At 50.4% G+C, this 44,990-nt stretch carries 37 protein-coding genes and 2 pseudogenes; 26 read left to right on the top strand and 13 right to left on the bottom strand.

Going from position 1 to position 44,990, the window contains the following annotated elements; genetic code table 11:
- Positions 1–332: pseudogene (locus JK223_RS12255) on the top strand (hypothetical protein); the annotation flags it as partial.
- Positions 333–608: 276 nt separating this feature from the next.
- Positions 609–1,058: a GNAT family N-acetyltransferase gene (locus tag JK223_RS12260; RefSeq protein ID WP_212714465.1), complete on the top strand. Its 450-nt coding sequence runs from the start codon at positions 609–611 to the stop codon at positions 1,056–1,058.
- 452 nt (positions 1,059–1,510) lie between these two features.
- On the opposite strand, the gene JK223_RS17175 is transcribed toward JK223_RS12260, so the two are convergent.
- Entirely contained in the window at positions 1,511–1,771 is a 261-nt protein-coding gene (locus tag JK223_RS17175; RefSeq protein WP_371813128.1) for a DDE-type integrase/transposase/recombinase, read from the bottom strand.
- Positions 1,772–2,010: 239 nt separating this feature from the next.
- Between JK223_RS17175 and JK223_RS12265 the strand changes: the two genes are divergently transcribed.
- From JK223_RS12265 to JK223_RS12285, 5 genes are all read left to right on the top strand, one after another.
- A complete protein-coding gene (locus JK223_RS12265) occupies positions 2,011–2,823 on the top strand; it encodes a transporter substrate-binding domain-containing protein (RefSeq protein WP_212714466.1) in 813 nt (270 codons plus the stop codon).
- Positions 2,824–2,904: 81 nt separating this feature from the next.
- The gene (locus tag JK223_RS12270; RefSeq protein ID WP_212714467.1) at positions 2,905–3,942 is read left to right on the top strand and encodes a proline racemase family protein; all 1,038 of its coding nucleotides are present in this window, start codon (positions 2,905–2,907) and stop codon (positions 3,940–3,942) included.
- Positions 3,943–4,224: 282 nt separating this feature from the next.
- A complete protein-coding gene (locus JK223_RS12275; protein ID WP_212714468.1) occupies positions 4,225–4,890 on the top strand; it encodes an amino acid ABC transporter permease in 666 nt (221 codons plus the stop codon).
- 12 nt (positions 4,891–4,902) lie between these two features.
- Entirely contained in the window at positions 4,903–5,553 is a 651-nt protein-coding gene (locus JK223_RS12280) for an amino acid ABC transporter permease (protein WP_212714469.1), read from the top strand.
- A complete protein-coding gene (locus JK223_RS12285; RefSeq protein WP_212714470.1) occupies positions 5,546–6,271 on the top strand; it encodes an amino acid ABC transporter ATP-binding protein in 726 nt (241 codons plus the stop codon). Before JK223_RS12280 ends, JK223_RS12285 begins: the two co-directional genes overlap by 8 nt.
- Before the next feature lie 472 nt (positions 6,272–6,743).
- Here the strand turns inward: JK223_RS12285 and JK223_RS12290 are convergent, their stop codons facing one another.
- Positions 6,744–8,519 (bottom strand): aconitase X, encoded by a 1,776-nt coding sequence (locus tag JK223_RS12290; protein ID WP_212714471.1) that lies wholly within the window; start codon positions 8,517–8,519, stop codon positions 6,744–6,746.
- Between the two features lie 99 nt (positions 8,520–8,618).
- Here JK223_RS12290 and JK223_RS12295 point away from each other — a divergent pair, with 99 nt between their 5' ends.
- Positions 8,619–8,825, top strand: a complete 207-nt coding sequence (locus JK223_RS12295; protein ID WP_212714472.1) for a hypothetical protein — start codon at positions 8,619–8,621, stop codon at positions 8,823–8,825.
- A gap of 11 nt (positions 8,826–8,836) precedes the next feature.
- On the opposite strand, the gene JK223_RS12300 is transcribed toward JK223_RS12295, so the two are convergent.
- Positions 8,837–9,784 (bottom strand): dihydrodipicolinate synthase family protein, encoded by a 948-nt coding sequence (locus JK223_RS12300; protein ID WP_212714473.1) that lies wholly within the window; start codon positions 9,782–9,784, stop codon positions 8,837–8,839.
- Positions 9,785–10,333: 549 nt separating this feature from the next.
- Here JK223_RS12300 and umuD point away from each other — a divergent pair.
- The 14 genes and pseudogenes from umuD to JK223_RS12375 all read left to right on the top strand — a co-directional run bounded on the left by umuD (position 10,334) and on the right by JK223_RS12375 (position 25,447).
- A complete protein-coding gene (gene umuD, locus JK223_RS12305) occupies positions 10,334–10,756 on the top strand; it encodes a translesion error-prone DNA polymerase V autoproteolytic subunit (protein ID WP_212714474.1) in 423 nt (140 codons plus the stop codon).
- Positions 10,756–12,018 (top strand): translesion error-prone DNA polymerase V subunit UmuC, encoded by a 1,263-nt coding sequence (umuC, locus tag JK223_RS12310; RefSeq protein ID WP_212714475.1) that lies wholly within the window; start codon positions 10,756–10,758, stop codon positions 12,016–12,018. Before umuD ends, umuC begins: the two co-directional genes overlap by 1 nt.
- A gap of 383 nt (positions 12,019–12,401) precedes the next feature.
- On the top strand, positions 12,402–14,387 hold the full coding sequence (locus tag JK223_RS12315; RefSeq protein ID WP_212714476.1) for a ligand-gated channel protein: 1,986 nt from the start codon (positions 12,402–12,404) through the stop codon (positions 14,385–14,387).
- A 723-nt stretch (positions 14,388–15,110) separates the two neighbouring features.
- Positions 15,111–15,443, top strand: a complete 333-nt coding sequence (locus JK223_RS12320) for a hypothetical protein (protein WP_212714477.1) — start codon at positions 15,111–15,113, stop codon at positions 15,441–15,443.
- The gene (locus JK223_RS12325; RefSeq protein ID WP_212714478.1) at positions 15,440–16,198 is read left to right on the top strand and encodes a glycosyltransferase family 2 protein; all 759 of its coding nucleotides are present in this window, start codon (positions 15,440–15,442) and stop codon (positions 16,196–16,198) included. The genes JK223_RS12320 and JK223_RS12325 overlap by 4 nt, the downstream gene beginning before the upstream one ends.
- Positions 16,199–16,225: 27 nt before the next feature.
- Positions 16,226–18,004 carry a hypothetical protein gene (locus JK223_RS12330; RefSeq protein WP_212714479.1) on the top strand — a complete coding sequence of 593 codons (1,779 nt, stop codon included), beginning with the start codon at positions 16,226–16,228 and terminating at the stop codon, positions 18,002–18,004.
- Positions 17,976–18,476 carry a hypothetical protein gene (locus tag JK223_RS12335; protein WP_212714480.1) on the top strand — a complete coding sequence of 167 codons (501 nt, stop codon included), beginning with the start codon at positions 17,976–17,978 and terminating at the stop codon, positions 18,474–18,476. The genes JK223_RS12330 and JK223_RS12335 overlap by 29 nt, the downstream gene beginning before the upstream one ends.
- On the top strand, positions 18,476–19,492 hold the full coding sequence (locus JK223_RS12340; RefSeq protein ID WP_212714481.1) for a WavE lipopolysaccharide synthesis family protein: 1,017 nt from the start codon (positions 18,476–18,478) through the stop codon (positions 19,490–19,492). The genes JK223_RS12335 and JK223_RS12340 overlap by 1 nt, the downstream gene beginning before the upstream one ends.
- A 38-nt stretch (positions 19,493–19,530) precedes the next feature.
- Entirely contained in the window at positions 19,531–20,169 is a 639-nt protein-coding gene (locus tag JK223_RS12345) for a hypothetical protein (protein ID WP_212714482.1), read from the top strand.
- Positions 20,159–20,797 (top strand): HAD family phosphatase, encoded by a 639-nt coding sequence (locus JK223_RS12350; RefSeq protein ID WP_212714483.1) that lies wholly within the window; start codon positions 20,159–20,161, stop codon positions 20,795–20,797. Before JK223_RS12345 ends, JK223_RS12350 begins: the two co-directional genes overlap by 11 nt.
- Positions 20,794–21,858, top strand: a complete 1,065-nt coding sequence (locus JK223_RS12355) for a sugar phosphate nucleotidyltransferase (protein WP_212714484.1) — start codon at positions 20,794–20,796, stop codon at positions 21,856–21,858. Before JK223_RS12350 ends, JK223_RS12355 begins: the two co-directional genes overlap by 4 nt.
- A gap of 58 nt (positions 21,859–21,916) precedes the next feature.
- Positions 21,917–23,935, top strand: a complete 2,019-nt coding sequence (locus JK223_RS12360) for an autotransporter domain-containing protein (protein ID WP_212714485.1) — start codon at positions 21,917–21,919, stop codon at positions 23,933–23,935.
- 136 nt (positions 23,936–24,071) lie between these two features.
- A pseudogene (locus JK223_RS17180) lies at positions 24,072–25,138 on the top strand (acyltransferase family protein).
- Positions 25,139–25,174: 36 nt separating this feature from the next.
- The gene (locus tag JK223_RS12375) at positions 25,175–25,447 is read left to right on the top strand and encodes a hypothetical protein (protein ID WP_212714488.1); all 273 of its coding nucleotides are present in this window, start codon (positions 25,175–25,177) and stop codon (positions 25,445–25,447) included.
- Positions 25,448–27,420: 1,973 nt separating this feature from the next.
- Here the strand turns inward: JK223_RS12375 and JK223_RS12380 are convergent.
- Positions 27,421–28,029, bottom strand: coding sequence for a hypothetical protein (locus JK223_RS12380; protein WP_212714489.1), 609 nt, complete (start codon positions 28,027–28,029; stop codon positions 27,421–27,423).
- A 590-nt stretch (positions 28,030–28,619) separates the two neighbouring features.
- Here JK223_RS12380 and idnO point away from each other — a divergent pair.
- Positions 28,620–29,384 (top strand): gluconate 5-dehydrogenase, encoded by a 765-nt coding sequence (gene idnO, locus JK223_RS12385; RefSeq protein WP_212714490.1) that lies wholly within the window; start codon positions 28,620–28,622, stop codon positions 29,382–29,384.
- A gap of 199 nt (positions 29,385–29,583) precedes the next feature.
- Entirely contained in the window at positions 29,584–30,582 is a 999-nt protein-coding gene (locus JK223_RS12390; protein ID WP_212714491.1) for a LacI family DNA-binding transcriptional regulator, read from the top strand.
- Positions 30,583–30,632: 50 nt separating this feature from the next.
- On the opposite strand, the gene narI is transcribed toward JK223_RS12390, so the two are convergent.
- From narI to nirB, 8 genes are all read right to left on the bottom strand, one after another.
- Positions 30,633–31,310, bottom strand: coding sequence for a respiratory nitrate reductase subunit gamma (gene narI, locus JK223_RS12395; RefSeq protein ID WP_212714502.1), 678 nt, complete (start codon positions 31,308–31,310; stop codon positions 30,633–30,635).
- Complete coding sequence (gene narJ, locus JK223_RS12400; protein WP_212714492.1) at positions 31,310–31,999, bottom strand: nitrate reductase molybdenum cofactor assembly chaperone; 690 nt, start codon at positions 31,997–31,999, stop codon at positions 31,310–31,312. Before narJ ends, narI begins: the two co-directional genes overlap by 1 nt.
- On the bottom strand, positions 31,999–33,531 hold the full coding sequence (gene narH / locus JK223_RS12405) for a nitrate reductase subunit beta (RefSeq protein WP_212714493.1): 1,533 nt from the start codon (positions 33,529–33,531) through the stop codon (positions 31,999–32,001). The genes narJ and narH overlap by 1 nt, the downstream gene beginning before the upstream one ends.
- The gene (locus JK223_RS12410; protein ID WP_212714494.1) at positions 33,528–37,268 is read right to left on the bottom strand and encodes a nitrate reductase subunit alpha; all 3,741 of its coding nucleotides are present in this window, start codon (positions 37,266–37,268) and stop codon (positions 33,528–33,530) included. The genes narH and JK223_RS12410 overlap by 4 nt, the downstream gene beginning before the upstream one ends.
- Before the next feature lie 87 nt (positions 37,269–37,355).
- Positions 37,356–38,747: a NarK family nitrate/nitrite MFS transporter gene (locus JK223_RS12415; RefSeq protein WP_212714495.1), complete on the bottom strand. Its 1,392-nt coding sequence runs from the start codon at positions 38,745–38,747 to the stop codon at positions 37,356–37,358.
- A gap of 605 nt (positions 38,748–39,352) precedes the next feature.
- Positions 39,353–39,748: a hypothetical protein gene (locus tag JK223_RS17185; RefSeq protein ID WP_371813129.1), complete on the bottom strand. Its 396-nt coding sequence runs from the start codon at positions 39,746–39,748 to the stop codon at positions 39,353–39,355.
- 131 nt (positions 39,749–39,879) lie between these two features.
- Entirely contained in the window at positions 39,880–40,248 is a 369-nt protein-coding gene (nirD, locus tag JK223_RS12420) for a nitrite reductase small subunit NirD (RefSeq protein ID WP_212714496.1), read from the bottom strand.
- Positions 40,248–42,788, bottom strand: coding sequence for a nitrite reductase large subunit NirB (gene nirB, locus JK223_RS12425; RefSeq protein WP_212714497.1), 2,541 nt, complete (start codon positions 42,786–42,788; stop codon positions 40,248–40,250). The genes nirD and nirB overlap by 1 nt, the downstream gene beginning before the upstream one ends.
- 297 nt (positions 42,789–43,085) lie before the next feature.
- Between nirB and JK223_RS12430 the strand changes: the two genes are divergently transcribed.
- Positions 43,086–43,520 (top strand): hypothetical protein, encoded by a 435-nt coding sequence (locus JK223_RS12430; RefSeq protein WP_212714498.1) that lies wholly within the window; start codon positions 43,086–43,088, stop codon positions 43,518–43,520.
- A gap of 339 nt (positions 43,521–43,859) precedes the next feature.
- On the opposite strand, the gene JK223_RS12435 is transcribed toward JK223_RS12430, so the two are convergent.
- A complete protein-coding gene (locus tag JK223_RS12435) occupies positions 43,860–44,762 on the bottom strand; it encodes a pyridoxal-phosphate dependent enzyme (RefSeq protein ID WP_212714499.1) in 903 nt (300 codons plus the stop codon).
- A 31-nt stretch (positions 44,763–44,793) separates the two neighbouring features.
- On the opposite strand from JK223_RS12435, the gene JK223_RS12440 reads away from it, so the two are divergent.
- Positions 44,794–44,990, top strand: a 197-nt coding sequence (locus tag JK223_RS12440) for a hypothetical protein (protein WP_212714500.1), incomplete at its 3' end; no start/stop codon positions are given.

The following is a 44,990-nucleotide window of genomic DNA, read 5'->3' on the forward strand; positions in this document are numbered from 1 at the left end:
GTTTATCTTTTTATCTTTTTATCTTTTTATCTGTTTATCTGTTTATCTGTTTATCTGTTTATCTGTTTATCTGTTTATCTGTTTATCTGTTTATCTGTTTGTCTGTTTGTCTGTTTGTCTGTTTGTCTGTTAGCCCTTTAGTTCTTTTACTACTGTTCCTTGCACAGGCATTACCTGGTGGCCACGGTGAGAAGATTGCCGGCGCACAGGGTATCTTGTCATGCCAGGAACGTTACGTGATTCGTGCAGAACGCCATCCTGATATTACGGAGGATAACTTCGCAGAACGTCAGAACGAGGAACGATCTTTGGATTGCACGATGAAGGGATAAACCGGAGTGTCAGTTCACGGTTGGTCTCGTTGACCCTGCTTCGGTATCTGTGAATACCAGGAAAAGGGGCAGAGTGCGTAATTGCACGTTACCTGGATCTCCTTTCGCATTTTAGTTGCTCGTCACGAGCAGGTTACCTGGACATCTCCAACAAAATTATCTTGCGGATTCACGCTATGTAACACACTATGATTTTATCAACGTAAGTCTATGAAGTAGTGAAATATGTATGATAAAAATCATATACCAGTATTCTTATAAAAGATAAGGGAAAAAATGGAAACCAGTAAAATATACGAGTGGGATAAAGGTGAGTATAAAGTTACCACTGATCCTAAAAAAATCGATAAAAAAGCTGTGCATTCCTATCTGACACGATCCACATGGGCTAAAGGTATAAATATTGAAACTGTATCCTCCTCTATAGATAACAGCCTCAATTTTGGACTTTTCCATTATGAAAAACAAATTGGATTCGCCAGGCTAATTACTGACTATGCTACTTTTGCCTACTTATGTGATGTCTACGTATTAGAGGAATATCAAGGCAATAAGTTGTCTGATTTTATAATGTCATGCATCCAAGAACATCCTGTTTTTAATAAAGTCAGGCGTATAATGCTTTTCACTCTCACGGCTCCCTGGCTCTATGAAAAATATGGTTATGAACCAGTAAACAGAAAGAATTATGCATGGACTATCTCAAGGAAAAATATATACTTATAATCTTTTATTGATTCGTGACTTAACGGTAAGTGTTATGATCGTTGTCATCTCCGGTTAATTTAAGCCGCCTGTTTTTCCGTTCCGGATTCAGTGGGATTGCCTCCTCAGGCTGCCAGTTCCTCGTTTTACCAGACCACCGTTCAGGATGGGCTGGCCTCGCGCGCCGGTACAGCTCTTCCCGTTGTCTCAGAAACGCATGATCTTCTCCGCGATGTCGCTCTGCCGGGGTCACATAGCATATTCCGCTGTGATGGTGTGTTTCGTTATACCCCCGGGGAACTTTTCCACCCACTGACGGGCATCCGGCAGTGCTCTGAACCCTGATGACGGCCACTGCGGCACATCTTCAGCGTCCGGAGCAGTGATTCTGAATACACATTATCGTTACTGACCCACGGATGGTTTTGGGACGGCGTGATATTCAGTTCGTGGTGTTTCATCTGTAGCGTCGGTTATCCCATGGCCGCGCCGTTATCTGCGTGCAGCACCAGCGGATGCCGCCAGCAGTCTTCACGTATGACACTGCGTTGCATTAAGGCGGCAGCATTCTCAACACTTTCTGTTTCATGCATTTCATCCCCGGTGATTTTCCGGCTGCACAGGTCAGTTATCATAGACAGATAACACCAGCGACCACGCTCCACAGACGGCAGCCAGGTGATATCCCATAAGAAATACTGACCGCTCCTGAAAATCACTACATGGCAAAGCATTTCTGCGTGCAGCAGGCCGGCAGGGAATTACTGTTTTTCTGCCCTGTTAAAGTGCCATAGCGGTCAGGTAATGCACTATCAGGTGACAGACACAGGGGGGAAGAATATCCGCAGAAGAAGGACTTTTGTGGCTGGATCAGGCGGTTAGCGGTGAACAGAACAATCAGGCACGCTTTGTGCATTGAATATTGTATACGAAATTTCGTATCTGATTTATCACTCAATCACCGGAGGTTTTTATGAAAAAGACAATTATCTCTTTAGCACTGTTTGCTGTTACCGGCGTATCTTCACTTCATGCAGCGAATGCCGATGAACTGGATAAGATCATAGATTCCGGAAAGCTACGTTGTGCCGTGACTCTGGATTTCCCTCCGATGGGGATGCGCGATGCTCAAAATAATCCGGAAGGCTTTGATGTTGATTACTGTAAAGACCTGGCAAAGGTTCTGGGTGTGACTCCGGTGATTGTTGAAACACCGTTCCCTGACCGTATCCCTGCGCTGATGTCAGGGCGTGCGGATGTGATTGTGGCCAGTACGTCTGATACTCTGGAACGCGCAAAAACAGTCGCAATGTCAATTCCTTACTTCGCTTTCCAGATGGTCGTTCTCACGCGTGATGACAAAAATATTAATAGCTTTGCGGATCTCAAAGGGCGTCCTGTCGGCGATACCAGTGGAACCTTTGAAGCCATCGCCCTGGCGAAAAGTGTGAAAGACTGGGGGACCGGGAGTTTCCGTGCTTATCAGTCACAGAACGATACCTTGCTCGCCGTTGCCCAGGGGCATATTGATGCCGCAGTGGTCACGAATACCGTGGCCTCTGCCGCCATTAAATCGGGCCAATATAAAGGGCTTAAAATTGCCGGTAAAGCACCTTATACCACCGACTATGTTTCGCTCGCGGTTAAACGGGATGAATACGGCATGATCAATTACCTGAACCTGTTTGTTAATCAGCAGGTGCGTACAGGCCGTTATGCTGAGTTATATAAAAAATGGGTCGGTGGCACGCCTGTTTCGCTGACGGTCCCGGATGTTTACGAGTAACAGCCGTATCCGGCGGTGCGACTGCCTGCACTCATTGCAGGCATTTTCTTTTATGAAACAGTGAATCACGAGTAACCCGCTATGCGTTCATCAAAAATTATTCATACCGTCAGTTGTCATGCTGAAGGTGAAGTCGGTGATGTTATTGTCGGCGGTGTCACACCTCCGCCGGGTGACACTTTGTGGGAACAATCCCGCTGGATTGAGCGTGATGATGTCTTACGTCATTTCATCTTAAATGAGCCCCGGGGAGGTGTTTTCCGGCATGTGAATTTACTGGTGCCTCCGAAGGATCCCCGGGCGATGATGGGGTGGATCATTATCGAACCGGCAGATATTCCCCCCATGTCCGGTTCAAACTCTATCTGCGTTGCAACAGTGTTGCTGGATACCGGCATTCTGCCGATGACAGAGCCGGTAACAAGGTTAGTCCTTGAGGCTCCGGGCGGGTTAATTGAGGCCGTTGCCGAATGCCGGGACGGTAAAGTCCAGCGGGTAGAGATCCATAACGTGCCTTCTTTTGCCGATCAACTGGATGCCTGGATTGATGTCCCGGGTATCGGCAGTCTGCAGGTCGATACGGCTTACGGGGGAGACAGTTTTGCTATTGTCGATGCCCATCAGTTAGGGTTCTCTGTGACGGCAGACGAAGCACGGGATCTGGTGGAAACCGGCATGAAAATAACTAAAGCCGCTAATGAACAACTGGGGTTCCGGCATCCTCTGAATCCGGACTGGGATCATATCTCTTTCTGCCAGATAGCGGCACCGGTCACGACAGAAAACGGGGTAATGACCGGGGCCAATGCGGTGGTTATCCGGCCGGGGAAAATTGACCGATCCCCCTGTGGTACCGGAAGTTCGGCGCGTATGGCGGTATTACAGGCCAAAGGGCATCTTCAGCCCGGGGAGCGTTTTATCAGCCGTTCGATTATCGGATCTGAATTTCACTGTCATATCCGTGAATTAACCACAATTAATGACCGTCAGGCCATTCTGCCGGCAGTTTCCGGCAGGGCCTGGGTCACGGGAGTGCATCAGCATATGCTTGACCCGGCCGACCCCTGGCCTGAAGGCTATCGTCTTACCGATACCTGGCCTTCCGGTATCGGCTTTTAATCTCCCGGCCGCCGCACGATAATGTGCGGTTGCTGCATTTTGGCGCCCCGTTAATGATCTCTGTGCCGGAATGCAGCAACCGTCTATCTCTGTCTTCTGTCGCACTGTGATAATAATCGCTAACCCGGATTTTAACTAACTCACTGTAAATAAAAATCTTTTTATTTTATCTGCCAGTGGGGGAGTTTTATGCATAGATCTTTTCAATCTGGCACAAAGTTTGCCTGTATTAGTATGTCGTATACGAAATACTAAAATGGCAGATCTACAGGGGTATTACGGATGTTTGATTATACTTTCCATTGGCGAAGTGCGTTTAATGCACTCCCTGCCATGCTGCAGGGATCGCTGGTAACCATTGAAACTGCAGTGATTACCATGGTGCTGGGCACACTGATTGCTTTTGCACTGACCGCAATGCGTAGCAGCAATATCAGGGTTCTGCGTGGGTTTTCTGCCACCTGGATTTCGATTGCCAGAAATACACCGTCGTTATTGCAGATCTATATGCTTTATTTCGGGCTGGGTAATTTCAATATTAATGTCAGCTCATGGGCGGCATTGATCGGCGGAATTGCTTTCAACAATGCGGGTTATCTGGCGGAAATATTTCGTGGTGGCATGAAAGCCATCCCCCATACCCAGGTGCGTGCTGCCCGCTCACTCGGGATGTCTGCTTTTCAGGCTTATCGCCTGATTGTTGTTCCGCAATTACTGCGTGTGGTTTTCCATCCTCTGACCAACCAGATGATTTGGTCGGTGCTGATGACCTCCACCGGGGTCATTGTCGGTCTGGATAGTGACCTGTCAGGGGTTACTCAGAATTTCAATGTGCTTACCTACCGTACTTTTGAACTCTTCTCTATCGCTGCAGTGTTGTATTACCTGATAGCTAAAGTGATTGTGCTCGGTGCCCGTGGTCTGGGCTGGCGGCTGTTTCGTTATTAAAGGATAAAAGAGATGCTTACTACCAGCTTTACCTCGGAGGACTTTGTCTTTCTGCTAAAGGGGGCAGCAACGACGCTGGAACTGACGCTCGCATCGATTGTGGTGGGCACAGTGATCGGGATCTTTCTGGGATGGGCGAGGGCCACGATGCCAAAATCGACCTTGCCCATAGCCTTACTCATGGATGTCTTTAAAAGTGTCCCGTTACTGATTCAGTTTGTACTGTTTAATGCACTGAAAAGTATCCTCGGTCTCGACTGGAGCCTTTTTACCATTGGTTATCTGGTCTTAGGCCTGTATGCGGCCGCTTTCTGTATCGAAATTGTCCGTGGCGGTATTTTATCGGTTTCCCCGAATATTCGTCGTGCCAGCCGTTCTCTGGGGATGAGTTACTGGCAGGATCTGCGGTTTATTGTTCTGCCTTTGGCGGCGAGAGTTATATTTCCGGGCTGGCTTAACCTTTTGCTGTCATTGATGAAAGATACCTCACTGGTCGTCTGGATCGGCCTTATTGAACTGTTGCGGGCATCGCAAATTATCGTTACCCGTATTCAGGAACCGTTACTGGTCCTGAGTATTACCGGGGTTATCTATTACGTTATGAGCCTGGTCATTGCCCGGTTCGGAAACCAGTTAGAAAAAAGGTGGCAGGAAAATGATTGAGATTAATGATGTTCATAAGTCGTTTGGTGATCTTGAAGTCATTAAAGGCGTCAGCATGACGGTAAAAAAGGGCGAGGTAGTTTCAATCATTGGTGGATCAGGGTCAGGGAAATCAACATTACTGATGTGTCTGAATGGCCTGGAACCCATCCGCCAGGGGAACATCTGGGTCGACGGCATTGAAGTGCATAACCCGACCACAAATCTGAACAAGTTACGTCAGAAAATCGGTATTGTGTTTCAGCAATGGAATGCTTTTCCCCACTTAACCGTACTGGAAAACGTCATGCTGGCGCCGCGTAAAGTCCTGGGGCTAAGTAAAGCCGAAGCGGAAGCCATGGCCGTTAAGCAGCTAAAACACGTCGGTTTAGGTGAGAAGCTGAAAGTCTTTCCGGGCCGGTTATCCGGAGGTCAGCAACAACGTATGGCAATCGCCCGGGCATTAGCGATGTCACCGGATTATATGTTATTTGATGAAGCAACTTCCGCCCTGGATCCTCAGCTGGTCGGTGAAGTGCTGGATACGATGCGTATGCTGGCCGAAGATGGTATGACCATGGTGCTGGTGACTCATGAAATCCGTTTTGCCCGCGATGTTTCTGACCGCGTGGCTTTTTTCCGTAACGGGGTCATTCATGAAATAGGCACACCTGATGAAGTTATCGGGCATCCGCAGAAACCGGAAACCGCAGAATTTCTGAAGTCCGTCGTTTCGTAATTTACCCGGCCGGCGAACTCCGGCCGGCCTTTACTCACTCTTCGTTCCGCCTGCCCAAAACCCATCAGTATCTTCTTATATGTCAGCATCGCCATAGTGTGAATTCGCAGGCCGGATCCGTAACCCCGTAGGACAGTAACGACACTTTCCCTGACGCCCGGCGGCGCACCAGCCTGAATAAAGGGTCGTGTGGGACATCCGTGAGCAGGGTTGCATGATAGCGCCGCCTTTGATGGCGGCAGGGGCGTATCACTTTCCGTCGTCGCCGGAATACCCCGGGCGCAATAAACGGTCGCGGGAGACCTCCGTGATCAGGGCAGTATGATATCGCTGGCTTTGATGGCGGCAGGGGCGTGTCACTTTCCGTCGTCGCTGGAATACCCCGGGCGCAATAAACGGTCGCGGGAGACATCCGTGATCAGGGTTGCATGATAGCGCCGCCTTTGACGGCGGCGGTGGAGCTCTAACTCTCTCAGGCAGAGAGCCAGTCAGGAAGTGAACGAGGCCACTGGCCTGAACAGGCCGCCTGCACGCAGTCTGCCAGACTGCCGAAATGGACTTTTCTGCCCACCAGCCCCGGGGCATAGTGTGCGTATTTACCGGAATTGGTCATTAAGGTGGATGTTTTCTGCGGGATCACCGGTTCGCCGAGCATACACCAGCAGGTATCGGTCACAATCAGTGCCCCGAACGCTTCCAGAGTGGAGATATACCCGGCGGCTCTGGCTTGTTCATTCACGTCCCGGCCCATCGTCACGACCAGTGCCGTTTGCGGATCTTTTTTCCGCTGAGCACAAAGTCCGGCCAGCTTTGCACATTCGGTTAGCGAAAAATGCGGATTCCCTAAAGAAATCAGCTGCACTGCTGTTTCTTCAGAACTATCCAGTTCACGCCAGGAACGGGCCAGATCGTCCGCACTCACCACCCGATGGCGTTTTGCCGCTTTACCCCCTAATGCCGTGGCAGCATCCGGTGCTTCCGGCGTTACCCCCGCAATATGAAACATCGGTGCCGCAGAGGTGGTAGCGAAGGCTGCCCCGAAGGCTTTCAGGTCATCAGAGTCCGGGGCCGCATTTTCGAGTCCTGTGATCACCGGAATTTCGGTCGCAGCCAGTAAACCGGTGTGATACCCCAACAGCGGGTAGAAGGCGTCATCTGCCGTGTCAGGCTTCTGCACTTCGATATGTAAGGTGGCAAGCCGTCCGTTATCACAATGGCTGCCGGTCAGCGGGGCTCTGCCGGTCAGGGCAATGCAGATATCCAGGTAATCCGGATATTTCAGTGTTCTGGCACCCAGCACACTGTTCGCGTAAACCACGGCATTCGATTCCGCCCAGACAATCTGGTCGCCGCGGGCCGGTTTCGTATCAAGCAGATAAGGTGCACAGGTAAAGCTGACCCTCGCTCCCATATTCAGATAGGCATCACCCAGCGCACTGGCTGGCTCACCCAGCCCGGCATCCACCCCGAGCTCGCGCCATTTTCGCTTATCGACAGAAATGGAATTCAGCGTGGTCGGCACGCGGACTTTGCCTCCCCAGGCGACAAGTTGTTGTGCAAAACGCAGACTGGCGGGACCTGTATAGATACACCCGTCGATATGTGCCTGAGAAACGTCAATCAGCTCCGTTGCCCCTTGTAACGCGGCGATGCGCAGTATCAGTTGCATCGCCACCTGTGCCGCTTTACCGTGAAATCCATCTAACATTTCATGATCACGCAGTTCCAGCTTCATGGATCCGGCCAGAGATCCGGGGCCGGTATCGGCCTGCGATGACTGAGGAATTTCTGCAGGTACTGCATTACCGAAACGGATCTGTTTGCCGGTCATGCAGACTTCTGTGCCGCTCTCCGGCAGCGCAGCGAAGGCCTCAGCACCGATACAGACAACAGGAAACGATTTACCGAAAACCACTTCAGCCACTAATACTCCCAGCGTCAGGATCTCGTCCGGCTCTGCCAGGATTAAGCCTGCGGGGGCATGTCCGTTCAGAATAAGTTCGAGCATCACGCTGCTACCGGTACAGGATCCCCGTCCGCTGGGGATTGCCAGAATATGGCCGGTGATAATTTTACCGCTCAGCGGATGATGACGATCGATAACCTCGCCACTGAAGGGATCAATTCCTCCCCAAAAGCTCAGGCCGGTATCGGAAGAAATCAGAGAGCCACGAGCATTGCCCTCAACCAGGCTGCGCCCCTGTAATACGGGTAGCGCACGAACATCGCTACTTACAGTCATAGTCATACCTATTATTCGGCGTATATTTATCGGATTATCGCCAGGCCGGAAAGGGTAAGCCGGCGCGCGTGGCGGGCTGCTGGTTATGGCGGGGAGAAGAAAACGTTGTCACGACTCCGGCGTGTGCGGGTATTGGCCCGGCAGCACAAACCTTCTTCGGGGGCTGATAAAAATGATCGTTCTCTGGCGTATAACCGCTGGACGCTGGGTGAAGCCCGGCCGGAAGCGCAGCAAAGTATCAACGTCTTTCTGTTGTCACCCGCCTCAGAGATCCAAAGCGGCCAGTCCGTGGCCGGCAGAGGATCATGCTGATAACGTGGTTATCAGGCCTGGTTCAGCTCTTCACTCCAGCGGCTGTACCATTCACGGAACAGCGAGTATTGGGTTTCTGCATAACGACGCTGTGCATCACTGAGAACATCGGTTTCGTTAAAGTGCAGTGAATATTCTTTGTCACCGTTCAGTACCATCAGATATTTGTAATACAGCACCAGATCCGTGCCCTCATCAAAAGAAGAGAGAACGGCGAGTGCAGATTCCAGCTCTTTCGCCAGGCGTCGGGAAACCGCATCGCCTTTCGCGGCTTTTTTGCTTAAATCGATGAGCTGTAACACTTCACGTGGCAGTGCATTACCGATACCGGTAATGGCACCGGTCGCTCCGCAGTTTACAAAGCCATGGAATACCTGAGTATCCACCCCGGCCATAAGAATGACATTATCATCCTGAGACGTAATATGTTCAGCGGCATAACGCATATCTGCAGCACCGCCAAATTCTTTGAAACCAATCAGGTTAGGGTACTGACTGCGCAGCTCAAAGAAGAGGTCTGCCCGGGTAGCAAAGCCATAGTAAGGACTGTTATAGATAACCGCCGGCAGTTCCGGGGCCGCTTCGAGGATGGCCGAGAAGTGCGCTTTTTGCGCCGCCGGGGAGGAGCCACGCGACAGTACGCGTGGGATCACCATCAGGCCCTGCGCTCCCACTTTCGCGGCGTGGGCCGCATGAGAAACGGCTTCCCGGGTGTTTACCGCGCCGGTCCCGACAATGGTCGGTACCCCGGCCGCCACTAAACGCGCCACGCCTTCCTGGCGTTCGGCTTCAGTCAGCAGGGGCCAGTCTCCCATCGAACCGCAATAAACGACGGCGCTCATACCGAGATCAATCAGCTCGCGGCCTTTAGCCACCAGTGCGTCAAAGTCAGGTTTACGCTCCGCATTACACGGTGTCATCAGGGCGGGGATAGTGCCGGTAAAGATATTATTGTTCATTGTGTTTCCTCAAATTTCTGTTCAGATCATTGTGATCGGCAGGCGGGAAGGTCTGCATAATCGGTAAGATATTTGCGCACCACTGGCCTGCATACTACAGCCTGCAGGCAGACAGTCAGCGGTCGCTGATTAACTATGGTATACGATATACGTGACATGAGAGCTTGTAAAGATGATCAGATCTAAGAAATTCTTATCTCTGAACCGGAGGTTGTCTGTGCGAAAGAAACCGTCACACAGATCCTGTTTTTCAGGCAGGCGTTCAGCCTCTGGTTACCTGAGGCAGGCGGGGTCAGCCGGGCGAAAGCGTGGGTAAAATGACAGATAAGAAGAATAAATAAAAAGGAGTAAAGAAAGCGGACATGAGTGGCTGTTTTACTGAACACTTTGCTGAGTGAGTCGTTCTGTCATGCCCTGCTCCTGTTGCCGGCGATAATAAATTTCCTTCCCGGACAATGGCTTTACAAAAAATAATGATAAGCCATCTTGATCGAAATACTCCATCAGCATTACTGTATATTTATACAGTAAAAATCTGAGAGACCGATCATGAAGTTCTATCTGCCTGCAGAGCTGCATACCATGCAGGATCTGCCCTTTTTTATCAGTCGTGTCCCTTGCGGTTTTCCGTCGCCGGCACAGGACTATGTTGAACAGCGTATCGATCTTAATCAGTTACTGATTCGGCATCCCGGTGCCACCTATTTTGTGCGGGTCAGTGGCGATTCTATGACTGAAGGCGGGATCGATGACGGCGATATGCTGATTGTCGACAGTTCACTGAAGGCAGGGCATGGCGATATTGTGGTGGCCGCGGTGGCGGGGGAGTTTACCGTTAAGCAGCTGATGCTGAGACCTTCTCTGCATCTGCGACCGATGAATATCGCCCATTCCGTGATAACAATTGCTGATGCTGATCAGTTTGAGATCTTCGGGGTGGTAAAACACGTTGTCAAAACGCTGGGTCAGTAATGTTTGCGCTGGTGGATGTGAATTCATTTTATGCGTCGTGTGAAACCGTGTTCCGCCCGGATTTAAAAGGGAAACCGGTGGTCGTTCTAAGTAATAACGATGGCTGTGTTATTGCGCGTTCAGCCGAAGCGAAGCAACTGAACATCAGTATGGGGGAACCTTATTTCCGGCTAAAAAACCTTCTGCGCGAGCATCGGGTCAGTGTGTTCAGTTCAAACTATGCTTTATACGCAGATATGAGTCAGCGTGTGATGAGCACGCTGGAAGCACTGGCACCGGCAGTAGAAATTTATTCCATCGATGAAGCATTTATGGACCTTACCGGCGTCCGTCATTGCCGGAACCTGGAAGCCTTTGGTCGCGAAGTCCGTGAACGTGTGCTGCGTGATACGCATCTGACGGTCGGGGTCGGAATAGCCCCGACAAAGACTCTGGCCAAACTCGCTAATCATGCGGCGAAAACCTGGCGAAAAACCGGCGGGGTGGTTGATCTGTCGAATGCCGAACGTCAGCGTAAACTGATGGCCCTGACACCGGTGGCCGAAGTCTGGGGAGTGGGGCGGCGTATCAGTAAGAAACTGAATATGATGGGGATTCTTACGGCCAGAGATTTATCGGAGCAGAGTACCTGGGTTATCAGAAAACACTTCAATGTGGTGCTGGAACGAACGGTGAGGGAACTGCGGGGCGAACCCTGTCTTGAACTGGAAGAATTTGCCCCGGTGAAACAACAGATCGTCTGCTCCCGTTCATTCTCCGGACGGATCACTGAATATACGTCGATGCGTGAGGCTATATGTAATTATGCGGTGCGGGCTGGCGAAAAGCTGCGTGGCGAGCGGCAATATTGTCGTCAGGTGGGGGTATTTCTGCGTACCAGCCCGCATGCACAGGGCGAGGTATTCTACGGTAACCAGGCCTCGGTGAAACTGCTGACACCTTCTCATGATAGCCGGGATATTATTCGCGCCGCTATGACCGCACTGGATAGCATCTGGCAGGACGGGCCACGGTATATGAAGGCCGGAGTCATGCTGGGGGATTTTTTCAGTCAGGGCATTTCGCAGCTCAATCTGTTTGATGACTATAAGCCGCGGGCGGACAGTGAATCACTGATGCGGGTGATTGATGGTGTTAATCAAAGCGGAAAAGGACAGTTATGGTTTGCCGGCCAGGGCGTAGAAAAGCGCTGGGCAATGAAACGCGATATGTTGTCACCCTGCTACACCACCCGCTACAGCGATCTGCCTGTGGTCCGGTAAGGCGGTTACCTCCTCTCACCCTGTTATAACGGGGGCCGCACCTCTGTCCCTGCCTATGATCCCTGCGAAAGTTTATAGATTGTTTACCAGGATATTTTTAATTAACCTCGCCGGTAATGTGCCCCCGGCGGGGCACTCAGTATGCCTGCTCTCCGGCGATATCCGGAACGGGGGGCCTTCTGATGGGGAGCTTACCGGAGGAGAGTAAGGGAAAGTTGTTGTCCTTTATAGTAATGATACTAATTCTCATTATTATTTACATTTCTTAATTTGTTCGTACAATAGGCAACATCTGCCGGTGTAATAAAATGTTACATGGAGCATTCTGTTTGCAGTCATCGGCGAGGGTGAAGCATTTTGATCAACAAATGGAATCGATGATAATGACAAAACTTCGCGTAAAACCGTTCGCAGTGATACTGACAACGGCATTTTTCCCCGGGATGGCAGAGGCTACCGATAAAGAGACACTGGTAGTCACTGCCACGGGTTTTGAACAGAAAATTCAGAATGCCCCGGCCTCCATCTCTGTGATCAGCAGAGAGCAAATCGAAGACAAAGCCTACCGTGATATTACCGATGCGCTAAAAGATGTGCCGGGGGTGGTCGTTACCGGCGGGGGCAGTAGCAGCGATATCAGCATCCGCGGAATGTCCTCACAGTACACCCTGTTTCTGGTCGACGGGAGGCGGGTGAGTACACGGGCAACCCGGCCTAACAGTGATAATGCCGGTATTGAACAAGGCTGGTTACCTCCGCTGGAATCGATAGAACGGATAGAGGTGATCCGTGGCCCTATGTCTTCGCTGTACGGTTCGGATGCGATGGGAGGGGTCATTAATGTGATCACCAAAAAAACGTATAACCGTGGGAAATGGCTGGGATCGCTGCATACGGAAGCAACTTTTCAGCAGCATCGCCGCTCCGGAGATCTTTATCAGACCGATGCTTATGTTTCCGGCCCGCTGATTGACGGGCTGCTGGGCATGAAACTCAGCGGGTTACTCTCCCGTCGCCAGGAAGACAGGAGAGTCAATGGCTATAACGAGCAACGGATGCGTAACGGTGCCGCCACGTTCACCCTGACACCCGATGACAGAAACAGTATCGATATGGATATTGCCAGAGAACTGCAGGACAGAAACAGTACGCCCGGAAAATCTCAGGCGGCAGAGAGCTGCCGGGGAACCGTCTGTACGCCGAACAGCCGTAGTGAAAACCGCTATGAGCACACCACTTATGCGCTGACACATCGTGGATATTATGATGCAGTGAATACCAGCAGCTATCTGCAACGGGAGGAAACGAATAACCCCGGCCGCTCGATGAAATCCTACAACACGACGCTGAATACACAAGGCCAATGGCTGCTGGATGAACACTCAATAACACTGGGTGGGCAGTATGGTTATGAAACGCTGCACGATGACGGAAACCAGTTAGAAGCTGCTGCGGGCCTGAATAAACTGACACGCTGGAGCTGGGCCGTTTTTGCAGAAGATGAGTGGGCAATGACCCAAAGTTTCTCGCTGACCGGCGGAATACGGATGGATAAAGACCAGAATTATGGAACACACTGGACCCCGCGGGGATATGGTGTCTGGCACCTGAGTGATCAATGGACAGTCAAAGGTGGTGTTTCTGCGGGCTATCGCTCGCCGGATCTGCGTCAGTCCTCTGCCAGCTGGGGGCAGATGACCGGGGGAGGCCGCTCAAACGGAATTATTGTCGGGAATCCTGATCTGAAACCCGAGAAGAGCCTGAGCGAAGAAATCGCGTTGCTATGGGATAACGGTAAGCAACTGAATGCCGGCTTAACCCTGTTTAACACCGACTTTAAACATAAGATCACCGAAGTTCGCCGGTGTAATAGCAGTGCCGACCCCGCCTGTACTATCGGTAATACGCATTACGATTTTGTCAGTGACCGGGTCAATGTTGATAAGGCAAACCTGCGTGGTGCAGAGGCGACGCTGGGATGGAAACCGGCAGACGACTGGAAACTGACCGGTAACTATACCTATACCGATTCCGAGCAGAAGAGCGGACAGTTTTCCGGTAAGCCACTGAATAAGATGCCAAAACATATGATCAATCTGACACTGAACTGGCAAACGACCCGGGATCTGTCGGTATGGGGCCGGATCAACTTCCGGAGCAGAACGTCAGAGTATCTGAGCCGCACCAGTATGGCGCAGGGTACCCCGTCCTACAGCTTCGTTGATGCCGGGGTAAACTACCCGGTCACTAAATCGTTATCTCTGCTTGCCGGTATCTATAACCTGCTGGATAAAACGGTCAGCTATGACGATTATTCATCGACATTAGACGGACGTCGTTATTACCTGGGAGCGAATTATAATTTCTGAACGTACAGGCCACACAATGTGTGGCCGGTGTTAACCGCTTCCCTCTCTGCACTTTCCCCGCCCGCAGTTACCCGAAAATTACCCCTCCGGTGAATTATGAAATTTTAATAAATAATTTTTATTAAGAATGATTCCATAAATAGTAACTTTTGTGTGAATTATTAACAGCAGCTGAAAGTTTCACTCTGGTGATATTGGTCCTGATGATTAATTTTTTTAAAGATTAAAAGCGGTGTTGAAATTGGAAATAAACACTTTGAAGGAATTGATAAACGATCTTTTTATTTTAAATTAAAAAAATAAATAGGATTAATGTTCGCATTTTTATAGTATTCTGATATTTTATAGCGACATGGTGATTTTGTGTGGTTGTTAAAGCTATTTTTCATGTTTTACATGGCATTAAAAAACAAGTACCATCTCCGCAGACAGCAGATAAAGATTAAAATGTATTTTTTCAGAACTGGCGACAGTAACCACCAGAAGACAGAACAGGTATGGGGGATTATTTCATCTTACACACCTGTGGCAGAATACCTGGCAGAGTCATTGAGCTATCTCCCGGCAGGAATGGTCGGCCCGGAAATATTTCCCTGTCGGTAATATAACAAAGCGTAAGTATGCTTTTTAGTTAATTTATCTAGGACTAATAAACTATTTCCATAAGTGATTTTTACTCTTTTTATATAAGTAATAATCACTATCAAACTGCGTAACTGAGCTATGGAAAAAAATAATATTGAGAATATGACCCGGGGCTGGTTTGTCGGTCCTTTTGAACCGTCAGTATTCCGTACCAGTAATATGGAAGTTGCCGTGAAATATTATCGGGCCGGTGATCATGAAGCCGCGCATTATCATAAGGTTGCGACAGAAATCACCGTGATTGTATCCGGTGCTGTCAGAATGTCAGGCCAGTATTATTATCGTGGCGATATTATTACTATCGAACCCGGGCAGATAACAGATTTTTATGCTGTTGAGGATAGCGTGACCACGGTGGTGAAAATTCCCGGAGCGAACAATGATAAATACATTGCAGAGGAAATAATATGATCAATATTATTATCCCGATGGCAGGTCGGGGCAGCCGCTTTTCGGTGGCCGGGTATAACGATCCTAAGCCATTGATCCGTATCGGTGACAAGAGAATGATTGAAGTCGTCGTTAATAATCTTCGTCCCTGCAGACCGCATCGTTTTATTTTTGTTTGTCAGGAAGAACATATCGCCGGGTATGGTCTGGTTCCGTTACTGGAAAATATCGCGCCGGGTTCAGTGGTCGTCCCGATACAGGGAATTACCGGAGGGGCCGCGTGTACCGTATTAGCCGCAAGTGCCTATATTGATAACGACCAGCCACTAATGATTGCTAACTCAGACCAATGGGTCGATACCTGCATTGATGACTATCTGAAAAAAATGGATGAACAGTCGCTGGATGGTCTGATCATGACAATGACGGCCAGTGATAACAAATGGTCTTATGTGCAGTGTGATGAGCAGGGATGGGTACAACGGGTTGTCGAAAAACAGGTGGTTTCTGACGAAGCGACTGTCGGAATTTATAACTATCGTCGTGGCCGCGATTTCTGTCATTTCGCCCAGCAGATGGTGCGTAATAATGATCTTAGCCAAGGAGAGTTTTATGTCGCGCCTGTCTACAACTATCTGCTGCAAAATAATAGCGGTTGCCGTATCGGTATCATGAATATTGGCACGGAGATGCATGGCATGTATGGGCTGGGTACTCCGCAAGACCTGCAAAATTTTTCCCGGTTACCGATAGCCAGACAGGCGATTACCTTCTGACATGAATGCCACAGGGTGACTATTCCCGTGAAAATTATTCATTATTTACATGAGCGTAAACTCAGGGCGCGCCCGCTGAATCGGCCCTATACCCGGGCCTCACTGGAGATTGATGATACAGACCAGCTGACGGTCATTAGTTTTTCAGACTGTCATGACCGGCCGGCAGATGAAACGCATATCGTTAATGGCTGTTCACGGTTTTTTATCGCGGATCTTCAGGATGTTGCCCTGGTGAACGTACAGAATGATTCGGCTTTTTATGCGCATATGCTGTGGGATATCACCCATCAGATGCCGGCAGGCGGCAAGCTGTATATCCGGGAGACTATCGCGTGCGAAACACTGCTGGAACGGAGTTACTACCGTGATGCCTTTGAAGAAATTACCGGGGCCGGGGCGGACGTTCGGGTATATCTGAAACGGAGACCTCTGGCGGCCTCGCGGGATAAAGGGCTGACCCAATGGAGCTTTTGTATTCCGGTGGGTCCGGAAGAACCGACATTTATTAATGCCTGTGTCGAACGTATCCTGCAGCTGGATATTGCAGAAAAAGAGATCATTCTGTGTGGTACACCGCATCCGGACTTCCGTTTTTTTAAGCAGGTAAGGATCGTAGGGCAGGATATACCTGCTCCGCCGGTACATATCACCCGTAAAAAGAATGTACTGGTGCAGGCAGCCAGGTATCCGAATCTCTGTATCCTGCATGATCGTGTCTTACTGGCACGAAATTTTTATCAGGCGGTTCAGCGCTTCGGGGATGACTACCCGATGACCGGGTTTCAGTCATTTTATTTTACTGATCAGTATAATCTGATCCCAAGAAAATACTCTGATTTCAATACAATAGAGCAGGATTTGACGAAAGAGCTGTCAATCACAGGGGTGACACAGAAAGACACGTCTCTCATCAGTAAGCTGTTTTATTGTTATCAGCATCCAGCCAGAAGCCAGTTCGGTCACGATTATCTGACCGGCAGTTTGTATCTCTGCAAAAAATCCGTCTGGCAGCATGCACCGCAGAATGAGCAGCTTTACTGGAACGATTATGAGGATATTGAACAGGGCATACGCTGCAGTTACGAAGGTATCCCGACCATTATTAATCCCTGGTCGATCACGCAGAGTATGAATGCCCGCTCAGTGATCCACTATTACGGGTATGTTGCCGTAAAAGATTATCGGGGGAGCAAAAAAATGAGTCGTTGCTGCCTGGAAATGTTGCCTTTTATTCCGAAAAAACCGTTGTTCCGGCTGTCGGACGAACAGGCGAGAAACTTTATTTATCATTTTGCGAATAAATACGGTGCTTCAAAGGAAACATTACTTTGTATCTCTTCCTCCGCGATGAGCGGGCTGGGTCGTTTTTTACTGATAAAAAGAGTGATTAAAGAGATTAAAGTCAGGCTTGACGAAACCAGTGAGTTTCTGCGTGATTTCAGTCGCTGGATATTATGTGAGGATATGGCCCCGAATGAACTGGTGAGGGTTACCCGGGTCATGAACTCCTCAGCCAGCCCGGCGACGAAAAAGAGTATGCTGGTGGGGTGTTTTATTCTGAATAACCAGTTATCCCATTCCTGGTTTTTTTCGCCATTTTACAAAAAGAATGATGACTGGTTTATCAGAAAGCGTCGGATAATTAGCATAAATAATTTTATATCAGCATGTTACCTGAAATATTTTTATCGCGGAGCCTATTTCCCGATGTCGCTGCGGGAAGTGGCCAGGTTACTGAACGACAGCACGCCGTACCAGAGTGAACGGGGAAGCAATGGAACTGAATGTCGAAGGGATCACTGAAGAGGAATATGGCCTGTGGCTCAACGGCTTTCCGCAATCTGTTATACCGGTCATGGATGAAAGTGAATGCCAGGTGATTCAGATGGGGTTCGATCTGGAACGGGTAAAAAATTTCGCTATCAGCCCCGGTAAGCTCAGATATACCCTTTTTGTTAAAGTCAGTAATGACAAAGAATATGATATTTACCGGGAACATCTGATTACGCTGGTGAAAATACTGATTATGGATACCTCTGCACAGTGTCAGTGTGTCACCGTCTTTATCGTCTCGGCCCGCTATGAAGATTATAAAAATGAGCTTTGCTCATTTTTTACGACGAGTACCAGTTATTTACGTATTAATCACTTTGGCGAAAGAAAAGTACTGTTAACTAATTTTTCTATGGCATTTTTGGGTGTGAGTGTGACAGAGTTTTTTATTAAGTCGGGGAAGTGGTTAACCAGAAAGGTAAAAACGCTCAGGAACAATTAATGAGACCGTTAAGTATTATTTTTCAGGGCGCAGTCATTCATAAAAACAGACTCTGTTGTGATGTTATCGAAAACATAGCAATTACACGCCATCACTTTCCGGAAGATGAAATTATCCTGTCGACCTGGAAGATGTCTGTACCGTTACGCCAGCGATTGCAGGAGTCATTGAAACCACTGCAGATAGTCATTATTGAAAATGAAGATCCGGGTCCGCTGGTGTACCGGGAAGGGGAAGCGCGCTGGGTAACCAACATTAACCGGATGATTATTTCTTCCCGCGAGGGGATCGGGCGGGCTACCCATACCGAGGTGATTAAGTTACGTACAGACTCAAGGCTTTATAATCGTAATCTCACGTATTTTTTACGACACCGGAATGAGGAAGAGCAGTTATACCCGCGGGATCAGGCTTACAGTCTTTTTCGTCAGCGAGTCATTAATGGCAATCTTTTTGCCCGTAATGCGAGGGGATATATGCCTTATCTCTTCCATCCGGGCGATATCCTGCTGGCGGGAAATAAACAGGATTTATTCGCTCTGTTTGATATCCCTCTGGCAGATGAATCAATCTTTGAAGTGTGTTTCTGTTTTTCTGTTTTTAGTCTGATGCGTTATGTGCCTGAACAATATCTCTGGGTGAAGTATATAGAGAAGATGACCGGGGTGAGCGAGTTTCCGGGGAACCGGTTTTCTTCAGAAAAACTGAAAGTGACTTCGGAAAAGTTTTATATCAATAATTTCGTCCCTTACTCCAGCGAGGTTCTGGGTTTTTTATGGAATAAATACAGTGAGGTTTATAAAAACAAAGGATTATCGAGTGTTTATACAACGTCTGACTGGGTGATGTTACATCATCAACAGTCGATGGCAGTGAGTGCTGGTTTAAGGTTGAGTCAAAAGGCAGGCTCAGCGTGGATATTTATCCTGCGTACTATTTTATGGGTTAAGTTCTCCCCGCTGCATATTTCATTTATCCGCCGGCTGGCCATAAAAATGTTCAGCCGGCGGACCTGAATGCCTGCTCATCAAAGGGAAGGGATGAGGGAGGAAAGATGCATATTTTATCACACAGGGGATGGTGGCGTACCGCAGCAGAGAGAAACAGCCTGCAGGCATTTCGCCGATCATTCGCCGCAGGATACGGCACCGAAACGGATATCCGGGATTATTGCGGAGAGCTGGTAATTTCTCATGATATTCCACACCAGGGATGTCTTTTACTGAGAGATTTTTTTGAGTTATTTGTCAGTTACGATCCGTTACTCCCCCTGGCCTTAAATATAAAAAGTGATGGCCTTGCCGGGACATTGAAGACGCTATTGCTGGAATACAGGATTAGCAATTATTTCTGTTTTGATATGTCGGTCCCGGACATGCTGAATTATATCGCCGCCGGGGTCAATGTGTTTGCAAGGATCAGTGAATTTGAGTGTGAAAATCCCTTACTGAGTCAGATACAGGGGATTTGGCTGGATAATTTTTCTGATGGCCAGTGTGACGGAGAAAGAATACAGCGGCTGATGGCCACAGGACTAGCGGTCTGTTGCGTATCACCGGAGCTGCATCAGCAGAATCCTGAAGGTTACTGGCAGCAACTCCGCAGGGTCAAGGGAGGGGGGCTGGTCACCGACGCTCTGATGTTATGTACCGATGTGCCGGATCAGGCACGGGAGGTTCTCTATGCACAGTAAAATCAACGCCGTCATTTTTGACATGGACGGTGTGCTGATTGATGCCAGAGACTGGCATTACGAGGCGTTGAATCAGGCGCTGTCCCTGTTCGGGATGGCGATCGCCCGGCATGATCACTTGTCAAAATTTGACGGTCTTCCGACACGCGACAAACTGGCTATCCTGAGTGCTGAAAATGGATTCCCGACAGCATTACACGGTTTTATTAATCAGCTAAAACAGAAATATACCCTGGATATCGTTTTCCGCCACTGCCGGCCCGTATTCCAGCATGAATTCGCGTTATCCCGTTTGCGTAACGAGGGCTATCGCCTGGCGGTGGCATCCAATTCTATCCGGGACAGTATCGAAATCATGCTGAGCAGGGCCAACCTGCTGGATAAACTGGAGTTTTTTCTTTCTAACCAGGATGTCCTTCATGGAAAGCCGTCTCCGGAAATCTACCAGAAAGCTATCGCCAGGCTTGAATTAACCCCCGCGCAGTGTCTGGTAATAGAAGACAATGAAAACGGTTTGCGGGCAGCCAGAGAGAGTGGTGCCTGGGTCATGAAGGTGGAGAGCGTTAATGACGTGAATTACACCAATATCAGGCAGTTTATCGATAGGGTTGAGGGGCAAAAAGAATGATCACCGTCATTACCTCCCTGGGAGGACAATCACTGTATGAGATGAGTTCTGAGTTTTCTTATCCGAAGATCCTGAATGAGATAAATAATAAAACCTTATTTGAATACTCTCAGGAAATCATCAGCCACCTGCCTGCCGATGTCAGACGCATTTTTCTGCTGCCAAAAGACAAAGATGACGAGTATCAGCTCTCACCCATGATCTCGGTTGCCAGTCACGGGAGGGGGGAAATACTGCATATACAGGGGGATACCGGAGGTGCAGTCTGCAGTTGCTTACTGGCCATCGATAAGATCGACCCGGAAGATGAAGTGATCGTTATCTCTGCCGATCAATATATCCGCGCCGATCTGACGGAAATTATCGATCACTTCAGATCGCAGTCGGCGGATGCCGGTGTACTGACATTTACCTCGTTACACCCGAAATGGGCATTTATCAGAAAGCAGGCGGATGGGCGGATCACGGAAGTGGCAGAAAAGAGAACCATCAGCCGTGAGGCCATCGCCGGATTTTATTACTTCAGGAAAGGGCATTTTTTTATGCAGGCGGCTCAACGCTGCATTCTGAAAGGGGCGACGGTCAACGGACAATATTATTTATCCGGTTGTCTGAATGAGATGATTTTAGAGAATAAAAAAATTATTGGCTGGCCTCTGGAGGAAGGAAGTTATCATAATTTTTATGATAACCATGCTATCAAAGCCTTTGCTTCATCATTCCGGGAGAATAAGCCTCTGTTACCCGCGGGATTCTGCTATTCGGATATATTCGGGATGAAAACTATCCGTCATCCGGAGGCGGTTTTTGATGCCGGAGTGACGTTACAGGATAATGGACGCAGTTACTCCGGGAGTATGGCTGTCTCTGACTATCTTATCCATTTAATAGGAAGTGCGGAAAAAATATCAATCGAATTACAGTCCCCCGTGAGTGAAGGGAATAAAGTGATTATGCTTTATTCTTTATATCATGGCGATGTTTGTTCGCAATTCCTGGATGTTATTGCGCTTTCTCATTACGGTAAAATACAGTCTGTTCAGCACTCATTACTTAATTAATTACGGGTTAAATATTGCTGTTAATTCAGGATGATTTTTATTTAAATAAGGATGTTTAATGAAACGTGTACTCCATGCAGTCATTGTCTCTGTCTGTTTATCCGGCGCACTGCCCGCTGAGGCTTTTGACAAAATTTATACCTTTGGTGACAGTATCAGCGACGGCGGATTCGCCGGCAACGATACCCGTTTTATCTCCGGCTACACCAGTAAACTCTATTCAGAGATTATTTCCGGGGCTTATACCGGGCTGGAACTGCTTCCTTATACTCAGGGAGGTACAAACTACGCGCAGGCGGGTTCCACGGCCGGGTTTACCCTGTTACCGCTGTATAAAACCGCCTGGCAAATTGAAGATTATCTCGCAAGCCACCAACAGCAGGCAGATAAGAACGGATTATATTTTTTATGGATTGGCGGAAATGATATTTCGTTCAATGTGGAGAGTACGGTACTGAAGTTTAATTTTGGTGCACTGCTTGACCAGGGTAAGCATTATTTATTATCCGATGCGCCGGCAAATGTCGTAAGCCAGGCAAAAACATTGCTTGATGCCGGGGCCGGGATGCTGGTGGTTCCTAATCTTCCGAATGCAGGGATGAGTCCCTGGACCGGGACGGCTCTGTTCGGGTTTGCTCAGGCGTTTCTGGGCGGTAACCTGTTTGATTTGTTCGAACTGTATGCCATCCAGGATACTTATCTGCGCTCTCTGGGATCGATTCAGGGGGAAGAGGCGCGTCAGTCCGCGGTTATCGATTCGCTGGCGGATGTGCTGGCCAGCAAAGGGATCACTGTGCCCCGTGAAATTACGGCCAGTGTTTTTCGCTGGTTCCTCAATACAGAAAATATGCTTACCGAACAGTTTAATTATGATGTGGAGCAGGGGTTATCGCAGCTAAACGGTAATATTGTTTACGCGGATATTAATCGTTTATTTAATGAGATTATCGAGTCTCCGAAAACCTATGGCTTCGATAATATCCTGGTGCCGATCTGTCCTATCGGTATCGGGGCACCGAGATGTAATGAGGATACGGTTAATTTTCATAACGACCAGGTGTACCTTTTTTCTGACTGGTTTCACCCAAGTCCGGTGGCCCATGAAGTTCTGGCTCAGTACATGATGTCAATTGTTGATGCACCTCTGCTGGTCAGCAGCCTGCAACAGGGAATACTGAATGTTCAGTCAGACAGGCGCCTGTATATGGATGGGCAGTTGCAGACACTCCGGGCATCGGAAACCGGAGAGAAAGCCACGGTATTCGGTGGATACAGCGGCAAATACGCGAAAGTTCGCGACAATATCTCCTCGTTTAACGGCCATGGACTCGCCAGTAATGCATTGCTGGGGTTCGCCATACAGCCGGTAAAAGGTTTACTGGTGGGGGGAACCTACAGCACCGGCTATAACCGTTATCAGTCAGCATCCCTGTTCAAATATAACTATGGCAGCACCATTATGGGGGCCTTCAGCCAGCTGAAACTGGCTAACGGACTCTGGGGGAACGTGGATCTGAGTAGCGGCAGCGTCAATTTCCACAACATTACGCGGCAGATCCGGCTGGGCAGTGCGCTGAGAAATGAAAAAGGCAATAGCCGCGGACGGTTCAGCGGTGTTGCTGTGAATACCGGCTATGATTTCCGGCTTACCCGTTATCTGACGACGGGGCCGGTACTGGGGTATAGCTATGATCGTGCACGCATCGATGGCTACCATGAACAAGCGGACAGCAGTACTTCAATGCGGTTTGGCGGGCAGCATGTTAATCGTCGTCAGTATACTGCCGGATGGCGTGTCGAGGCGAAGGGACTGCGGGTTAACCCTTACCTTGAACTGGCCTATCGGCATGAAAATATTTCGGCAACCCCCGGTATCACTGCTGCTCTGAAGAGTACCGGGACATCGTTTTACCGTGCAGATGCCGGAAAAACGACCACCAAATGGCTGGAGACCCGGCTTGGGATGAATTCCGCCCTGACTAAAAATCTTGGGGTACAGGCGGTCGTCAACCTCAGTAGCGGAAACGGCGGAAACACCAGTATCAACTATGCCACGGGTCTGAATTATTCATTCTGAGTCCTTACCGGGGCAGGCGGAGCGGCAACACCACGACAGTCCGCCCCGGTCACTCGTTTGAAATTATCAGCACCCCGGGTCTGATCACAGACAGAGGTCAGTCATGTCCTGCGAAAGTAACAATACACAGATAGAAATGATCCAGATATACCGTGCGGTAGCCGCGCTGGCAGTGATTATTTATCACTACAGCTGGTTTGCTTTCCCGCTGGGGCAGACATTTTTACGCAGAGGGTATCTGGGGGTGGATATCTTCTTTATGGTCAGCGGATTTCTGGCGTGGACAACGACACGCTATTTACCCTCCGGATGGCGCAGCAGTGCGACATATCTGCTGCGGCGAGGCTTCAGGATTATTCCGGCCTATGCGCTTATTACCTTAGGCTATGTCGTCTTTTTTTATTATTATTCCCCGCGGCCGGGGCTGGGATTACATACGCTAAAGTCATTGCTGTTTATTCCGTTAAATGGCGGGGGTTCACCGTCTTATGGCCTTCCGTTACTTGATAATGGCTGGACGCTGAATTACGAGTTTTTTTTTATCTTCTGGTAGCGCTGACGCTGTTTTTATCCCGCTACCGGTATTGCACCCTGATGATGATTTTAATCGCTTGTATGACGCTGCTGCCACGGGAAGTCATACTGTCAAAGCAGAACAACGATCCCCGCTTTTACTGGCAGTATCTCTGCATGATCAGCGATACGATCAATATGGACTTTCTTGCAGGGATCCTGGCCGCGATGCTCTATCAGAAAATGTCTGCACGGGCAGGCATGCCGCAGTGGTTAATGATGCTGGCGTCTGTGATTTATTTTTTGGGTGCCGTCGGCTGGTTATATAAACCGTTCGGAGAACTCGGGAATAATCATACCAGTATAATGATGTTACCTTGCCTGCTGGTTTTTTTAGCCGGACTTAAACTGAGTAAGGTGAAGAAAATAAGTTATCCCGGCTGGTTACTTTTTACAGGAAAAATATCTTACTCTCTCTATCTTCTGCATATGGTCGTTATTTTTTCGATGATTGAATTATTGAAATCGTTATACGGCGATGATTTTTTTGATTCATTTCCCCATCGGTTTAATTTGGTATTGATAAGCATCGGGATCACATTTTTGTTATCCGCTGTGTACTACGCACTGATTGAAGTCAGGCTTTCCCGCTGGCTGAAAATTAAAATCTTCCATTTTCTGAAGTTATAACATGTAAAGCTAACTTATTATCCCCACGGAGTTTTTATGAATAGTGAAAGGAAATCACGCAGCAATAAAAAGACCGAAATCCTCAAGGCACTGGAAGCATTATGCCTGGAAAACGGCCCGCCTGCCGGTGGCAGCGGTGCGTTGCCGGAGCTTCAGCGCTGGCCGAAAACACGGCAAATTTCAGACCGCTGTGACACCAGTATTTATGTGACGCGCGCCATCCTGTTACAGCTGGTGGAAGAGGGTAAGGTGCTGAAATCACCAGAGCTCTATTTTAACTCTCTGCGCTGGTATATCCGTAAGCGGTGACGCTGAACGGTATCCGTGAAAGCGGCAGTCCTGCAGAAGCGGGACTGCCGGAAAGCCCCGGCTGCGGCTCAGTAAGGAAGCCGGTTATCCCCTGATGAACAGATGACGTTTGACGTTGATTAAGAATTCACGGTACGACATGCCGCTGGCAGAAATAACCATCCGCCGGGCTATCAGCAGACCAGCGGCCACACCGAAAAAAAGCCAGTAGCCCGTCGGTGAAAGCCGGATTTCTGTGGGTTACAAGGGGGTGCAGCGTTGTGAGGGACACAGGCATCAGGATACAAGCCGCCGTCACCAGGCCGGAGGAATAATACTCTGGTTGATCATCCGGAGAGCCCGCAGATGGGCGATGATTTCCGATCAGCCCAACCGCATCGGGGCAATGGCCAGCAATCAACACCAGGAAAGAAGAACGGGATAAAGACGATAAAAATGACATAACAGGCGGTGATTATCTGCCCGAAATGCAGGTCGTCTCCTTTTAAATTCAGCTTACTGGCAAACATTTCGGTGACCCCCCCGGGGAAGCGGCCTTCTTCTTTGCTCGCAGTGCCGATGACTACACTCATTTTACCTCGTGAACCTGTAATGCTGTTATTTGCCAGGATCCCGACGTGATAGAGGCTCGCCTCCGATACCTGTCTCCCCTGACAGCAATAATGCCGGCGCCTGCTCCAGTATGCCGAGCTTACCAGTTTTTGCTGTAGCCCTCAGGATCATTTACCCCTGATCCGGCCGGTGACGCGGGTAAGGCCGTTAAGGCCGGTCATTGTGGCAGAGGCTCACCACGACGTTGCCGTAGCGGCGCCGTGCAGGTCAGTCTGTAAATCCGGGGTCTGCTGCATACTTAAACCTCCATATAAACCGAAGCATTGAGACAGGTAACGATACTATCCCCGCTTGCTTTGCTTTCACTGGCACACCGGCACTCCTCTTAGGGTGAAAAACGCAATCTACCTGCCTTCAGCGATCGACCGGCGGAAGAAGAACTGAGTATTTTTCAGCAGAGTTCTATCTCAACACTGAATGAAGGTCATGGCCGGCAGGGGCGGGTACTGGCCAGTAAATTACTGACTTTGTCGGTTCATCTTACAGATTTTGTGACTCATAAAGGGATAGGTAACATTCAGACAATAAAACGGATCGTCAGCGACGCTGCCGGTATTCCGTAAAATGATCCCTCGTTGCTGCCCTTGTATGCTCAGCGTCGAAGCACCTTGCATGATGCTGAGATGCGCTGGTAACAGGATTCAATTCCCGGGCCGGAGGTTACCGCAATGCCGCCAGCAGCACTGGCTGAATCCTTCAGACGTCTTACGCAGGCGGGGTTGAAGGCGACGAGAGATCATCCTTATGGTCAGTGAAGCCAGCGGCGGGTAGTGCGGGAGCAGCCAGCAGCACTGGCTGAACCCTTCAGATGTTTTACGCAGGCGGGGTTGAAGGCGACGAGAGATCATTCTTATGGTCAGTGAAGCCAGCGGCGGGTAGTGCGGGCCAGAAAGCCGAATACCGCGTTGGGGCCGTCCGATCACTCTCGCGGCTGACTGCGGCAAAGACAGCACCACCGGTTCTGAATGACAGCTTTCGCTAACCTCTTTGGCATTCTCTGCCCTGTCCTGACTACGTTAGTTCGTCTTCCTCAGATAATCCGCGATAAACGGCATAGCGGGATCAGGGCATACAGGGTGGTAAGAAAAGCGGTAAGGCAGGGCATTAATACAGAACCGTATGCTCTCTGAGCGTGTGGCTCATCGTTTTCGCGGAATCTGTACCACCTGCAGCCGCAACACTAATTATTTTTCCTGCCAGCAGGGCCGGGTTTTACTGATAACCGACCCCGTCTGGTTCTTAGTAACTATCTGTCGACCATGATTTCCGGTTTATGCCCGATCTGCGTCTGCTGACCTCAGACGTCTTTCCGGGAATAAGGCCTGAGACGGAGGAGTTTCCAGGCACTCTGCTGTGAGCCATCAGGGATTGACCAGGCGACCGATAGCGCGGAAAAAACTTTTCTTACTGTGCCCTTTTTTTATTGCCCCTTCCCGATAAAAATACACTTTCCGCAGATTACACTGCAGGAGTTCGGCGATTTCTTTAGTATTCAGGTTATAAAGATAACCGCGTAACAGCGATACCTGTTCTTTTGTCAGGTCCAGGCGGCTATGGAATATAACACTATAATTTCTTTTGCATTTTCCTTGTGTGTCCCGGCAAAGAATACGAATGAAAAAGCTGAAGTCGTCCAGGGGAAGCCGTTTGTCCAGTTCAAAGTCGGCATTTTTAATATACATAAACTGGTGTAACACCGAGAGCAGACAAACCTTACAATGCGGGTTTGTCGACTTTATCTTTAAAATATCATTTTCGGGATCGATCACTATCGGACAGGTAGTCAGGATATCATAAAAAATGAAATCAAATTCACGTACTGAACGATGATTTAGTAGTTCTTCTACCGAAGAAAATGTGTAGACAATAATATTGTCAGAGATGTGCCTGCATATAGAAGATATTGCCATGCAGGTATAGTTACAGGTATCGATAATGGCAATGGAACGAATGACTTCCTTGTTATTCATATAACACCACATTTATATTATTTGGTTGATTTACAAGGTGATTTTTTTCTGCCTGATTTTTCCGAAGTCAGTGCAAAGCGTAATAAGCGTGCCGGAGTATTATGTGTTGGCTGATTTTTATCCGTCGCCTGAAGATTTTAAACACTGATATGATTAAAATATCGCCGGATTATGTCAGCTATTTGTCCTCTGTTCTATAGAGTTAGCCCAAATTATTTAAAAATAAGAATATTTCAGTTAGTCCTATTCGGCGGGTAGCGATATTTAATAGTGTCAGTCTGCCGATAAAAGGCGAAGAATAAATTATTTGGGGTACCCGCATCCGGTCATGGCCTTTATAACAGGGCGTTTCTGGCAACATAATTACCAGCCACAGTATAAGTCAGAGGTCTGTCTTTTTCTTTACCGCGATATTTTACTCTGCATCTCAGCGCGTAACAGAGATCGGTATCTAAGAACATTTGAGATAAAATCTCTGACAAGGATCACATATATTCCCAAAGCTTAGGGGTAACAGTCAGAAAGACGTTTATTCCCCGGACTGTTGCGCGTACAGTTACGCGTAACAGTTGGTCATACGGGGTCGGAAAATGAGTAACTTATTTAATCTGAGCGGCAAGCGAGCCTTAATCACCGGATCTACCCAGGGGCTGGGATTACTGATGGCTTACGGACTGGGTGAGCATGGTGCCGAAGTCATTATCAACGGGCGCAGCCGGGAGCGTTGCGAACAAGCTGTGGTGCAATTACAGCAGGCAGGAATAACGGCATATGCCTGCGCGTTTGATGTCACCGATCCGCAAGCCGTTACGAAAGCGATTGAACAGATCGAAACGGATATCGGTTCGCTGGATATTCTGATTAACAATGCCGGTATTCAGTTCCGTAAACCTTTCACCGATTTCCCGGTGGAGCAATGGGATAACATTATGAATGTTAACCAGAAATCGGTGTTTCTGGTATCTCAGCAGGTTGCCAGGAAGATGATTGAGCGTAAGCGCGGAAAAATCATTAATATCTGTTCTATGCAAAGCGAATTAGGTCGCGACAATATTACCCCTTATGCTGCATCCAAAGGGGCCGTAAAAATGCTGACCAAAGGCATGTGTGTGGAACTTGCGCGGTATAATATTCAGGTTAACGGTATTGCACCGGGTTATTTTGATTCAGAAATGACATCGGCTCTGGTCAATGACAAACAATTTACCGACTGGCTGTGTCACCGGACACCCGCCGCCCGCTGGGGTAAACCTGAAGAGCTGAAAGGGGCTGCTGTATTCCTGTCAGCGCCGGCATCTGATTTTGTGAATGGCCATATTCTGTTTGTTGATGGCGGCATGTTAGCGTCAGTTTAATCCGCACGGGCGGGGAATGATATCACCGCCCGTCACCGGTATCCCGTATCTGCCTTTATCACTTACCGGGGACGTTGCTACGCGCAGCGTCTCCGCCTGATGCTGATCGGTGGTCAGCGTCACATCCTGCAGGGTTATCCTGGCAGTCTCTGCATTTCACAGGCAGACTATCCGCGAAAAAATACTTACAGGAAATGTGATGAAACGAAACCGTATGTCCCTGGAGGATATCGCGACCCTGGCAGGCCTGACAAAAATGACGGTAAGTCGCTATATGCGAGATCCGTCTAAGGTTTCTGAGCGTAGCAGAGGTGCGATTGATGAAGTCATGCGCCAGCATAACTACATCCCCAACCGGTTGCCGGAAATACTGTCGGGGGCGGGGAGCCGGACGCTGGGAGTCATCATTCCGTCTTTCCGGAATCAGATATTCTCAGATGTGCTGGAAGGCATTCAGCAGGTTGCAGAAAAGCATGGTTATCAGACCATTATCGCCAGTGATAACTATGATCCGCAGGTCGGACAGGAAAAAATAATCACTCTTCTCTCCTATCATATTGATGGTCTGCTGCTGACCGGGACACAGCATACTCAGACGGCCAGGGATTACCTGAAAACCTCCGGTATTCCTGTGGCGGAGTTGATGGAAATAACCGCCGAACCGCTGGATATCCAGGTCGGATTTGATAACCGGCAGGCGGCGTTTGATATGACGACGGAATTTATCCGGCGGGGTAAACAACAGATGGTCTTCATCGGTGCGATGGACGATCCGCGGGATGCCAGTCGCTATCAGGGGATGACACAGGCATTACAGCGATCCGGATTATCAGGACTGCATTATCTCCCCGGAGCCATCTCCTCCATGGCCTTAGGTCGCCGGTTATTTCAGCAAATCATTACACAGCATCCGCAAACCGATGCCATATTTTGTACCAATGATGATCTGGCGATGGGCGTGTTACTGGAGTGCCAGGCCCGTCAGATCCGGGTCCCGGAAGATATCGCGATTGCCGGTTTCCACGGACTGGATATCGGTTCAGCCAATCAGCAGAAATTGGCCAGTGTGATCACGCCAAGGCTGGAAATGGGCCAGGTCGCCACCGGACTGCTGATTGCGCAACTGGAAGAGCGCCGCAAAGCCGGTACTGAAACCGTGGATCTCGGATACCGCCTGTTTACCGGGGATACTCTGTGAAAGCAGCGACAGGCGCTAACGCCTGCCGCCGCTGAGTGTCATGCTTCTGACTAGTGCCGCGAACGAACCAGCTGGTAGCGGCGGGTCAGATATTCCACCGGCGCGCTCCAGATATGCACCAGCCGGGTAAAAGGAAATAATAAAAACAGCGTCATTCCCAGCACCAGATGTACCCGATAGATCATGTCCACCCCGTCCAGAAAAGAGGCTGCATTACCCCGGAAAAAGACGATAGATTGCGCCCAGCCAACCAGCTTCATCATCTCCTCACCGTCCATATGGCGGCTGGAAAACAGAATAGTGGTTAATCCGAGGCACGCCTGGATCACCAGTAAACTGAGGATCAGAATATCGGCGTGGGTGGAGGTTGCCCGGATTCTGGGATTATACAGCCTGCGTTTCAGCAGCAGTGCCCCGCCGATCACCGTCATCATGCCGCAAATTCCCCCGGCCGCCATGGCTATCTTTTGTTTCGCGGCAATCGACAGGAAGGGCTCATAGACCCAGTGCGGGGTCAGTAACCCAAACAGATGTCCGAAGAAAATCCCGAGAATACCGATATGAAACAGGTTGGAGGCCAGAGTCATGCCTTTTTTATCCAGCATCTGGCTGGAAGCTGCCCGCCAGCTGTACTGGCCATAATCGTAACGCAGCCAGCTGCCTGCCAGAAACACCGTTCCACACAGGTAGGGGTAAAGATCGAACAGAAAGGTATTCAGCCAGCTCATCATTTGACACCTCCGGCCGATAAGTCCAGATATTGTGGGGTGACCTGCTCACGAAAGCGCTGGCGATACTGCTGGTTAGCCGCATTATTACATGCCGTATCGTCGATAAATTTCACCTGTTCTTCCTCCCAGAGAGCATCCATTGCCTGCGGAGTATCATCGCGGGATTCTCCGGCAATTTTCTCAAGCACTGTGTGGCTACGTAGCGGGCTGTCAGCCAGATGTAACAGCTGGTCAAACAGCACCTGATAACCACTATCACGTTGTGTCAGACGTCCGCCGAGCAGAGCCAGTATTTCAGCGATATCCCGTAATCCCTGACGGCCATCCTCTTCCGGGCAGAGCGACAGATATTCCAGATATACCGGCAGATAATCGGGGAGCTCACGGCAATCCGGCTGTAATCCGGCTGCCTGGTACTGCGCCATTAAATCAACCATCGCCTGTCCGCGATCACGCGATTCAGCATGGACATGTTCAAACAGCAGCAGTGAGGTGGCGCGTCCCCGGTCAAAGGTTTCACACCATTCCTGCTGGCGATCCAGTAACGGGGCCTGCAGATAACATTGCGAAAATTCGAGTAACTCCGGCGATTCACTGGCGATAATGGCTAAAATTTCCTCCGAAGCCTCCCACAGTTCCTGAGAAGGGTATTCCAGCATGACAGCAATCAGTTTTAATGGCAGCATCACTGATCTCCTGTTTTTTCCGACACGTTGATGGCATCGATCCGGCGGCTGTTAAACAAATTAAAACGGCTATCACTCCCGTGGCAGCCATCACCAAAGGTAAATCCGCAGCCGCTTTTTTCCGGGAATGCGTGTCCTGCCATTTCACGGTGACCGGAAGGCACGACAAAGCGGTCTTCATAGTTGGCTATGGCCAGATAGCGGTACATCTCTTCAGCCTGAGCCACCGTCAGCCCCGTCTGCTCCAGTGCGCGGGTATCGGTTTTGCCTTCCACCGTCTGAGCGCGTTTATAATGGCGCATCGCCATCATGCGCTTTAATGCTGAAAGCACCGGGGCGGTATCCCCGGCGGTCAGCATATTGGCCAGGTACTGCACCGGGATCCGTAGTTCTTCTACCGCCGGTAATACGCCATCGCTGGCTAAAGCTCCGGATTCAGCGACCGACTGAACAGGGGAGAGCGGGGGGACATACCAGACCATCGGCAGGGTACGGTATTCGGGATGCAACGGCAGAGCCAGTTTCCAGTCCATTGCCAGTTTCCATACCGGCGAATTTTTTGCGGCTTCCAGCACATTCTGCGGGATCCCCTGTTTCTGTGCTTCGAGGATCACCTGCGGATCATGCGGATCGAGGAAAATACCGGACTGGCGCTGATAAAGGTCCTGTTCATTTTCCGTGGCAGCGGCTTCAGAGATCTTATCGGCGTCATAGAGCAGCACGCCCAGATAACGGATCCTGCCGACACAGGTTTCTGAACAGACGGTAGGCATACCGGCTTCGATACGCGGATAGCAGAAAATACATTTTTCAGACTTCCCGCTTTTCCAGTTGAAGTAGATCTTTTTATAAGGGCAGCCACTGATACATAAGCGCCAGCCGCGGCAGCGATCCTGGTCAATCAGGACGATACCGTCTTCTTCACGCTTATAAATCGCGCCACTCGGGCAGGTCGCGACACAGGATGGGTTCAGACAGTGTTCACATAAGCGCGGCATGTACATCATGAACGTATGCTCAAACTCGCCATAGATCTGCTTTTCTATGTGCGCAAAGTTCTGGTCGGCAGAGCGCGTTGCAAATTCTCCGCCGAGAATCTCTTCCCAGTTCGGGCCTGAGGTGATCTTATCCATCCGCTGACCGGTGATCAGTGAGCGCGGACGAGCCGTCGGCTGATGTTTACCTTGCGGCGCATTGTGCAGATGCTGGTAATCGAAGGTAAAAGGTTCGTAATAGTCATCGATCCCCGGCACCAGCGGATTGGCGAAAATTTTACTTAATACCCCGACTTTGCTACCCAGGCGGGGCTCCAGCCGGCCGTTGATTTTACGGATCCAGCCGCCGCGCCATTTTTCCTGATCCTCCCATGCGGTCGGATAACCGGTGCCGGGTTTGCTCTCCACGTTATTGAACCAGGCGTATTCCATACCTTCACGACTGGTCCAGACATTTTTACAGGTCACGGAACAGGTATGACAGCCGATACATTTATCAAGGTTCAGGACCATGCCTACCTGGGAACGTATTTTCATTGCTTAGCCTCCTGAACCTGATCACGTCCTTCATCGTCCAGCCAGAGAATATTTTTCATTTTGCGGACAATAATAAATTCATCGCGGTTGGATCCCACGGTGCCGTAATAGTTAAACCCGTAGCACTGATGAACATAACCGCCGATCATATGTGTGGGTTTAGGGCTGATACGGGTCACCGAGTTATGGATCCCCCCACGCATTCCCGTCACCTCGGAGCCCGGGATATTCGTGATGCGTTCCTGTGCGTGGTACATCATGGTCATCCCTGCAGGCACGCGCTGACTGACCACCGCTCTGGCAGTCAGTGCGCCGTTACTGTTGAAGGCTTCGATCCAGTCGTTATCGCGTATTTCCAAATCCCGGGCATCTTCCTCACTCATCCAGACGATCGGTCCGCCGCGCGACAGCGTCAGCATCAGCAGGTTTTCGCTGTAAGTGGAGTGGATCCCCCATTTCTGATGAGGGGTCAGAAAATTCAGTGTCTTCTCCGGATAGCCATTGGAAGGAATATGCTGCATTTTCTCAACACTGCGCGTATTAATCGGCGGTCTGTAGCTGACCAGACTTTCCCCGAAGGCACGCATCCAGGGGTGATCCTGGTAAAGCTGCTGGCGGCCGGTCAGTGTGCGCCAGGGGATCAGTTCATGAACATTGGTATAACAGGCGTTATAAGAGACATGTTCATCCTCCAGTCCTGACCAGGTCGGGCTGGAGATAATCTTTCTTGGCTGTGCCTGGATATCGCGAAAACGAATTTTCTCTTCCTGTTTTGGCAGGGCAAGATGGGTATGGTCCCGTCCGGTAATTTCGCCCAGAGCTTCCCAGGCTTTTACGGCGACCTGGCCGTTGGTTTCCGGGGCCAGCGCCAGGATCATTTCTGCGGCATCGATGGCCGTATTAAGCTGAGGCTGACCTTTCCCTGCACCTTCAGCGCGGGTGTGATTAAGCTGACGCAGCAGTTCGACTTCCTTCTCTGCGTTCCAGGAGATCCCTTTACCGCCGTTGCCCAGCTTTTCCAGTAACGGACCGACAGAGGTGAAGCGCTCACTGAGGGCAGGGTAATCACGTTCTACCACCATGATATGCGGAGCCGTTTTGCCTGGCTGCAGTTCGCATTCACCTTTGTGCCACTGTTTAACATCGTAAGGCTGGGACAGTTCCGCCGGGGAGTCATGCTGGATGGGTAACAGCACTACATCGTTTTCCACCCCGAGGTGACCCGGGCAGAGTTCAGAGAAGGTTTTGGCTAGCTCTTTATAGATTTCCCAGTCACTGCGGGATTCCCATACCGGGTCGACGGCGGCTGACAGCGGATGGATAAAGGGATGCATATCTGACGTATTCATGTCGTCTTTTTCATACCAGGTCGCCGTCGGTAAAACGATATCGGAGAACAGACAGGTACTGGACATCCTGAAGTCGAGGGTGACCAGCAGGTCCAGTTTCCCTTCCCGGGCCGGCGTCTGCCAGTCTGCTTCCTGCGGGGACATTTCCGGGTCAGCCACGGTTTCCTCCCCCTGAATACCGCTGTCGATCCCTAACAGATAACGCAGCATATATTCATGGCCTTTCGCCGAAGATCCCAGCAGATTCGAACGCCAGACAAACAAATTTCTCGGATGGTTATTACCGCTGTCCGGCTGTTCGCAGGCAAAACGTAACTCACCTTGCTTCAGCGCCGACACGGTATAATCCACCGGAGAGATACCGGCTTTTTGGGCCATTGCGGCAATGGTCAGAGGGTTGGTATTCAGTTGCGGCGAAGAGGGCAGCCAGCCCATGCGCTCAGCACGGATGTTAAAATCAATCAACTGGCCGCTGAAGGCCTGTTTATCTGCCAGCGGAGATAACAGTTCCCGGGGTGAAAGTTTTTCGTAACGCCACTGGCTGGAGTGATTATAGAAAAAGGACGTCCCGTTCATATGGCGTGGCGGACGGCTCCAGTCCAGCGCAAATGCCAGCGGTTGCCAGCCGGTTTGCGGGCGCAGTTTTTCCTGCCCCACATAATGCGCCCAGCCACCCCCGCTTTGTCCTACACAGCCGCAAAAGATCAGCATATTCATCAGGCCGCGGTAGTTCATATCCATGTGATACCAGTGGTTCATACCGGCCCCGACGATGATCATGGAACGACCGTGGGTCCTGTGTGCGGTATCCGCAAACTCCCGTGCAATCCGGATAATCTGGTCGCGGGGCACGCCGCAGATTTGTTCTGCCCATGCCGGGGAGTAAGCTTTTATTTCATCGTAGGCGCTGGCGGCCTGAGCATCGCCCCAGCCGCGATCGATCCCGTAATTCCCTAAGGTAAGATCATACACACTCACGACTTTTGCCTGGGTACCGTCAGCGAGAGTCAGCAGTTTCACCGGTAAGGTGTGGACCCGCACCGGAGAGTGTTCAACGTGGCGAAAATGGGGGGATTGCTGGCCACCGAAATAAGGAAAGGCCACTTCGGCCAGCTGATCATACTCTTCCGCCAGACTGAGGCGCAATTCAGTTTCCTGCCCGCCTGCACGGGCCTCCAGGTTCCACCCGCCTTTTTGTCCCCAGCGGAAACCGGCCGAACCATTGGGGATCACTAACTGACCGTCATGGTTAATTGCCACGGTTTTCCAGTCCGGATTATTACTTTCACCCAGGTTGTCAGCCAGGTCGGCGGCTCTTAACAGACGGCCCGCACTGTAATAACCTTCACCGGTCTCTTCCAGCATGACCAGCATGGGCATATCGGTGTAGCGCCGGCAGTAATTAATAAAATAGTCGCTGGGGTTATCGAGATGAAACTCCCGGAGAATGACATGGCCCATCGCCATCGCCAGAGCCGCATCGGTTCCCTGTTTAGGTGCCAGCCATTGATCACTGAGCTTCGCGACTTCAGCATAATCGGGGGTGATGGCGACTGTTTTTGTTCCTTTGTACCGGACTTCAGTGAAGAAGTGCGCATCCGGCGTACGGGTTTGCGGTACATTCGAACCCCAGGCAATGATATAAGCAGAGTTATACCAGTCTGCCGATTCAGGCACATCCGTCTGCTCCCCCCATGTCATCGGGGATGCCGGTGGCAGGTCGCAATACCAGTCGTAAAAGCTCAGGCAGGTGCCTCCCATCAGGGAGAGGTAGCGTGTACCCGCGGCATAAGAAACCATCGACATGGCAGGGATCGGAGAGAAACCGGCGACCCGATCCGGACCGTAGTGTTTGACGGTCCAGATATTGGCGGCAGCAATCAGCTGGTTCAGTTCATTCCAGTCTGAACGGACAAAGCCACCTTTTCCGCGGGCTTTTTTATAGCGGGCAGTTTTTTGCTCATCACGGACAATACTGTCCCAGGCATCGACCGGGTCGCTGAATTCCTGGCGGGCTTCGCGCCATAACCGGATTAATTGCTTTCGGACTAAGGGATACTTAAGGCGGTTTGCACTGTAGATGTACCAGGAGTAACTGGCTCCGCGCGGACATCCGCGGGGTTCGTGATTAGGTAAGTCTGAACGGGTACGCGGGTAATCGGTTTGCTGGGTCTCCCAGGTCACCAGACCATTTTTCACATAGATCTTCCAGCTACAGGACCCGGTACAGTTAACGCCGTGGGTAGAACGGACAATTTTATCGTGTTGCCAGCGCTGCCGGTAACTGTCTTCCCAGTCACGGTTACTGTCCATCGTCTGGCCGTGCTGTTGCGAAAACGTGCTGCCTTTTTGCTTAAAGTAGCGCAGTTTATCCAGTAATTTGCTCATAGTGTTCTCCGTGCAGAGCAGGTTGCTTCACCATTGACTCTGTCAGGTATCCGGCCGGTAAAATGCCCGCAGAGCGGGCATGCTCTGTTATTGTTTCGCGGGTTTTTTACGACCGTAGACCAGTCCGGTGACCAGTAAGCAGACAATGTAAAATACCAGGAAGATCTTCATCGCCCCCACCGGCGAACCGGTGAGATCCAGTGAGCTACCAAAGGCCTTAGGAATAAAGAATCCGCCGAAGGCCCCAATGGCAGAGATAAAGCCCAGCGCGGAGGCGGTTTCAGTGACAGCAAGTTGCTGAACTTTGCTTTCGCTGACTCCGTCTTTCAGCGCCTTATTGATCGTCAGCTGACGAAAGATCACGGCGATCATCTGAAACGTTGAGCCACTCCCCAGTCCGGCAGTCAGGAAGAGCCCCATAAATACCGCATAGAACGCGTTGAAATTACCGTTGCTCACGCCTTCGACCGGCAGAGTGAAAAACAGCAACCCGGTGAAGATCACCATAAAGATATAATTAATCAGTGTGACGCGAACTCCGCCGAACTTATCGGAGATCATGCCGCCGAATGAACGGGCCAGCGCACCGATGAAGGGACCAAAGAAGGCCAGTTTGAGAATATCGACGCCCGGAAACTGTGTTTTCGCCAGCATGGCAAACCCGGCGGAGAAGCCAATAAAAGAACCAAACGTGGTCAGGTACAACAGGCTCAGTAACCACATATGACCGCGTTTCAGCACCGGCAACTGCTGGCGGATGGATAACCGGGTGCCCGGAACATCGTTCATGGCAAACCAGGCGGCGAGCGTCGCGATAAACAACAGGGGGACCCAGACCCAGGCGGTGTTTGCCAGCCAAAGCAGGCTGCCATCTGCCTGAGCGACCCCTTTGCCTCCCATCAGGCTGAATAACGGGATGACAAGGACCAGCGGAGCGACAAGCTGCATCACGCTGACGCCGAGATTCCCCAAACCTCCGTTGATACCGAGTGCGCTTCCCTGGCGGGATTTCGGGAAGAAAAAGCTGATATTCCCCATGCTTGACGCAAAGTTGGCTCCGGCAAAACCGCACAGCAACGAGATGATAATAAACGTGGAGTAGGGGGTGCTGGTATCCTGTACCGCGATACCCAGCCACAGACACGGGATAATCAGGATCACCGTAGAAATCGCTGTCCATTTCCTGCCACCGATTAACGGCACCATAAAGGAATAAGGTACGCGCAGGATAGCCCCTGAGAGTGCGGGGAGGGCCGTTAACATAAATAGTTGATCAGTCGTAAAATTAAAACCGGCTTTGTTCAGATTAATTGAAACTGCGCTGAACAACATCCAGACACAAAAGGAGAGCAATAACGCAAATACCGAAACCCACAGGTTTCTCCGTGCTATTTTTTTCCCGCTTTGCTCCCAGAACTGACTATTTTCCGGCTCCCATTGCTGCAGCAGTCCGGAGTTTTTTCTCTTTGATAACGACATGGCTAAGCTCAGTGTTAATAGTTGATAGAGAAATTACCTGGTGTCAGGTAACGACAGGGTTAACAGATGAACTAAAAAATACTAATTAACTATTATCTTTCTTATCTGTTGATATATTTTTATTGTATTGTTACGGCGCGATTACTATATCCCGGCAGATGGTCTCCCATGATTGATCTCAGACAGGTTTCAGGGACTATTAATTTCGGAATAACACGATCTTTTCTGATATTAAAAAATAATTAATAATATAAATTAATTTTATTTAATTTTTCCGTAGTCCTGAGAATTAACGATAAATTCAGGATGCTTAGTTTCTGTAATTATTTCATCAGTAAACTTTTCAGGGGCTTTCTGATATCCCCGACACAGAAGAACGACGAACCCGACAGGAATCAGACCGGAGTTGCGGAGATCGTCACAGCACCCTGACAGCTCATCCCGTTTCCCGACCCTGACGCGCTGTTGTGGCCGGGGGCCGCTCTTAATTACCGCGACCGGCAGGACTGAGAGTGATAGCCGGCATCCGGCATCAGTAGGTTTCCCGGCACCGGTATCCTGGAGTTGCGTACAGATATCTGCTGCCCGCAGTAACCCCCTGTAAATCACCAGCGTTTCGTCCGTACAGAACCTCTGGACGTAACGGATATAACACCGGGGCCCGGTAATAAAGCGTACGCCGGAGGCGTGTTCCCGGTGTGTCCGCGGAATAAATGTGGCGGCGCAGCCACTGGCGGCGGTAATTCCGGAAAGCACGGAGCACTGAATACCTGCGGCCTGATGCGCTTCCGGCTTTTTCCGCCCCGACCCAAAATGAGCGGGTCACCTCCTTTCAGTCTGACCACTCGTTGACCGGAGCCTGCCTCACGGATCAGGAGGCGGTTAATCCCGTCCCGGCAATGATCAGGGCGACCAGATCGCTTCCCGGCAGCGATCCGTTTAGCGCTCTGCGGGATCAGCGCCAGCATCCCGTCAGAGACCCGCGGGGGGAAAGCCACCACCTCCGCTTACTGCAGGGATCGCAGGGCGTTCAGTCTCTGCAATTCCGTGTCCCCGGGGGCTGCGCCGGTCAGTATGGCCTGACCGGTCACTGCCGGAAAATATGGTCCGGAGTTACCCCGGGCAGGGCAGGTCATTCACGGATCACCGTATCGTCGTGACTGTCCGGCACCGGCATCGTGCTGACCTGCACAGCCCCCTCAGAAACCTTCACCGGATACGCGGCCACAGAATAACGGTTGTCCTCCATGCACAAACCATCACGCAGTCTGAAGTGTTGTTTCTTTAACGGGCTGGCAACCCAAAGGTCGCCCTGATGTTCAGCGATAATGCCGCGGCTGAGTACGCTTGCCCGAAAAAAAGGGTCAATATTACTGATGGCATAGACCTGCACATCATCCCGTGGGCGGAACAGGGCGATTTGCTGATTTTCAAGCAAAGCGCAGACGCCGGTCCCCGGCAGAATATCGTTGACCTTACAAACAGTGACCCATTCAGTCATCACTTATCCTCCTGCAGGGCTACCGGGATGCGTTCTTCCGGCCGGGCCGGCCGGTGTTGCTGGCCTTCGGGGACCATCTGTACCAGCATGTCGCGTTGCGGACTGTTAACGAAATGATTGAAACGTAAGCGTGTATCCGGTTCAGACAGCGTTTCACGCCATTCACAGTGATATTTTTCCCGCAGTAAACGCAGATCCTCTTCCGCCTGCGCCGCAATATTTAAATTATCGTCGATGATCACTTTTCTCAGATAATCGATGCCACCTTCCAGATTTTCCAGCCAGACGGCAGTGCGTTGTAATTTATCGGCGGTACGCAGATAGAACATCATAAAGCGATCGATATAGCGAACCAGTGTGGTCTGATCGAGGTCCGCAGCCAGCAAATCCGCATGGCGGGGTTTCATGCCGCCATTACCGCAAACATAAAGATTCCAGCCTTTTTCTGTCGCGATGACGCCGATATCTTTGCTCTGTGCTTCAGCACATTCACGGGTGCATCCGGAGACACCGAACTTCATTTTATGCGGGGTACGGATACCTTTATAACGGTTTTCCAGCATGACCCCGAGCCCGGTGCTGTCCCCGACACCATAACGGCACCAGCGACTACCGACACAGGTTTTTGCCATGCGCAGCGCTTTGGCATAGGCATGACCGGTTTCAAACCCGGCATCCAGTAACCTCTGCCATATCACCGGTAAATCATCTTTCTGAACACCAAACAGAGCAATCCGCTGCGACCCCGTGATCTTGCTGTAAAGGGAAAAGTCGGTCGCTATCTCACCGATAACACGTAATTGCTGCGGGGTAATCTCCCCCCCGGGACTACGGGGGATCACCGAATAAGTACCATCTTTCTGGATATTGGCCAGAAAGTTATCGTTGGAATCCTGTAATGGCACCAGTGCCGGCTGCAGGATAAAATCGTTCCACGCGGAGGCCAGCAGGCTGGCAATGGCAGGTTTACAGACTTCGCAGCCATAGCCTTTTCCGTATTGCCGGAGTAATGCATCGAAGGTTTTGATTTGTCCGACACGGATCAGATGGAACAGCTCCTGACGGGAATAGGGGAAATGTTCACACAGATGGTGGGTGACCTCGATTCCCTGTCGTGAGAGTTCACTGTTCAGTACCTGCGTCAGTAACGGAATACATCCGCCACAACCGGTGCCGGCATGGGTCGCGGTTTTCAGTGCTGCCACCGTATGACATCCATCGGCAATCGCCTTAATGATGGTGCCCTTACTGACATCGAAGCATGAACAGATCTGTGCACTGTCCGGCAGTTTATCGACACCCATGACCCGGCTCTCTCCTGCCGCGCAGGCAGGCAGGATCAGCTGCTCAGGATTTTCCGGCAGTTCAATTCCGTTCAGCATGAGTTGTAATAAATTAGCGTAATCGGTGGTATCTCCGACCAGTACGGCACCCAGCAGTAACCTGTTATCTGCACTGACGATCAGACGCTTATAAACTTCTTTAGTTTCATTAAGATAAATATAGCTTCGGCAGCCCGGGGTACGGCCATGAGCATCGCCCAGTCCACCGACATTGACCCCGAGTAATTTGAGTTTGGCGCTCATATCGGCGCCATCGAATTCTGCTGACTGATCACACAAGTGTGCGGCCACTACCCGTGCCATTTTGTATCCCGGAGCGACCAGCCCGTAGACATGGTTTTGGTAGCTGGCACATTCGCCGATAGCATAAATGTCCGCATCGCTGGTCTGGCACTGCCGGTTAATGGCAATCCCGCCGCGTTCGGCGGTCACCAGTCCGCACTGACGGGCCAGACTGTCCTGCGGGCGAATACCGGTAGAGAAGACCACAAAATCGGTCTCCAGCGAAGAACCGTCGGCAAATAACAGAGTTTTACGCGATTCACTGCCTTGCTGAATAATCTGGCGGGTATTCTTTCCGGTATGAACCTGAACCCCGAGACGCTCTATTTTCTTACGTAATTGTTCGCCGCCGGTCGTATCCAGCTGTTCGGCCATCAATACGTTGGCAAACTCGACCACGTGGGTTTCAATCCCGAGATTTTTCAGTGCGCCGGCCGCTTCAAGCCCCAGTAATCCGCCACCAATAACCACCCCGCGTTTACTGCGCAGTGCACAGGCTTCGATGGCGTTCAAATCTTCAATGGTCCGGTAGACAAAGCAGTCAGGGCCGTTACTGCCTTCAATCGGGGGGACCCGGGGGTAAGAACCGGTGGCAATCACCAGCTTATCGTAACAGACCGTGCGGCCGGCTCCGGAGCTCACCTCTTTGCGCTGACGATCGATGGTGAGTGCGCGCTCTGCAATAAAGACCTGAATATGATGCTTTGCGTAAAAACCTTCACGGACCAGCGACAGATCTTCAGCGGTATGATGTGAAAAATAAGATGAGAGATGGACCCTGTCATATGCCTGGCGGGGTTCTTCGCAGAATACAGTGATCTCGTAGCGGTCTGCGGGCGATTTATCGATCAGCTCTTCAATAAAACGGTGTCCCACCATACCATTTCCAATCACGCAGAGTCGGGTATTACGCATTGCGGCCTCACGGGAATGACAGAGATACCACCTTACGATAAAGGCGTGTCAGACTTATTGATGCAAGTCAAATGCATCTTTAATCTGCCGGACACACGACACACGACACACGACACACGACACGGACAGGCACATATACACAGACGAGTACCCGTTCGCACAGGCAAAAGGTGATAATGCGGGTATCGGCAGCATCACCGGTCGCTGTAAGAGAATTCTGTATTCTCAGAGTGCGCCTTGTAAGAATAAAGATTGGCTGCTAGGTTTTTTACATAGCCTAAAACAAGGGAAATGAAGATGAAAAAAACATTAACTGCTGTTGCTATTTCGATGACTTTCTTCACAGCGCATGTATTTGCAGAAACAACTTCACAGCAGGTTCAGGAACAGACTCAGCAGCTGAAAAACAGCGCGTCTGAGACGACCGAACAGGCTAAAGACCGTAGCGCGGAAATCGCGAACAAAACCAAACACCGTCTGCAGGAAAAAAACGAGCAGACAGTGAACAAGCTGAAAAATGGTGGTCACACCACTAATACTGATGCTGCGAAAGAAAAATCACAGAAAGCCTGGAACCGTACGAAAGAAGGTACTGAAAAAGGCTGGAATAAGACAAAAGAAACCACTCACAAAGCGGTGAATGGTACTCAGGAAGGTGCAACCAAACTTTGGAATAAAACCAAAGATGCAGCATCTGACACCAAAAGTGCTATCTCTGAAAAAGTTAACTGATCACCCGGGCCGTCAGGCACATTCACAGGTCGATTAGCTTCTCTGAACCAGGCCTCCTGCAGTCGCAGGGGGCTTTTTTGTCTCCGGAATTTCACAACCAGGCCGGGAGTACTGTGATTGCAGCACGATAGTCACCGCGCAGGTGAACGTCGCCGCTATCGAACGGAAAGGGATAAAGGCCTGGCAGGCCAGCGTGCAGGCTACCTGGCCATTGTCAGGGTGAGCCCTTTCAGGACGAATGTGAGGGTTGCAGACTGCAATGCCTGCCGCCACCCTCATTACATCGTTATCAGCGCCGGGATCCCCGCAGGTATAAGCGCCTGCCAGTCGGGGCTCCGGTTAAGCCAGTATGGCGCTGGCAGTAACCGATGCACCACCGCACACGATCACCAGCACGTTATCTTCGGCAGCGAACTGAATTTTCCGATCATACAACAGTGACAGTGAAACACCACAGGCAGGTTCCGTCAGTACCCGATGGTCATCAAGAAACGCCCGGCAGGCACTCACCGCTTCTTCATCGGAGACCAGCATACTGTGAACGTTGTGGCGGGTGGCCACATCGAATGCATTTCTGCACACCTGGCTTGCGGCGAGTGTTGTGGCTATGCCACTGACAACCGGTAATCTGACGAGTTCGCCGGCATTCACCGAAGCATTAAGTGATGCGGTACCATAGGTTTCACCGGCATAGACAGGGATATCCCCTAACCGGTGTCTGACCAGCCCCTGAACGACACCTGAAAGTAAACTACCTCCTCCGACCGATAAAACGACCGCATCAGGCTTCAGCCCTTCCCCGATAACTTCATCAATGATGGTGCTGATCCCCTCCCACAGATGCGGGTCATCGAACGGATGGATATAAACCGTGTTACCGCCGGTGAGTGATAATGCGTAATCGTTAGCTTCGCTCCAGACTTTTCCGTGGACAATCAGTTCTGCACCTTCACGGAGAATTAGCTGCCTTGCCATTAACGAGGTGGTTTCAGGTACGACGACCGTTACCGGCAGCCCCAGCTTTCTTCCACTGTGTGCCACCGATATTCCGGCATTGCCGCCGGATGAGCTGACAAAGCCGGTAGCACCTTGCTCTGCATAATACCGGCATGCATTGGCTGCACTACGGAGTTTAAATGAACCGGTGGGTTGAGCCGATTCCATTTTTAACCAGACATTGGTTTTTAAGCATTCACTCAGAGGAAGCGAATTTATAAGCGGAGTTTTGATACTTATTTTCATCCGTGGATACCTGCCTCAATAAATAAGTCATATGAAGAAAAAATGGCTGATAGCATTTCAGTGTGTCTGCCAACCCAACTTGTCATACCTGGCCTGTGATGGCAAAGCGATATTGTCCCGGGACGGTGGAGAGCGTCTGCGAGCGAATGTGCCGCGCAGCGGCGGGCAGGCTTGTCGCCAGGCCCGGAGTGCAGAGGGCGCGGCCCTGCGCCCTTTGCCCGGTCGCCC

The sequence above is a fragment of the Tatumella sp. JGM118 genome (assembly GCF_018257515.1).
In the GTDB taxonomy this organism is placed as follows: Bacteria; Pseudomonadota; Gammaproteobacteria; order Enterobacterales; family Enterobacteriaceae; genus Tatumella; species Tatumella terrea.

What these genes read in the sequence shown, in the direction of transcription:
- JK223_RS12380 (WP_212714489.1), bottom strand. Translation starts at nt 28,029, where the DNA reads ATGAATAACAAGGAAGTCATTCGTTCCATTGCCATTATCGATACCTGT.
- JK223_RS12410 (WP_212714494.1), bottom strand. Translation starts at nt 37,268, where the DNA reads ATGAGCAAATTACTGGATAAACTGCGCTACTTTAAGCAAAAAGGCAGC.
- JK223_RS12345 (WP_212714482.1), top strand. Translation starts at nt 19,531, where the DNA reads ATGCATATTTTATCACACAGGGGATGGTGGCGTACCGCAGCAGAGAGA.
- JK223_RS12355 (WP_212714484.1), top strand. Translation starts at nt 20,794, where the DNA reads ATGATCACCGTCATTACCTCCCTGGGAGGACAATCACTGTATGAGATG.
- JK223_RS12350 (WP_212714483.1), top strand. Translation starts at nt 20,159, where the DNA reads ATGCACAGTAAAATCAACGCCGTCATTTTTGACATGGACGGTGTGCTG.
- JK223_RS12280 (WP_212714469.1), top strand. Translation starts at nt 4,903, where the DNA reads ATGCTTACTACCAGCTTTACCTCGGAGGACTTTGTCTTTCTGCTAAAG.
- JK223_RS12390 (WP_212714491.1), top strand. Translation starts at nt 29,584, where the DNA reads ATGAAACGAAACCGTATGTCCCTGGAGGATATCGCGACCCTGGCAGGC.
- JK223_RS12435 (WP_212714499.1), bottom strand. Translation starts at nt 44,762, where the DNA reads ATGAAAATAAGTATCAAAACTCCGCTTATAAATTCGCTTCCTCTGAGT.
- JK223_RS12375 (WP_212714488.1), top strand. Translation starts at nt 25,175, where the DNA reads ATGAATAGTGAAAGGAAATCACGCAGCAATAAAAAGACCGAAATCCTC.
- JK223_RS12260 (WP_212714465.1), top strand. Translation starts at nt 609, where the DNA reads ATGGAAACCAGTAAAATATACGAGTGGGATAAAGGTGAGTATAAAGTT.
- JK223_RS12270 (WP_212714467.1), top strand. Translation starts at nt 2,905, where the DNA reads ATGCGTTCATCAAAAATTATTCATACCGTCAGTTGTCATGCTGAAGGT.
- umuC (WP_212714475.1), top strand. Translation starts at nt 10,756, where the DNA reads ATGTTTGCGCTGGTGGATGTGAATTCATTTTATGCGTCGTGTGAAACC.
- nirD (WP_212714496.1), bottom strand. Translation starts at nt 40,248, where the DNA reads ATGACTGAATGGGTCACTGTTTGTAAGGTCAACGATATTCTGCCGGGG.
- JK223_RS12275 (WP_212714468.1), top strand. Translation starts at nt 4,225, where the DNA reads ATGTTTGATTATACTTTCCATTGGCGAAGTGCGTTTAATGCACTCCCT.
- JK223_RS12325 (WP_212714478.1), top strand. Translation starts at nt 15,440, where the DNA reads ATGATCAATATTATTATCCCGATGGCAGGTCGGGGCAGCCGCTTTTCG.
- JK223_RS12340 (WP_212714481.1), top strand. Translation starts at nt 18,476, where the DNA reads ATGAGACCGTTAAGTATTATTTTTCAGGGCGCAGTCATTCATAAAAAC.
- idnO (WP_212714490.1), top strand. Translation starts at nt 28,620, where the DNA reads ATGAGTAACTTATTTAATCTGAGCGGCAAGCGAGCCTTAATCACCGGA.
- umuD (WP_212714474.1), top strand. Translation starts at nt 10,334, where the DNA reads ATGAAGTTCTATCTGCCTGCAGAGCTGCATACCATGCAGGATCTGCCC.
- narH (WP_212714493.1), bottom strand. Translation starts at nt 33,531, where the DNA reads ATGAAAATACGTTCCCAGGTAGGCATGGTCCTGAACCTTGATAAATGT.
- JK223_RS12290 (WP_212714471.1), bottom strand. Translation starts at nt 8,519, where the DNA reads ATGACTATGACTGTAAGTAGCGATGTTCGTGCGCTACCCGTATTACAG.
- JK223_RS12265 (WP_212714466.1), top strand. Translation starts at nt 2,011, where the DNA reads ATGAAAAAGACAATTATCTCTTTAGCACTGTTTGCTGTTACCGGCGTA.
- JK223_RS12320 (WP_212714477.1), top strand. Translation starts at nt 15,111, where the DNA reads ATGGAAAAAAATAATATTGAGAATATGACCCGGGGCTGGTTTGTCGGT.
- JK223_RS12335 (WP_212714480.1), top strand. Translation starts at nt 17,976, where the DNA reads ATGGAACTGAATGTCGAAGGGATCACTGAAGAGGAATATGGCCTGTGG.
- narI (WP_212714502.1), bottom strand. Translation starts at nt 31,310, where the DNA reads ATGAGCTGGCTGAATACCTTTCTGTTCGATCTTTACCCCTACCTGTGT.
- JK223_RS12415 (WP_212714495.1), bottom strand. Translation starts at nt 38,747, where the DNA reads ATGTCGTTATCAAAGAGAAAAAACTCCGGACTGCTGCAGCAATGGGAG.
- JK223_RS12315 (WP_212714476.1), top strand. Translation starts at nt 12,402, where the DNA reads ATGACAAAACTTCGCGTAAAACCGTTCGCAGTGATACTGACAACGGCA.
- JK223_RS12360 (WP_212714485.1), top strand. Translation starts at nt 21,917, where the DNA reads ATGAAACGTGTACTCCATGCAGTCATTGTCTCTGTCTGTTTATCCGGC.
- JK223_RS12300 (WP_212714473.1), bottom strand. Translation starts at nt 9,784, where the DNA reads ATGAACAATAATATCTTTACCGGCACTATCCCCGCCCTGATGACACCG.
- JK223_RS12430 (WP_212714498.1), top strand. Translation starts at nt 43,086, where the DNA reads ATGAAAAAAACATTAACTGCTGTTGCTATTTCGATGACTTTCTTCACA.
- narJ (WP_212714492.1), bottom strand. Translation starts at nt 31,999, where the DNA reads ATGCTGCCATTAAAACTGATTGCTGTCATGCTGGAATACCCTTCTCAG.
- JK223_RS12285 (WP_212714470.1), top strand. Translation starts at nt 5,546, where the DNA reads ATGATTGAGATTAATGATGTTCATAAGTCGTTTGGTGATCTTGAAGTC.
- nirB (WP_212714497.1), bottom strand. Translation starts at nt 42,788, where the DNA reads ATGCGTAATACCCGACTCTGCGTGATTGGAAATGGTATGGTGGGACAC.
- JK223_RS17175 (WP_371813128.1), bottom strand. Translation starts at nt 1,771, where the DNA reads ATGCTTTGCCATGTAGTGATTTTCAGGAGCGGTCAGTATTTCTTATGG.